The organism is Vibrio ostreae, assembly GCF_019226825.1.
In the GTDB taxonomy this organism is placed as follows: Bacteria; Pseudomonadota; Gammaproteobacteria; order Enterobacterales; family Vibrionaceae; genus Vibrio; species Vibrio ostreae.
The window spans coordinates 1901722-1959392 of the sequence record NZ_CP076643.1; the positions used below are offsets into that span (position 1 = coordinate 1901722).

Sequence of the window (57671 nt, forward strand, 5' to 3'; positions counted from 1 at the left end):
TCACAGCATCTACACTACCTGTATCGAAAAAACTGCAAAAGCTGCTAAGTGAGCAACTCACCGCTCATTTACTAAGTAATGAAGCACTGACCACCAGCCGTTATCTGGTGTTTAACTTTCGCGATAAAAGTTACAGCGCGGAAGAAGGCGGCTTCCATCCGGTTGAGATGGCGATTTGCCAAACCTCCACAGGGGAATGGAGTATTGAGTACATCACCGACTTTGCTTATATGGGGAATTACTATCCAGAGCTAGAGCGCAACTTGGATTTTGATTTTCGGGTTGGGCAGTTCTTTGTCGCCTATCGTGGCTGGCTACCCATGCAGGGTAGCCGTGATGCCAAAGAGCTGTATCGCCTATGGGAGAATAACTTTCTTGCTTATATCGATATGGACTCCTACAACGAGATAGCCGTCACCCCGCAATAACTCATGACTTCCCTTCTTCTACAAATCATCAAACTTGTCACTGCCCTCATTACGTTGTTCTCCCTTTCTCCGTTCTTCGGTGCCATTGGAGCCTTATCCACTTTAGGGTTTCTGGTGGTACTGTTGATTGGGTTACTGGCAGCCATTGCCGAGCTCAGTGATAAGCATAAACCTCGTTAATGTTAATTAATTCACACTTTTATGAAACGAATTGATTGCATTTTAACCGTTGGACATTATGTGTCTGACCCACCTCTATTCTCCCGACATTAAATGTCCGACTCCGGTGTGGAGCTTTGATGTATTGAGAGCATAGTCATGAGCAATAAAACCAGCATTGAAGGGTTATCCGCTTTGCTGCACACGCTGATGCTTATTCCTCAACATCGATGGATTACCGTTAGGGAGTTGCAGCAGCAGTTAGCCCTACTCGATATCCACCGCACCACGCGCAGCATTAAACGCTACCTCGATGACATCATTGTGGACGTGTTTAACGTGGAGTGTGATTCGATGAGCATGCCCCATGTTTATCGGAAAACCTCAGAGCAATTACTGAAACTCAACAAACAGGAAATGCTCTATTGGCAACTGACCAACAAGTACTTACGACCACTTGTTCCTGATGCATTGAATTATGGGCAAGGGTCCTCCTCGGAGAGAGACAAACCCTTGTCCCGTATAGCTTCAGCACATTCAAAAGAGCAAGCATGGTTAGCCAAAGTACATGTGACATTGCCCACGATTCGCGAGTGGAGTGACGAACAACGGCAAGTGTTGAATGCGATACACACGGCATTACTGCACAACCGTATGCTCAAGATATCGAGCCAAGTATTGCAGCAAGAGAAGGCGCTCATTGAGCCACTGGGACTCTCGGTTCAGTGTGACGCGCTCTTGCTGCTCTTTCGATTATCCGGTCAACACACGATACGCACCCTAGCCTTGCCCTTGATTGATGAGGCCAGTGTATCGACGTTTTCTTTTACCTATCCCACTGATTTCAATCTTGAGCGGTTCATGCGTAAGCACGATGGAATCAGTACATCCTGAATTTCACTCACCGATAAGGAGAGCACCGTTATGACATTAATCAACACCCTACTCCGATACGCCGCTATAAGCATACTGTTTATCGGACTCACCGCTTGTGGCGACCAAGAAGATACTCAAGCTGCAACGGCTGATATTGAAGTGTCGATATCAGCTAACCCTCACTGGGGAACATTGGTCTTTGACCTACAAGCCATTACCGATAACACCGTGATAAGCGATGTAGTGATTAACCGTGGCAACTGCAGATTACCCGCAGGAACAGCCTCAGAGCTATCAAGAAACGTTTCATTGAACTTCGGCCAAAACTACACCGGATACAGCAACAACTGCACTGTGGACAGCGTGAAAGAAATCGAAGTCACCTCCAGTGCTGGCACCTTTGTCTACACCTTCTAACTTTCAATTCCCAAATAACACACTCAACCAACTCGTAAGGATAAACTATGAACAAGTCATCTCTACTCATCGCTACAGCGTTAGTTTTCTCTGCCTCTTCCGCCTTTGCTGGTGGAACACTGGGCGGTAACCCATCAGCAGATTCGGGGGCAGTCAACGTCAGTGTTGGCAAATGTACTCAATACAAAATGGATGTAAAAGCAGCACTACAGGAAGGCAAGAATGTATCGACCATCACCGTTCCTGAAGGCTGTGAAGCAGTCAAAGAAAAGTAATACCTACCACCAGCGACGGTAAAAAGAATGGGGAGCGCGATTGCTCCCCATTCTTTTTTTGCTTCTATACAGCCACTAAACAGGTTTATGGCAATAAGTTGCTTAGAACTTCTGCTTAAATTAGTAAATTACGGATAGCTTCAAGTATGGAAAATTCAAAGTTAAAATTAGAGATACTGATCAGAGCTGGCCGTAATTTGATACACTTCAGGCTGTGACCTTAGCAATTTTTCATCAAGCGTAACACCCATACGACGCAGGCAATAATGCACCAACGCCTTGCGTGTAAAGATTGTAAGCTTATGATTTTCCATAGCATAGTCTTCAGCTACGACACATTGTTGTTTTTCAGAGAGGTAGGGATTCGGTGTAATAGTAACTTTAACTTGATGATTCCATTCATCATCATGCTCTCGGGTTTTTGGAGACTTATCCATTAAGTCTGGTTCATTTCGAAAGCGGCTAAGTACAAAGTCACGGAACTCATCTTTTTCCTCACAATAGGCTCTTACATGCCAGCGAATACCGTCATATATCAAACTATGAGGGGCTATTATTCGCCCTCTGATGTCAGGAGTAGAGAGAGATACGTAATCAATATCCACGCGCAGATTAGCTCTTGAAGCTGCAATTAACCCTCGAACAATTTTCGGTGCAACAACCCTTTCAGGAACATTTAATACTGTCGATTGAGCTTCCCCCCAACTGAAGAACTCAAATGTCTCTTCTAGGTTGTACTGTTGATGAAGCATTGTCAGGTATTCGTGAGCTGTGCCTTGGGTAAATAGTGGCTTAAAATCATCCGCAGGTCTGTAGCCTCTGATTGTCCTATCTAGTATCAACTGTTCTCGGTCAGTAAGATTTAAATATTTGTTAATATCCCTTGAGGCCTGCTGCCGACCTATTCGAAAAGCATCGCATAAGTGGTTTGTTGTCAGTCGTCCCTCCCACTGAGCAATGATTTCGATTAATCGAAATCTCATTTGCTGGTCCCACTTGATATCTATCTGGCTCATCGTACTGCTCATAAAAGTTACATGTTGATGTGTACAGTATATACATGTATACGGAAAGTACATATATTTATTGTGGAGAGCGATAGAGACGCTTTCGGTGGTGCTACTAGTTAAGATATGAGTATCAATATTTTTACGGATTTCCTCAATCTCACTTCCAATGAAGCCACAAAAATACCTAGGTTTATTATTTAACCCCAAAGCCCCCCAGAAAACAGAGACGAAACTATGATGCATGCCGGATTGAGAAAAGTAATCGCGATAAACTCATACCAGAAAAATAAGATGTTTTCAGAGTATGATTTCGATGCACCTACTCAACTAACAGGTGATAACGGCGCTGGAAAAACATCGTTATTGAGGCTGATTCCATTCTTCTATGGTGCTACAGGGACACAGATTGTCAGGAAGTCTAACGTTAATAGACCTTTCGCAGAGTGGTACTTGCCTCATAGCAACAGCTACATTGTTTTTGAATACATAACCGCTCGTGCTCAAATTGCTCATGTCATTTGCTTTCGCAATCTAAACACTAAGGGGGGCATTGTGTACTTGTTTGTGAAAGGTGTGTTCGATCAGTCCGTGTTAATAAAACAGGATCACGAAGAAAAGCCATACGCTATTGCCAATACCAAATTAGTCGCAGAACTTTCCACTAGAGGTTTGGATTACGAGTCTCGTATCACTAGTGTTAAAGAATACCGCGAAATCATTCAAAACATTAACGCAGCTACTCGAAACAACAAATTCCACAGCTACTCACTGTGCTCTGGTCGTAATGATGTTCGCCACATCGAGAAAATCACTACTGCACTGATTCAGGGCGAATTCAACATGGTTGATACTAAGGCGCTTTTTCTTGATATTCTTGAGCAAAGTGATAGCACACTAGAATTTGGAGTTGATGCGAAAAAAATTGAACAATGGTGTGATGACTACAACGGCCTAACATCTTTCCTTGGCAAAAAAGACGCCTTTACTGAGGCTATTGCCAACAATAAACAGATTGCCTATCTAAGTAGCCAACTAGCCAATTCTCTATTAGTCATTCGTGAAGAATCAGACAAACTGAATGAGTCACTTTCAAAAACACACAGCGAGCTAGCAGATTACATCGAGACTAGTGACAAAAAGCTCGAAAATGTCAATTCCCTAAAACTCGACCAAGAGAACTCCCGTAACTCACTTCAAAACGCCATCCGTAGCCTTGATTCTGAAATCGAAGCACACTATCAAAAGCTTTTGAATTATGAAGACAATGATTACCCAGAGCTATCGGTAAAACTGAAACAACTACCAGATATAGAAGACAAGCTAGCGCACCAAAGAAAGAGTTATGCCGATCTTGAAGTTAAGGTGACAGACGCTAAAGACAAGCGAGATCGTGATCTTCAAAACCTTGATAGCAAGTTCAATGATGAAAAATCTAAACTCACAGAGCAAAAGCTAAAAGCTCAACAAGAGGCCAACGACAGAAAAACTCAGGTAAATGACACTTTTAATCAGCAATTAAACGAACTGAATAAGTCACACAATGACTTCACCAAAAATACAGGTACGGTGCTCATTGAGCGAAAGGCTGAACTAGCCACTCAAGAACAGCGCCTAAAGCACCCTGATATTGATGAACTTCTTATTGAGCAGCGCGAGCATCTTGAATCAGAAAAAGACATGCTCCAAGAGCAAGCCAATAAACTAAATCAAGCCGTGAATTCGGCTAACAAAGATGAAGGTCACCTACATAAAGAACGGGAAAATCTGATCTCTAATTTAGAGGCAAGCTGTAGAAAGAAGCGTAATGCTGAAGAACAGTTGAAGCTGGTTAACGCTCGACTCGACCCTGAATCAGGAACACTGTTCTCATTTCTTGAGACCCACAAGGTAGGATGGCAAAGCTCTCCACTCGGTCGAGTTCTTACAGATGGCCTTTTAATGGATACCTCGCTTGCGCCATCGATAACTGAAGATTCTGGTAGCTTGTTCGATTTGAGTATCGACACAAGCAATTTACCTGACTGCAAGGTGACTAACCAAGCAGACGTCGAAGAACAAGCCAATTTAATGGACCTTATCGATAAGCTTGAGGATGGTGAGATTGAACTTAATAAACAAATCAAGAAAATCGACGTCATCATTAAAGATTCAAACATAAAGTTGGCACAACTTCGCAGCGAACTTCGAAACACAGAGAACGACTTAGCCCAAACAAAGAGCAACCTTGAGAACAAAAAAATTGAGATTACCCGAACTAAAGAGGCCCTAATTCAGCAAATCAGCTCAAGCATCCAGTCGATTAAGCAAAACATTTCTTTGGTTGAAACACAACTCTCAGAGGGCGAACAACGCTTTGAAGAAGCTGAATCAAAACTGAAAAATGATAGGCTGACTCAGGTTGCAACTATCGAAACTGCGCTCGAAATAAGTACCGATGCTATCAACAATATGCTGAATAAGAACCTCCAGAGACTAGGTGAAAATAAAGAACGCATTAAGATGGAATACGAACAGCGGCTAAGCGAACAAGGTATAAGCCGAGATATCTACCGACGCTACAAGGCAGATATTGAACTGCTTGAAAACGAGGTAAAGAATCTAAAAGCGCAGACTCAAGATATCAAAGAATATGAGACTTGGTTGTCTATTTATAACATTGACGATCCGAAACGTCGTAAGTCTCGCAACGACAAACAAAACGAACTTCAATCGGTTAACCAAAATATCCAGTCGTTTGAAACCAAACTGAAAGAGCTACGCAGCGAAATACATCGTACAAAACAACAATTCAAAGAATCAATTAATACATTGGAGGCTCGTAAAAAGCGTGCTGATAGTGCCGTCTATCGCCTATCCAATTACGAAGCGTTCGAGATCCAAGAAGTACTGGATGAGGGCTTTAATTATAGCGGAGACTTAAACTCAATACTTAGTGAAGTTGAGAGCAAGTTACCTAGACTAGAGATGTTAACGAAGCAGCGTAAGAAAGACATTCAGCAGATGGAAGCAATCACACTTGGTCTTGGTGACGGGGAGCTTTACCGTTTCTGGAATGAAACCAGCCGAAACACTATTAGCGAAGATATTGTAGCCAGCGATTCTAAGCGCATCGACATTCTAGAAAACATCATGAATGACATTATTCCACAAGTAACAAGCATAACCGTCGATAGTGCCGTCAACATGGGACGCATGTTAGTAGACTTCAAAGACCGACTACTTGGCTTCGACCGCGATATTAAGAAGCTCGGTCGCAATGTATCTGAACAAGTAAAAGCAAACAACACTTTCTCGGTGGTTGGTTCTATCGATATCAACGTTGAAAGTTCGCTTTCCAAACTACAAGGATGGCAAGACATCATAAACTTCTCTGAAATTTACGAAGAGTGGGACAGAACTGGCGCAGCAGAACTACCAACCAAAGAATTCTACAACGCTCTAGATACGTTAACTTACCATATCAGTGCCGACAAAGTGAAGAAACCAACCGAACTCTTTGATATTAAGTTCGAAGTGATAGAAAACAATCAGCGTAAAACCGCTAAAACAGATAAAGATATGCGTGATTTAGCTAGCAATGGCACCAATTTGCTTATTCAATCCATGTTGTATCTAGCATTACTTACCCAGCAACGCGGGACTAGTCAGTTGTCAATTACTTACCCAACCGATGAGATTGGTAAGTTGACTGCGGAGAACCAAGCAAAGCTACTGAAGATGATGGATGCTCACAACTTCAATGTTGTAGCCGCTCAACCAGATGGTAACAACCGTACAGCTAACCTATTTAAAAATTTGTATCACATAACGCCTGACAAGAACATTTTCAACAAGCCCAAAGTAAGCAAACTCGCTTTAGCAAAAGCCTCTGAAGACAACACAGGAGCAGAAGAATGAAGCCTGTATCACAAGTCCTAGAGTCTCTACTGAGTGGCAACTTCATCTGTCCTGCGACTGATCGCGATGCTTATAAGACCCTTAAAGACGATCGTACTCGCCGTGAAATTAATCAAGCCTTAACGCTTATGAGCCGTGAGCTTCAATGCACGAGTCGAACCAGTGCCTACTATGTGACTTATAAAACCATCGATGAACACAACCGCCGTCAGGTAACCTCATTGATGAGCAACGTACATAGCATCATTCGACCTGTAGTTAAGTTCATTGCAACAGTCAGTGAAGCTGCACAAGTGGAAACTGTAATGGTCGGTGGTGACGAGTTAAATGTGCCTGTACTTAATGCACAAATCCAATCCTCCCCAAGCTTGATGGACAAACTCGATAGCGTTTACCGACTACCTAAAGTTAGTCGAAAAAAAGTTCGTGATACTGCCAGCGAAAAACTCGATGTGGTTGTAGAATTTTTGGTCAAGGAGGGGGTAGCCCACCTCGTAAATAAAGAACGTCAACTTTATGTGATGACAGGTAAACTAGACTTTGTATATGAGGTGCTCGACTTCATCGACATGCATGAGAAGGTTGTTGAGACGGTCAACAAAGCAAACGAGGACCAAGGGGAGTTCGACTTTTGATTAGTTCGCAAAGCAATGGCAAACATGGTGGTGTCGGCCACATGCTTCGCTTAGTCAGCCAAGCAAAGGACACCTTGACTCAAGTCTTTGAGAACGGAACGATTCGCGAAACCCATGAGAACGCTAACGACCTGCGCAAGCTGAAAGAAGCACGCGTTGTTATCGTTACAAGCCGCGGCTACCGTGTCCACCCTAAGATGGAAGCACTGATGAACTACTTCCTTGAGACAGAAGCAAGTTCGTTCCTTGGGACCCAGCACGCGGAGCGTATTCCAGAAGTACAAGATCTGGCCCAAGAATATCTAGAAGCCAAACTCAATGGCAAAAGGGAGCAAGAAGCAGATAGGTTTAACACCCTTGAAGGTGTGGTTTATGAAATTACTATGGACCTACAAGAATCTTGTCGACGTTTACGCAACCGCATCAGCTATGATTTTGGTTACGGCAATACACTTATTCAGAAGCAAAAAGAGAACCAAGTCGCTATAGATCAAGCTGAAAAACTTGTTAGTGGTATGAAAGCTTTCTCATTTAAGCTACTAAGTGACATCGCGGGGGACAATTCTGAGTTAAATACATTATTCTGCGTTGAAATGCATCATGCTATTCGTAGCTGTCAGCAAGAACTTGGTTCTATCCTAAATCAACTCAGAGCCCTCATGATGAAGTATCGTAATCGAGAGCGTGATAAAGACCTTATCAATGCTTTTGATCGATTCATCGATCAAGAGCCACACTGGACTCCAAATGAAGAAGTAATTTTACCAGATGAAATGGCAAAGTATGGCGGTATACCTACATTCTGGCTATCTGAACCGATTGCATTTGCACATCATCCAAACCCTGAGGACATGGACCAAGAACCGGAACTGGCCGATATTGTAGAGAGAATCACGGCACAATCCATCGAGCAACAAGAGACGCCGATTATCGAAGAAGCTGAGCGTCGATATTTTACACTCGATGTTGAGATACAAGAACTGATTGAAGCTGATATTGATTCCCACTGCGATACTTTCTTTGCAGAAGCCTTTATGGCTCAAGGGAAAACAAAGGTTTCTGCTCTGGATTACTATGAGCAAATCAACGATAACCTACCTGAAGATCTTGAGCGACTAACTTGCGCTAAAGATGTATGGCTATTTAGCGTGCTTAACTTCCATAGTTCGATGCTTCCACAAGATCGAAAGGACTTTATTATTGAGCCTATTGGAATACATACCTATTATGCTAAGGGCAGTAACATAGGCTATGGAAACCTCCACCTAGAAGATGTGTCTATATCGAGGAAATTGTGAGTAGAATTACAGAAAACATTACGAGCGGAGATCTAGCTCGACTTAAAAACATCTTCGTTCCAGCCAAAATTCAAAATGGGATTTCCGTAGTATTGACGGGTGTATTTCAAGTATTTTATCAAGACTATGGCATAGGAAAAACTAGCTTTGGAAAACTGCAACTAACGCCCCAAGATATACGCCAAGTCAGGAAGCTGATTAAAGAACAAACTGGTTTTGATATTTTAACTGATCCAATACCGAGCTCTCGAACAGAAATGGCTAAGTACTTCCCAAACGAGAAGTTAAGCACTACCCCTGTCAAAGATAAGGTGGTCAAAGTCTATGGAGTATTATCTACCAACATAAATGGTAAGAAATACGATCTAGAAGACGGCATGATCATAGAAATACCTCTTGGCAGTCTTAGAAGCATTGAACACAAACAAATAGTTATTGTCGAAAATTATGAGGCATTTTGTCAATTTAAGATTGTTCAATCTGATATAGGCCAAAATCCGCTTGTTGTATATCGAGGAGACAAGGAAAGTGGAGTGATATCTCAAGAGATTGCTGAGCGTTTCCCACAAGTGAAGCTTGTTGCGTGGTTTGATACCGACCCTTCCGGTATTTCTTTCGCCTTAGCATCGGGAGCAAGCTATATGCTTATACCTTCTATATCCAGAGAAGCTCTTATTGAGCATGGAAAATCCTCTCTATTCGAAGATCAACACAGATATTGGGAACGAGTATCAGAGGTACTCCCCACCGAATTAGAGACATTAATCTCTAGTGTAGAAAAAGGTATAACTCAAGAATCAATAGTTGCGAACAACGTTCCTCTGGTTTTACATCCCCTCAGGTAATGTTTGAGGAAAAATAGCTTTATATCCAATAGGCCACTCTGAAAGTCAGTCATTAACAAAAGTAAGGTAATTATTGGAAAAAGCGCAATAGAATCATTCTGAAAAATTGAAATGAGGTATTTCCGTGTTAGATATGCTTGCCAAATCTGTTTGTATATAACGCGATTCGAGAACTTACAGATTGAGTCCTGACTAATCTGTACTAATCCATCTAATATCCCCTCCCCACATCGCATCTAGCTTCAGATATATGTTATCTAGAAAAACGCAAATAACAGGCAATAGCGGCTTGTTAGATTGTGCCTACAAACCGCATTGTTACATCAATTGATATCGCTTCTAGCAGCATCAACTGCTAACGAATCCGCTATCTCATTCCCTCTAACACCAGAATGAGCTTTGACTTTAAGTACCTCGACATACTTTCTAGAACGCAGTTCATCAACTTGTTTCCAGAGTTGCCGATGCTTAACCGGCTTCTTATTCGCTTTACGCCACCCTCGGGCTTTCCAGTCATCAAGCCAAATGTTGAAACCTTTAACACAGTAATCATTATCTGAATAGATAACATCACCATCTTCGGCATACTCCAGCCCTTCGATAAATGCCAGTAACTCCAGCTCCGCACAATCCGTCTCTCGGTCAATGGTGATGCTCTCTTCATGGACTATCTCATTGTCTTCATCCATGACCACCAGCCCTATACCACCTCGCATACAGACGTGTTGATTGTTTGGTGCAGCACCGTCTACGTAAATTGAATAGCTCATTTTTTATCTCTCTAATTGAAAAAGGGCGTATGACTTTACTTAGCCAGCGCCCTGTTGATGTTTGTGTTACTGAAAGGATTCTGCGTTGTCTCGCATGCTCAGACGCGATTCCATCCATTCCTCTATTTCACTTTCTACCCAAGCCACGGCACGCCCACCGAGTGGGACACTTTTAGGAAAGTCTGTTTCATCTGCCATGAACTTGTAGATAGTTGAACGGCCTAGTCCTGTTAGTGACATCACTTCTTTAAGTCGTAGAAATCTCATGGGAATTGTCTCCTCTTGTATATACCCATGGATAAGCCGCCACTGTAAAAAAATGCAGTCGGTCTACTCCACGCTAGAGCCAAAGAAATAACGCGTCTCGCTCCAAGCTTCAGCAAGACTGCTCATCCGTTTATAGACGCAGTTCTTTATGTCAGTGTCTTTACTTTTACAGCGTGTACCCAAGCTATAATTCCCTCGGTCGTTCAGCTGGACCATTGAGCGCTCATTACCTTTGTAGTGCTTTTTAATCGCTTCTCCCCAAGCTGTTTTCAGATGCCCCACAATTTCGTTACGCTTGTCCATGGAAATAGCATCACCAAAATGCTGTTTGTAATCAGTAAACAACATCACTTGATAATGGTGCGAACGGCTATCCGCTCGCTTACGCCACACGTAATGCAACGAATTGGTGTTCAGCTTCTCTTTCAGGATTTCAAAGTAGTCCTTAAGGGTACTGAGATCAGTATCTTGATGATCTTTAGGCAGGTATAAGTCCAAACGTGTAGCTAGAACGGTTTCAAACTGACTGAGTGCCTGTTCAAAGACATCGACCATTGAGGTCAGTGCTGATTCGTATAACCCCTTGTCGCTGTAATACAGCGGGTAATCTTCAAAAGTTCTATCAAGGGTAATGCTTGGGAGGTAGGTTCTATTCGCCATGAGTAATACCTTTTGTGTGTTAATGACATAGGCATTACTCGCTCTGTACTTTTTAAGGTGAGTCGTGACTGCAACCAAAGCTCTTGTTGAAGTGATCGTTCCGGTTGGCAATGGCCTTCGCAAGACGACTGATTCGATAGAAGAATTCGTTTAACTGTAACGGGAACGTTTCTGTATCGGAGAATAGTTCAAAGCCCTCATTAGTCGGGGAATACGCTAATCCAGAGCATGGTTGGCTGTAATAAGCTTCAACCACCCTATCCCATGTCTTCCTCACTTTTTTGTAGAGAAATCGCCCCCAACCCTCTCGACCAGTGCCTAAGTTTTGAAAGAGATCCCTATCAAAGAGCAAGATAAGATGATGGTGATCGCTGTTGGACTCACTCGCCTTCGCCCAGATATAGCGAATGACCGTTTGCTGGTATTGATAAGTTCTGTTGGTGTATTTGTCCTTACAGAGTTCGTTAGTCTCCGATTCTAAAATACGAAAGAAATGGGCAAACACCGTTAGGTAATCTCCCTCAAAGTCACTCGGTAGATTTAGGTTGATGTGAACAGCAAAGATTCTTGGGTATTGGTTTAGTGCTTCATTCAGCACTCGGTCTATCTTCTCTAGGTATTCGAGGACGAGACCATCTTCAAAGTAGTAGAGTGGTTTCCCATTAAACGTTCGGTCATGAGTGATGGTATGGGCTCTTTGATGAGCCACGTTGAGTTGATTTAGCATAATGAGTTCCTGTGTTTTTTTGATTCCCACAGGAACTGTTTCCAACGTAATTTTTAAGAGTATTAAGAGCTAGTAGCGAAGTTTCTCATAGTCCCTCCGTATACCTTTGAGTTAGGTTTCGCGAAATAACACACCCTTTTGAATAGCTCATTCTTCGATTGTTCAATATCCGATGCTTTCAGGTTTAAGCGATACACTCCGTTCTGGCAGAAATGGACTAATGCTGGTTTCTCCTGTTTAATAGCACTGCACCACGCTTGCTTGATTAGATCGGCTAGAGAGCCGTCTGACGCCCCTACATCCCCGAGTTGATAATAGATATCTTTGTTCAGGAAGAGTGCAACGTGGTAATGATACTGCTCAGAGGTGTTCTTCTCTTTTGCCCAGATGTAGCAGGTCTTGTTCTTTAAACCCCTTCCCCAGCTTTTCTCTTTACGTTTTATATCTACGTCCAATTTGGCATTCAGGGATTTGAAGAATCGAGTGATGACTTTCGAATCTGAATCATCGAAATCTTCGGGTAGGTGTAGGTCTATCCGAAACACGGATAGCCTAGGGTGATACTTCAATGCTTTCTCTATCAATTGAGAAATCTTGTAGAGGTGAAACTTGCGATAGAAGAATCGTTGCTTTCGTTTCGTTGGTTGAGGTAGGTCGTAGTTGTTGAACTTGTCTTCAGATGTGTACTGGTGATTCATGGTGTTGTTATCCCTATTCGTGTGTCTCTCATACACACAGGGAGTAACGTTAATTTTAGTAGTTGGTAGTTATGTATATTACCTATACCAACAAGTTAAAAATAACTTCCACACCAAAATCATGGCATAAATTCAGATTCACCTACCAATAATCATATCAAACTCAACTTACACCATCTATATTACTACCCATATATTACTTTCATCATAAATCACCAACTCGAAACTTAAATATTAATATCGCATTAAATTTCAATCATGCCAATATAATAATTGACATAGCAGTAAGAATTCAAGTAAATAAAATTAACATTTGAAAGAGTAATCTCACCACTCATTTTTTTTCAAAAAAAGTTGACTAATTAAGAAAATACACAAACGGCAAAAACCAACAAAAAAACCACATTAATCCCACAAAAAACAACAAAAACCCACTGTAAATATGTACTAAATCCGGTATATTTCTTACAATATTCCCACAAAAATCTTACTCAAGGATTCAGAATGAGTTCATACCGATATTTAGAATTAATAAAAAAATCCACTGAAAATGAATTAAAACGATATATTAGAATCATTGAATCAGAATCCGGATATAGCTATGCAATTACTAATCTTAATAATCACAAGAAAGCTAACCTTGAATTAACATTGAAGGAATTGATTAGTAAAAAATTAAGAATAGCTAGAGAAAAATTAGATAATGGAAACTTAACCGAGGAAGAAGAATATGAACTAGGCGATTGTATTGACGATCTTTTTGATCAATCAAGAGGAATTCAATATGAATTTAGCAATCACATCGGATGGCTCAATGACGAGCCAAGAGCCCTTTATTTTTTTGTTGTTATCGTTCAGGCCATAGTTAACACAGGCAACATAGAGCTTAGCTACCCTGTAACTACATTTTCTTTCGAAGCCAAATCAGAATCAAAAGATAAAACCAAATCACAAAGTCTTTCAGGGGAAAAATACTTACCTCGATACACCGACTACCTAAAGCCTCTAGCAGATTTCTGCCCAAACAAGACTGGTTCAACCTTCGACAATCTTGTTAGTGCACTAGAAGTGATAATCACCTCAAGCTTACCAAAGGAACAGCGAAGCACATACCGCTTACTTAAGAAGGTAGAAAGCTTATATACAACCGTTTTCATTAACAGAAATGCAGATAGAAAAGCATTTAAAACAGATGATGCTAAGTTAATCAGTCGGTACTACCGGTATTTAACAAAAAAATACCCATCCATCGGGTTATCCATAACAGAGGATGTCGATAAGCAAAAGCAAACAATCATGTGTATTTTCGATGTACTTTGTGCGACGAAAGATCCAGACACGTTTAAACAGTTAGAAAACAAATTGGTTGAGAAATTCAATAGAAGTAAAAGGGATAAAGCAGATGGTAATGTACCAAAGACGACTAAAGAAGAAAAAACACTGACATTCAGCGAATCAGATTGGACTAAGCTTATTGAGATTGCAGGAGATAGTGCAAAGAACGGGATTAAGGCCAAGCTTAAGGAATTGATAGACAAGGAACTAGCAAATCAAAAGGATGCTAAAGAGGGCAATGTAGGTCAAGATTCCAACGACGACTCTCTTACAATGCCATCGGAGCAGAAAAAGAAGGTTACAAATTTGGATAAAATATTTGAAACAAAAACTTTTGGAAGACCTCTTCTGAAGCGAGACTAAAGTATAAATTCATCGTTATAGTAAGCAATAGGTACACCACAAGGTACACTGTAGAAAATCAAACTGAACAATATTAAATAAAATCAATAAATTAACAACCAAGATCAACTTACGCCAGCCCACCAATCGATTGGAAAGGGCGGTAACTCTCTGAGTTATCGCCCTTTTTGTATTCACCACTTCAATATTAGGCTGTTTGTACTACATTTTGGTACTAAAACATGCGCTATTTATCTATTTCAAAATCTGGCATTTGGCAGTTTCGCTATCACACCCCTCTGAGCATCGACACTTATTTGACGGGCTTCGTGAAGTTAAACGATCGCTAAAAACATCAAGCAAAGATAAAGCTACGCTTTTAGCATTAGAACTAGAGATACAGGTTCGTCGCACCATCATATCCCCGACAGCAACCACAGCACTAAAGCAAGTCAGATCCATTCATAACGAAAAAAAGCACCCACCAGCAAAACAGAAAAAGCTTAAGGTGTTATGCCTAGAAAAGATGCTAGAGCGCTTTTGTCTCTATAAGGCTCAGCATATTTCTCCTAAGGCCGTTGGAATGCTGAAAGCTAAGTGCAAAACCGTTCTTGATTTAGTTGGAAAATCCCATCTCCCTTTAATTCGCATTCGCATAAAAACCACCCAGCAACACTTTTACGCGCATAAAAGTGTTGAAATACTCTTTTTTTTGCGCTAAAAAATGTTGTACTTTACATTTAATTGCGCATTTTTGTGTAATAAACACTCGACTAGATAAGCACTTTAACTGAGGTGGCTAGATGAAAAGAACACTACTTGAAAACCTACTCACCTGGAAAGACAAGCCGACAAGGAAGCCCTTGCTGATTGACGGTGCTAGACAAACTGGTAAAACATTCCTATTACAGGAACTATTAGGAAGTACATTCGAAAATGTCATAAGAATCGATTTCCTAGAAAGCCCTGATTTAATTGAAGCTTTTTCAGGCTCTCTAAACCCTGATGACATCATCACCAACATTGAACTCTTAACAGGAGAAATCTTCCAACCATCGACAGATCTTCTTATTTTAGATGAAATTGGTGAATGTCCAAGAGCGGTCACCTCTCTTAAGTACTTTGCAGAAAAGGCTCCCAAAGCTTATGTTGCTGCTAGTGGTTCAAATATCGGATTGCTCACGTCCTTTCCCGTTGGAAAAGTTGAGCAACACAATTTAAGGCCACTGACTTTCAGGGAATTCTTGTGGGCATCTGGAGAAAAAGCACTGCAAAAAGCCTTTGACCAAAAGCTGAATTCTTCAGCGGCTCATACAAAATTAATCGAACTACTGACCGACTATTATTTTGTTGGCGGCATGCCTGAAGCCGTAAACTCATGGTTCGAAAACTCAGAACTCAGTATTATTGAACGCATTGAAGCCGTATCTGAAGTCCATAGGAACTTAATTGAGGGCTACATGCGTGATTTCGGAAAGTACTCTGGAAAAGTGGATGCACAGCTAATCGAATCTGTATTTCGAAGCATTCCCGCTCAACTATCTTCGGTATTCGACGACTCCGTTAAACGGTTTAAATTCAAGGGAGTTCACGAACGCAAGTCTCGCTATGCTGAATATGAAAGTGCGATCACATGGCTTCACAAGTGTCGGCTTGCTTTAAAAAATCATCCTATTGAAGGGCAGCCTCGTTCTCCTTTAGCTGCTTATCAGAAGGAAAATACAGTTAAACTATTTCTCTTTGATGTCGGGCTATTGAACCATATGCTCGGCACTGGTTACCGTGAAATCAAACAGCAAGGCTATGAATACAAGGGATATGTCGCCGAAAACTATGTTCAACAGGAAATTGCTGCGCTAGGTATTGAACCAAGCTTCTCTTGGGGAGACGCAAGAGCAGAGATAGAGTTCATTATCGCTGATGACCTAGGTCGAATTGTGCCTGTAGAAGTGAAGAGTGGTAAGCGAACCCGTGCGAAATCATTGCAATCCTACATCGAGAAGTGCAAGCCCCACAAGACAATCAAACTTACAGGTACTCAAGGCTCTCCAGCAACAGAGAAAGAGCACATCGTGATGCCGCTTTACTACACAGAATACTTACTTGATCACCTCAGAGATCTAGATAAAAGCTAAGTGAGCAAGAAAATACTCATTAACATCTAAGAATCAATGTTATGAGTAATTTTTTACTCATAACATTAATAACTAATTCATAAGCTTTAGAGGATCTGATGAAGCGAGGCTGCTATGAATAAAAGTGCTCCAGAAAAAAGAGAGTCTGTAGAAGAGGTCATAGCTCGTTTAAGGGCCAATCGAGATGGAATCTAACAATGAGTGCATGGCCAATTCGATGGGTTCTGCTGTTTCGATACTGAATGATTGAGATTATTGCGTCATGGCAAGATCGCTTGATTGTATTGCTTCCGACACCGTTGCCGCCGAGGGTTTTAAATCCCGCCTGCCGTTTATTGTTTTCGGTTACCGTTCACCACTCGACTGCTGCTGTGTCGGCCAAGCGCGCAAATACGATGTACACAGACTCCGTCCAGCTGGAAATATGGCGACATCAGCCTGGCGGGCCGCTGCCAGCGAAAGGCCAAGATAACTCCCAACAGCCGATTAAGTTCGAATCACCTGCGTGCACGTCTCCCGGTGGCCGTGTCACCACTCCACAATCAGCACCGAGTGGTGAACACCCAATGACGCCACGACAGCCGCACGGCACCTTACGCGCCGATTTGCTGTTTCAGCCAGTCTCTGAATACCCGGGTGGTCTCATTGGCGGTATGAGTAATGAGAAAATAACCAGCGTTGGCCGCGATGGGCTCAAACGGCGTCACCAGTTTGCCGCTCTCCAGCTCGGTGGTAATCAGCGCCATCCGGGCCATCGCGATCCCCACTCCCGCTTCCGCCGCCGACATCGCCATATCAGTACGGTTAAAAAAGTGGCCGCGCTGGGTCGCCAGTTCCAGCCCCATTTCCGAGGCCCAGTACAGCCATTCAAAATCGCGCGGCGCTTTAGCCCAGGGCATGGCATCGTGCAGCAGTACCACCTCTTTCCAGCCGGATGTAAGACCAAGGTCAGGGTGTCCGGCAAGATAAGCCGGGCTCATCACCGGCAGCAGCGATTCAGCCATCAGTAGTTCGGCGTTGGCTTTCGGATAAGGTAACGGACCGTAATCGATCGCCAGGTCAAAGTCACGCCGGTCACTGTCAACCAAGGCGCCTTCAGCAAACATCTGAATCTGAATATCCGGATTGTGACGATAAAAATCATCCAGCCTCGGCACCAGCCATTTAAACGCCAGAGACGGGGTCAGTTTGAGCCGGATCTCCTTACGGTTATCGCCCTGACTCAGGCTTTGTACTGCTGAATCGATTTCCTGAAAACTGCGCTGTACTACGGTCAATAACGTCTGGCCGGCTTCGGTCAGACGGACACCGCGCGAATGCCGTTCAAACAGACTAAAACCTAACTGCTCTTCCAGCTGCAACAATTGCTGACTAATCGCACCGGTTGTCAGATGCAGATCTTTCGCTGCACTGCTGAAACTCGGGTACTGAGCGACCTGCATAAAGGTATATAACGCGGAAACACTTTGGCTTTTCAGCCTGTCACTGTGTTTTTTTGAGTGATGACTCGATGTATTCAATATTGCCTGCTTATAGAATTTCTAAACACTGGTGATAATTTTTATCGATTGTTAACAAAAGGTAAAGCAAAGAAACTACGCCCAATACAAAAACAGCCAGTCACATAGGAAGTCAATGATGGAAGTTATCGTTTTAGGCAGCGGCGTCGTGGGTTTAACCTCAGCATGGTATCTGTCACAGGCAGGACACAGTGTCACGGTGATCGATCGCCAGGCACGCAGCGCAGAAGAAACCAGTTTTGCCAACGCCGGTCAGATCTCTTACGGCTACTCTTCACCATGGGCTGCGCCTGGTATTCCGCAAAAAGCGGTAAAATGGCTGTTTGAAAAGCATGCTCCACTCAAAATCAAACCATCGCTGGATCCAAAACTGCTCGGCTGGATGACGCAAATGCTGTCCAACTGCCAGTTGTCGCGTTACCAGGTTAACAAAGCCCGTATGCTGGCGATTGCCAACCACAGCCGTGAATGCCTGAATCAGCTTAACAAAGAGCATAACGTGCAGTACGAAGGTCGTCAGCAAGGTACACTGCAGGTGTTCCGTGATGAAAAACAGCTGGTTGCGATTGAAAAAGACATGCGCCTGCTGGAAGAGAGCGGCGTGCGCTTTGAACTGATGAATGTTGACAGCTGTATTGCCCAGGAACCGGGCCTGGCCCCGGTCAAAGACAAGCTGGTCGGCGGCCTGTACCTGCCGGATGATGCTACCGGTGACTGTTACCTGTTCTGTCAGCAGATGACTGAGCTGGCCAAAGCTCACGGTGTGCGTTTTGAATTCAACACGCAAATTAAAGCACTGGCTAAAGAAGGCAATAAGATCGTCGGTGTCCAAACCGATAAAGGCCTACTTAAAGCCGATGCTTATGTGGTCGCTATGGGCAGTTACTCGACGTCATTGCTAAAACCAATAGGCATTGATATTCCAGTCTATCCGGTCAAAGGCTACTCGCTGACTGTGCCGATCACCAATCGTGAACTGGCACCGAAATCGACCATCATGGATGAGACCTATAAAGTCGCGCTGACCCGTTTTGATAACCGGATTCGCGTCGCCGGTACCGCAGAATTGGCTGGTTTTGATCCGTCTATTCCGACCGCACGCAAAGAGACCATCGAAATGGTGGTACGCGATCTGTTCCCGCAGGGAGGCGACTTCAACCAGGCAGAATTCTGGACCGGCTTCCGTCCAATGACACCGGATGGCACACCGATTATTGGCAAGACTCAGTTCGATAACCTGTTTACCAATACCGGCCATGGCACGCTTGGCTGGACCATGGCATGTGGTTCTGCCCATCTGCTGGCCGACATTGTCACTCGTGGTGAAGCTGCGATTGATACTAAGGGCCTCAATGTGTTCCGTTACCAGAGCGCCTCTTAAGTCGCTTTGTCCGTTTGACCTGGTTGCCGGTGCAGCCAGGTGAACTGTTGAAGTGTTTGATCGGTTTAGCAGCACAACCGGTTAGCTTTGACCCGTATTTACCGCACTAAGTCTGTTAAAAATGTTGCCTGAGTGGCTGGCCTCCCTCGCTTTCTGCTCAGGCACATCAGCCCGAACCGCGTAATCTGCCCGGATAGGGCGCCATTTTAGCGTCGCAGAACGATCCTCTACTGTTCTCTCACCGACAAGTATAGTCATATCTACCAGTTACTTATTCATCAATAGTGATATCATTTGCTTTATTAAGCAATTACGCACCAATTGACCATTTATTAACCAAAAACTAATAAAGCATACCATTAATTTAACATTTACCTAGCATTTCGTGCTCTAGCTCACGCTCCTGCGCTTTCCCAGACAAATCAGTTAACATTTAAATTACAAAAAGATTATTATGTTGAACGGAAAAACTAACACAACTTTCTAATAACAGGGAAATATTCATGCAGTCATTTGTTGATTTTCTGAACGGAATCATCTGGAGCCCGGCACTGATTTATCTGTGTCTTGGCGCAGGTTTGTTCTATTCAATCCTGACCCGTTTCGTTCAGGTGCGTCACTTCTTTGAAATGTGGCGTTTGCTATTGTCAGGCAAAAGCTCCTCTAAAGGGATTTCTTCATTCCAGGCACTGGCCGTATCACTGTCCGGTCGTGTCGGTACAGGTAACATCGCCGGTGTGGCAGCGGCTATCGGTTTCGGTGGTCCGGGGGCGGTATTCTGGATGTGGGTAGTGGCCTTCTTCGGCGCAGCAACCGCCTACGCAGAATCCACTCTGGCGCAGATTTATAAAGAAGAAGACAACGGTGAATTCCGTGGTGGTCCGGCTTACTACATTGAGAAAGCCATGGGCCAGAAATGGTACGCCTGGATCTTCGCAATCTCGACCATCTTCGCGTGTGGCGTGCTGCTGCCGGGTGTTCAGTCCAACAGTATTGGTAATGCGGTTGAAGCTGCATTTGGCTCAGGTGACATGATAAACACAGCGATCGGCACATTCAGTTTTGCAAAAATTCTGACCGGTACTGTGATTGCCATCATGCTTGGCTTCATCATCTTCGGTGGCGTAAAACGTATTGCCAGTTTCACCCAGATCGTGGTGCCATTTATGGCTCTGGCGTACATCATTACCGCTTTCGTGATCATTCTGCTGAACATCGGTGAAGTACCACGTATCTTTGCCATGATCATCGGCGATGCCTTTACACCTATGGCAGGTGTAGGCGCGGCGATTGGCTGGGGTGTGAAACGTGGTGTTTACTCGAACGAAGCCGGTCAGGGTACAGGTCCTCATGCCGCGGCGGCGGCAAGCGTAGAGCACCCGGCTCAGCAAGGTCTGGTGCAATCATTCTCTATCTACATTGATACCCTGCTGGTTTGTTCAGCAACAGCGTTCATGATTCTGATCACGGGTGCGTACAACGTACACGGCGGCGCAGAAGGTGTGTTCCTGGTTCAGAACCTGGCCGCAGATATCAGTGCTAACGGTCCGGTCTTTACTCAGACCGCTATCGAAACCGCCCTACCGGGCGTGGGTAAACCATTTGTTGCCTTTGCACTGTTCTTCTTCGCCTTTACCACCATTCTGGCTTACTACTACATTGCAGAAACCAACATCGCCTACATCCGTCGTACCTTTAAAGTTGACGGCCTGATGTTCATCCTGAAAATCACCATCATGGCGGCGGTATTCTACGGCACGGTGAAAACGGCTAACCTGGCCTGGGCAATGGGTGACATTGGTGTTGGCCTGATGGCGTGGCTGAACATCATCGGTATTCTGATCATCTTCTTCCTCGCCAAACCAACCATGGCGGCGCTGAAAGATTACGAAGATCAGCAAAAACAGGGTGTGGATGAGTACATCTTCAACCCGGTAAAACTGGGCATCAAGAATGCGACTTACTGGGAAGAGAAATATCAGCGTAAAACGGGTAAATCCCCGCATACAGCAGTTGAAGCCAGCTCGGAAACAGCACAAGAAACTTCAATCTGATAACAGCTGATTAAATAATAAAAGCAGTGGATTACACAAAACCAAGGGCCAGCAATGCTGGCCCTTTCTTATTGGATCGAGAGCGCTATGAGTGATTAAAGTCAGGATAAATATCGCGCATGTCCTGCAAGATGGTATCAAACAGCGTCATCGCACTCTGAGTCATAATTTCCCGCTTCGGACGCACCATAGAAATCACACTGTCAGGAATGTTGTCCAGCAGCGGCACCACCGCAAATTCGTTCTTGATATAATCCAGATCCAGCGATTCGACCGAAAACAGCGCGGCAAAATCAGCAGTCTGGATCAAAGCACGGGCCAGTGTCATTGATGTGCACTCACGAATGCGTGACGGGATAGGTAAACCGTTGACCGAAAAAAGTTGATGGTGATAAGTATTCGGGTCATCCGGCGCATCCAGTGTCAGCCATTCGCTCTGGTGCAATGTGCGCAGCGAGCGGGTATTGCACAGCGGATGCGACTTGCGCGTCACGACCACATTCGGAATACGGCAGATAGCCTGCCATTCCAAAGCGCTGTCTATCACCGGAATCTGCGAGGTAATGGCAAAATCAACCCCACCCTGGCGCAATTGATTAAGCAACGGCGCCGGACGCAGTTCAATAATACGCAGCGTTACTTCCGGATAACGCTGCATAAATGCGTTCAGGCTGGTGGTCAGCGATTTGATCAAAGACGCCACCGGCGTTACGCCGATGGTAATACTGCAATTGGATACCCCGCGCATGGTATCGATGTCCTGTTTGGCACGCCGTGCAGTCTCGTTCATCATGCGGGCATAGCCGAGCAGACGCTCACCATAAGGCGTGAGTGTCAGACCGCCGGAAGTACGTTCAAACAGCGCCACCCCGTATTGCTGCTCCAGCTCTTTAATCGCTTTGCTCAGAGCAGGCTGAGTCAGGTGTAATTGCTCGGCGGCTGTTTTCAGGCTGCCGGCATTACTGACCGCCAGAAAGGCTTTAATCTGATGTAATTTCATCTCGTCCTGTTACCTAATGGCGCCCTGTTCTCAGCCATAGCAAGCCGGTATTAATCTGCACGCAGATAATCACCGACCAACCGGACCCAACAGGCCGCACCTATCGTTACTAACTTATCATTAAAATCATAGCCCGGATTATGCACCGAGCAGCCATGCCACTCGCCTAATCCGTTCGCCAGGGTAAAATAACAACCCGGACGCTGCTGCAGCATCCAGGCAAAATCTTCGCTGCCCGGAATGACCGGCGCGTCATCGCCGGCCACATTGTCATCACCCAGTACGGCTTGCACCGCCGCACGCGCTGCCAGCGTTTCCGCAGCCGAGTTATGCACAGACGGAACCTGGCGCAAATACTCCACTTCGCCGCTAATCCCAAATGCCTGACACTGACCGGCAACAATTTCGCGAATGCGTTTTTCAATCAGATCCTGATTAGCAACACTAAAGTTGCGCACAGATAGCGTCATCATCGCATCATTTGGGATCACATTTGGTGTCGTACCTGCCAGAACCTGACCAATACTGATAATACTTTGATCCGCGGGATTGATATTGCGCGACACAATACTTTGCAGCCCGAGAATGATATGGCCGATGGCAATCGTGACATCGTTGGAGAGATGCGGCAGAGCTGCATGACCGCCTTTACCGGTCAGACGTATGGTCACTTTATCGGACGACGCCATAAACACCCCACTGCGTACATCGGCCTGGCCGACTGCCTTACCCGGCATATTATGCAACGCAAAGATGGCATCACACGGAAAGCGCTCAAACAGACCATCTGCGATCATGGCTTTGGCGCCCGATAATCCCTCTTCATCCGGCTGAAAAATCAGATTGAGCGTGCCATCGAACGACCGGTGACGCGCCAAATGATATGCCGCCGCAAGCAAGATGGCAGTGTGGCCATCATGACCGCAGGCATGCATGCGCCCGTCAATGGTACTGGCGTAAGGCAATCCGGTTTGTTCATGAATCGGCAATGCATCCATATCAGCACGAAGGCCGATCGTGCGCGCTGAAGAACCATTTTTCAGCACTCCGACCACACCGTGGCCACCGATCCCGGTATGGGTCTCATAACCCCACTCGCGCAGCAGGCCAGCCACCAGCTCGGCAGTTGCCGGGACTTCGGCACCGAGTTCAGGGTGAGCGTGAATGGTATGGCGGGTCTGGATAAATTGTTCGCAACTGGCGACAAAGTCGGCGTCATTCAACAGAGAGAATTCAGGTACTGTCATCGTCATTTCCTTATGTTGGATTCAGGTTACATCGGCACGGGTTAAGTGCAGCGTTTTACTTATGCGAGCATGTTAACTGCGGCGCTTTATGACTACAGCTCTTTATGACTACGGTTCTTTATGACTAAGGCTCTTTAAGACTTAACAGCTTTAGCCGGAAAACGGCCCATCGCGATGCAGCTGACCACGATGGCGAACATCAGATAAAAAGCCGGTGCCATCTTGTTACCACTCCACTCAATCAGACTAGCGACCAATAGCGGAGTAAAACCACCGAAGACGGTTACACCAAAGCCGTAAATCATTGAAATCCCACTGGCCCGGTACTGCTGCGAAAACGCTTCCATGATCAGTACCAGCAGTGACGCATTCGATAACGCAAACAGGGCAATCAACACACCAATGACCAGCAGCGCTTTGACCACAGAAGCATCGCCACCCAGTAACGTGAAGGCCGGATAAATAAACAGGAAGGAACCGAACATGCCGAGCAGCGGCAGTGTTTTTCGGCTCGCCAGACGATCAGCCCATTTGCCGAACACCGGCATCAGCACCATCAACATCAGCCCCGCCATGACAGCGACGGCAAAGGCCGTGGTCGAGGAATAACCCAGCTCTTTGATGAGGTAAGTCGGCATGTAAAACACCTCAATATACATGCAGGCCGTGCCACCCCAAATCATCAGCATACCGGTTAGTATGGTACCGCCCTGCTTGCTGAGTACGGTCTTGAACGGAGTATCCTGCGCTTTTGGGTCAGCCTGATGGGATTCATTGAGATGACGACGGATGTACCAGCCAACCGGACCAATCAACAAGCCCAGTACAAACGGAATACGCCAGCCCCAGCTATGTACCTCTTCAGCTGACAACAGCCCGTTGACGGCAAAACCGACCAGAGCCCCGACCAGGGCAGCCGCGCCCTGACTGGCGATCTGCCAGCTCACCATATAACAGCGCCGCTGATAGTTATCCGATTCCATCAAGGCCGCAGAGGCAGTACCAATCTCTCCCCCCGCCGACAACCCCTGCAGCAGACGCCCTACCACCAGAATAATCGTGGCAGCAATCCCTATGCTTTCATAGGTCGGCGTCAGCGCGATCATCCCGGTTCCGACGGTCATCAGGGTAATAGTCAGGGTCAGCGCCGCTTTACGGCCATACTTGTCGGCATAGTTACCGATCATAACCGCGCCCAACGGTCGCATGACAAAACCGACCCCGAACGTCGCGAGCGAGAGCAGTAAACCTGCGGCAGCGCCACCGACATTGAAAAATAACTCACCGATAATGACGGCAAAAAAGCTGTATACGGTAAAGTCGTACATTTCCAGTCCGTTGCCGAGCGAAATGGCGAAAATGGCTTTACGTGAATCTGCTGTCTTGGCTTGCTGAACTTGGCCTGATGCCACTTCAGCATCAAGTGAACTCGATAGTGTGCTGCTCATGGTGTCCCTTCCCTGTCATTCGTCGCGATTCATTCGCTATCAATGCTATTGATAATAACCATTGCCCAACTTTCCATCACAAACCAAAAGCTAAGCAAATAACTAAAAAGTTAATTCTGCGGGCAGCAAAGCAAACCATAATCGCGCAAAGCGCACTACTTACGGGCATTGGCTCTCATTTTTTACCAATACATGCTCAACCTGAGTCATATCACCGTATAAACCCTGTAACCATCGACCATTATCATCTATATGTACGTGCACGAACAATTGACTAAAAGTTTGGCCGATAAAAAAAAGGAAACAAAAAAGAAGACCGAAGCCTTCTTATTGTCATGATTGAATATGAGATCCGCGGCGGGCTAACGGCTACTTTCAGCGTCAGGCTGAGCACTCATCTGAGACGTTCGCTTGCTCCAGTATCCTGCCAGTAAAGAGCCGGAAAGATTGTGCCAGATGGAGAAAATCGTTCCGGCCACGGCTGAAGCCGGGGTAAAGAATTTCATCGCCAGAGCCGTCGCCAGACCCGAGTTCTGCAAACCGACTTCAAAGGCGACCGTACGACAAATACTCTCATTAAAGCCTAGCCCCCGGCACACCCAGTAACCCGCGGTAATACCCAAACTGTTGTGCATGATCACTGCCAGCGCCACGATAGGACCAATTGTCTGTAACTGGCCAGCATTCAGTGCCACAACGATAGCGATGATCATCACAATCGCCACCATAGAAATCAAAGGCAGGACAGGTTCCAGTTTTTCGGTAACAGAGTGGAGGAAAACGTTGATCAGCAGGCCAATCGCCACGGGCAACAGCACGATTTTAATCAGGCTGAGTAACATGCTCATCGCAGGCACATCCACACTGTGTCCCGCCAGCAGCTCGACCAGCAACGGGGTAAGTACTACGCCGAGCAGCGTCGAGATAGACGTCATGGTGATCGACAGCGCCACATCGCCTTTGGCCAGATAGCACATCACGTTGGATGAGGTACCGCCGGCCACACTGCCCACCAGCACCATACCTATAGTTAGAACCGGATCGAAACCGAGCAGCAGACTGATCAGCAGCGCCGCCAACGGCATCACGCTAAACTGCAGAATCAGCCCGACGCCAATCGCCTTTTTATTGCTGACAACATTAAGGAAATCTTTCGGTTTCAGAGTCAGGCCCATGGCCAGCATAATAATGGTCAGTAAAGGGACAATCTGGCTTTTCAGGTCGACAAATAATGCGGGAGAGAAATACGCCCATAGAGAGAACAGCACGGCCCAAAGCGGGAAGAGCTGAGTAATAATCCGTAGCATGGTGATACATTCCTGTTGTAGTTTTTAAATAGAATTGTTGTGTTTATAAAACACTCATCAAACTATCATTTAACCATCAACAAACAACCGCAAATTTAGTAGGGGCAAATCATTTTCGGCCGGGATGAGACCAATGAGTCAGTGGAATGAAACGGGTTAATAAGTCGGATTAGGCTATTGATCAGCAGATTTAAACCAAGCTATCAAACCGCAGGCATAAAAAAAGCTGGCACCAGGCCAGCTTGTTGTCCGCACTCGTGTCAGCGCTTATGCAGTGATTTCTTGCGCAGCAGGTGCTGACTCTTTTTTCTTCTCGCCGATTGGCAGTACCACACGACCGTATTCGTTGTTCAGTACTTGTGCCATTGCGAAGTACACTGCGCTCGCGCCACAGAAGATACCTTCGAAACCTGCAATCATGCCGATGAATTCATTACCGGTGAAGTCACGAATCGCCAGCAGAGCAAACAGGATAGTCAGAGAACCAAATACCACTTGCTTCGCTACCGGGTAGCACAGTGAACCGATGAACATAAAACCAGTGAAGATGCCCCACAGTGCCAGGTACCAGCCCATGAAAGAAGCCGGGCTTGCAGGCAGACCCATTTTTGGCATCACGATAAGACCAACCAGAGTCAGCCAGAACAGACCGTAAGAGGTAAACGCCGTCGTACCGAATGTATCACCACGTTTAAAGCACATGATGCCAACAATCACTTGGCTCAGACCGCCGTAAAAAATACCCATAGCCAGAATCATTGAATCCAGCGGGAAGAAACCTGCGTTATGAATATTAAGCAGAATAGTCGTCATGCCGAATCCCATCAGGCCAAGCGGTGCTGGGTTAGCTAATTTAGTAGACATCAAAGTTACCTTCAAAAATGTGAATAAAAATTGCGCGCGAATTTTAAATGCCACAAGAATAAAAGATAGATTTTATTTATGCAAACTTAGATTTCATATATATAGTTATTGAGCAACTTAAAACCAAAAGCTACAACATCAGAAAAAATAATTAAAAGTCCTTATAAAACAGAACGTTAAATTACAACCGAGTTGGAACAATTACTCAGTGCCGTACTCATAACTCGTTTCTGTATTTTCACTTACCGTCGCCTGCCTCATATACGGAACAGTGTTCTATATTATCCATAAAGATAACAGCAATGGATTGCTTATTGGCACTAACATAAATGAAGACAATTGATGATGTACTCACACAGGGTCAGAACAGTGGCGGAGGATCACTTTCTGATCTCAATGACATTGCACTGCAGCGCTGCAACACAAATACTGACAGAACAACTCACAACCTCGGTGACGATAGCCAAAAATGCAGTATGCTTAAACTCTTTGCCAAATACAGCGCGATCGGCATAGTGAATACCGTCATTCACTGGGGGATCTTTGTTCTATGTGTATACGGGTGGAACAGTAGCCAGGCAGTTGCTAACCTAACTGGCTTTATACTGACCGCCAGTTTCAGCTTTTTTGCCAACGCCCGCTTTACCTTTCAATCTCAGGCGACCGGGGCCCGCTATCTCCTGTTTCTCGGATTTATGGGCCTGCTATGTCTGGCCAACGGATGGCTGGCCGATCAACTGGTACTGCCACCAGTGCTGACCCTGGTGACCACTTCCCTGCTCAGCCTGCTGCTTGGGTTTATCTACACCAAGCAAGTTATATTTCGCCGCTGATCGGGTTGTTGTGTCACGCTGGTTACTGTCTGTTCCTAGAGCGTTAAAGCAACAAGCCCATGACAACATGGGCTTGGTCACAATCAGAATCAACCGCCAGGCTCAGAAGTGCCACTTAACCAATAACGAAGCGTTGCGCTCATTGGCATTATCGATACCAAATTTATTATTCCAGAACGAATACTCGATACCGAGATACAAAGGTGATTCCAGGCCGAGATGTTTACCGGCATTCCATTTGATTTGTGAGGTCCAATTCATCTCTGCCTTGTTAGTGTCCGAGGCGGACGACCAGTCAAGAAAACCATCCCACAGGAACTCTTCTTGCGCAATCGTCACCGGCAGACCCCAGGTCCAGGTCAGCTGCTCATCGTCATCATTATTATCGTTATCGGCTTTATAAAGGTTGATATTGAAATATTTGAAGCCGGGAACATCGAGTGAAAAGCCTACACCATATAGCAGGTTGTCAAACCCTTCCCCAGATTCCCAGGTACTCGCCAGCAGCACATCCTTAACCGGACCGAATGACAGCTCACTACCGGAAAGATTGCTCAGACTCAGGCGCGGTGAGAACTCCATGTAGTTTTCAGTGGTGCCGTCATCCCATTTGAGCCGATCCATGAAGAAAAAAGTATCGCCCCAGTTATGACCACTGGCATGTTCAAAGGTAAATACCTGGCGATCTTTATCGCCCACTTCATAGTGACTGCCGTTCAGATAAGTCAGGCTGAAATCCTGCCATTTCATTTCAGCCCAAGCCGTTGAAGTAATCATGGCACTGCACAGGCCAATCAACAAAGTTGTCGCTGCGTGTCTGGTTTTCATCAATTCGTCTTCCTTTACGTAGGTTTTTTCAATTATCCCCACCGTGCCCTGCCGCAAGCAGAATGCATCGGTTGGCATACAGATAGCAAAAACCTGACCATCTGGTTAAAAACAGAAAAACTAGATAAAAAACCAACACAATCAATAAGATAAATAAAAACCATAAACATCAAAAATAATTCATACAAAAAGTGATTGCATAACTCATGTGCACAATACGCATACCATGCTCTTAAATTGTGCAGAGAAAACAATCATCTATTGGTACGCCATCCAGATAACTATCAACATGGCACAAACGAACGCCGATGTTCAACACGGCCTGCCAGCCGATCAGCGACAGTAGTCACCAGGAAAAATCGATAAAGGTAAGAACATCGTGCATAAAAAAAGCCCATGTAAGCATGGGCCTTTTTGTCAAAACTCGATGTCAGGGAAATTCAATATCAACTAGCGTAAAATAAATTTATATAACAAATAGTTAGAAATGTGCTCGTTATCGATACCATGCGCAGAATTTTTTTGATTTTTTTCTGATCGTCGACGTTTTAGTTCGGCTTTGGCCCAGGCTGAGAATTCTTGCATATCCTGACGAAGCTTTTGTTTCTCTTTAGCGGTAAGCATTCGCGGGCTAAATGCCGTTCTATTAACCTTCTTAAGGAAAAATACTTGTTAGATGAGGTACTTTAGTTAGTCTCTCGTGGCAAAGATTTATTGAGAGCAAGGCCAATAACAAAGGCAACAGGCGAGGTTTACCTCGCCTGTTATTTACGGGCGTTAACTTGGACTTGAGTGTTATTATATTCTTTATTATTTACGGATGTTTTCCAGAAGATAATCAACTCTCTGTGGCTTTAAATGTGACTTGGCTTTTAAGCTAGGGAGCTTCTTTTCTACTTTGTCTAGGTTTGTTGCTCGACCTACTTGGATCATTCCCACCATCCCCATCATAAGATGAGGGGGACAGTAGTAGATATGAATACCTTCGGTTGCTAACTTTACAGTCGTTCTTTTATCCATTTGTGTTTGCCAACGCTTTGTACTTGCTGGTGTAATAAACGATTGTGCGTAATGACCGGAATGTTCAGGTATAAAAACCACGGTATCTCCAACCTCAGCTTGAATCACTGCAGGTTCAAATACCATTGATTCATTGCCCGCGTAATTCAACATTTTTATGGTCCATTCTTTTGCCTGAGCTTGTGAAGTGAGCATAAACAAGATAACGAACACTAGCTTAGTAAAATGGCGAAAAATGTGTTTGCTGTTGTTCCGCAACTCTAACTCTGTCATAGAGATGTTCCATCTAAATCAATCGTGAAAGTCCCATGAGGGTTAACAGGCAGATACTTCTCATAGAAATTAAGATAGTTTTTCTCAGGTTGTAGATCTTCAAATAGCCCTGGGTACAGGGATTTTGCCAAATACTGAATCATGGTGTAGTCGATGATACTTCGAGAAGCTCCTTGATAAACTCCGTGAATCCTACCATTTTTCACAGCAGGTAAAGAGCTCCATCCCGGACGCAGGGAAAAGCCCGCCAAGCGAAGTTGAGCTTGCTCATGGGAGATGCCTTCCCCCATTGTCATCGCATCTTTTTGTTTTACGTTTTCCGTACCTGCGATGAATATAACCTCTGGTTTAGATGCTATTACTTGCTCTGGATTAATCGGCCCCCACCACTCAACAAATGGTGCAGCAATATTTTCTGCTCCGGCCAAATCAAGCATTGCTCCCCACATATTTTTACCATAAGTGAAGCTATACTCTGATGGCCCTTTGTTACCAAACTCAACGTAAACACGTGGTTTAGGTCGGCCAGATTTTTTAATCCGGGATTGAATATCTTCTATCGCTGATTGATACTCGTCTGCAATCTGCTTGGATCGTGCGATTTGATTGGTAAGCTCGCCAATAACTAAAGTGCTTTTAATATGACGCTCTAAAGTTTGAGCATTGTAATCCAAAACGACCACTGGAATTCCCGCGTCTTCTAAGCGGTCTATATCAAAGCCAAGACCTTTATATTGCCAGTCTGCCAGTACAACAACATCCGGTTTTAAACTGATAACTTTTTCTATTGAGAATGTTTGTGCCTCTACCTCACCGACATCGACAATATTGTCTAAGTCTGGGCGTACTTCGACGTATTGCTTCCAACTCGCTGGTCGCCATACCTGCCAAGTATCTTTAGAAATACCTACGATATTGTCCAACGCTTTATCTGTACCGACTGCTATGTAATCTTCAGCGTAAAAGCCAAGCACAACACGTTTTGCTGGTACATTGATGTTGATTTCGCGGCCCAGTACATCTTCAATAGTTCTTATTTCAGCCTGAACTGACCATGAGATCAGACTAGTAACCACAGCAGCAATTAGTAATTTAAACTTCATACGTAAATCTCTATGTTATTAGTTTATTTAAATGTTAGATGGAGAACCATTTTTCATGCTTATAGTACACATTAATGGTGATAATACTAATTATTTTCATTTGCGTACAAAAGGCAAGCCATTCGGCTTTAAGTTGGGTAATCGCTACTCTGAACTAGCCGCATTGACGCGAACCTAAACTGGTTTTACCAGTGGTGTATCAGTACGATCCAATGTGACACGTCTTTGCCCCGAAATCATTTCGCATTTAATTCCTGACCACTTTCTTAAGTCAGTTATTGACCGACTTTTCTTGATGACAGATTATGAACCTAGTTGAACACTTGCAGCTATACAGACATGTTCTGCAATTTATGAGTGAAAGGAAGAATAAGACCTATATAACGGTATGTTGCTGCGATGCCATACAAACGATCAAGGAATCAATATACTTTTCCTAATCTGACAGAACCCTTTTAGACCATAAGGTTCAGCAAGGCTTGGTCCAGAATTACCACAGAAGATCAGTCTTCAACTCTGTGATAATGATGATCGGTTTGATGTATATGAAATGATGGCCGGGGCTCCATCATCGGCCCGTGTGTTTCTTAACTACTTACATTTGCCAAACGGCCAGCATCACAATGAACATCACTGCGAAGAAACCAAATACCTCCGCAAGATTTTGAGGATGAAGTGAGAAACCATAAAAAAGCCAGTCAGAAACTGACTGACTTTTCATTTATTTTCTAAGACCTGATTAGCTATTTATAATCAGCCCTACTCCCACTCGAATATCAACAAGCATGAAATCTAACTAAATAACAGCTAGTTAGAAATACTACCTTCGCCGATACCATCATCGATACCATGCAAAGAATTTTTTTAATTTTTTGCTGCTCGTCGACGTTTTAGTTCTGCTTTGGCCCAGGCTGAGAATTCTTGCATATCAGATCTAAGAATTGTTACTGGAATCCTACCGAAAAATTTAGTTGTGTTATGACATAACTCGCTACAAGGGCAAAAAAGTTTGCCCTTGCAATCGCAAATTATGCGTCAGCGCCGCCTAGAACTTTGTCTAGTTGCATTTCTGTCAAAACACGGTCTTGAATAGGTTGTTTGGCACCGTTAATTTCATCCACCCCCCAAACTAAGCCAACAGGTGTGCGTGTTGGGCGCTTACCAGCAGGCATGTCTGCGAGAGCTAAATAAGCATCTACGACCATTTGTGGATCAGGTGCTTGATCACTCTGCATAAATTTACCGAATTCTTCGAACATGGAGGCTGGGATGTTTGCCAATTCACCGTAGCTGTCCAGTATGTCTATACGTGATGGTTGTTGCCCTGATGCGCTTAAACCTGTTGGGAATGGACCAGGTTGTACGATGGCGACATCGATACCGAATGGCGCTACTTCGTAGCGTAAACCTTGAAGGTAGCCTTCTAAAGCATGTTTGGTTGCAGCGTAGGTAGAGAAATAAGGAGCTGAAATTTGGCCAACCATGGATGAGGTATTGATGATAAGACCAGACTTAGCGTCACGCATCGCAGGTAAAACGGCCAGAATAGTGCGCATAGCGCCATAGTAGTTGGTTTCCATCTGCTCGCGAGCTTGATCAATACTAAATGCTTCGGTAATACCAAGGTACATTACGCCAGCATTGTTTAGCAAAACATCAATTTTCCCCGCTTTATTTAGTACGCCCGCAATGGCGTTTTTGACTGATTCGTCGCTGGTAACATCCATATCAACAACTTGGATTGAATCGCTATACGCTTCCAACTCTGCTCTAACTGTAGCATTTTTACCTTCTGGACTGCGCATAGTGGCGAACACCTGGTAGCCTTTATCGGCAAAATCTTTTACTGATTTTTGACCAAAGCCACTGCTGCTTCCTGTAATCACGATGCTTTTCTTTGTTTCACTCATTTGTCTTTCCTATTTATTTGCCAATTAAGTACCATTCGGTACAATAAGAGTGAAAGAAAACCCTGTCAACTTAAAATACCAGTTGGTACAAAAATGAATTCAAATCCAGTGAAGCCTTCAAGGGGGCGACCAAAGACCTTAGATCGTGATCATGTTTTAGATATCGCAATGGATTCTTATTGGAAAGAGGACATAAGTAGTTTATCTATTAATGAAATTTGCAGAAGATCGGGTATATCGAAGCCTAGTCTTTATCGTGAATTTTCAAATGAAGATGGCTTAATGAAAGCGGTTCTTATCAAGTATCAAGAACAAATACTAAGCCCTGTACAACAGATGTTAAATAGTGACTCTCCGTTTCGAGAAGCGCTTGATAACCTTGTGTCATTTGCCACGTCAGCAAATTGTCATCATGAATCCCCAATGGGATGCCTTTTTATAAAAATGCGTGAATCGCGAATGCACTTAGGCGAAGCAACACTCGCACAAGTTGATTTTCTTGAGGAGCAAGGTTTATCTACTTTCAAAGAATGGGTAAAACGTTCAAAGGACAAAGGAGAGTTTTCTGCAGATATGTCTCCAGAGTTTGCAGCTATCTATATCGATGCGCAGCTGATTAATGCTTCGACACTGCTGGCTCATGGAGAAGATCCTCAAACTGTGAAGAAGATATTATTCGTCGCTTTCTCTATGTTGGGATGACGGTTTACGTCAGTTCAGAATTCCTGCAAAGGAGCTCATTTTTTACACCGACTGACTTTTTCCGGCATTGAGTGTCAACCGAGCCTTGTTCTCTACTCAGCTCGTAGGCCCCAATGTATTCAATGCTGCTAGCTTTGAAACAATATTGACTGCATCGGGGATTTTATCCTTGTGAGTATTTCCATAACCAATGACGAGTCCGCGATGATTGCCGTGATCTTCACTATAAAATGGAGACAGCGCATGTACCGCAATACCGAATTCCTGTGCTTTTTTAGCAATATGTGTATCATCGAGAGTTGATGGTAACTGTAATGTCAAATGCATGCCAGCAAAGCCACCAAGAATCCAATCTTCTGGAAAATGTTGAGAAAGCACAGCCCTCAGCACTTTCTGTCGCTCCCTATAAATACGCTTCATCCGACCAAGATGGCGTCCAAATTCACCAGAGGTCATAAAATTGGCCAATGCCAATTGTTCAATCTGATTACCACTTTTTAAAACCGCTGCCAGTATTGAACGAGTTTGATTTATAAGATTTTTAGGAAGAACCATAAAACCGATTTTTAACGAGGGATACATTGTTTTGCTAAACGAACCAATATAGATGACAGGCGCATTTTCTATTAATCCTTGCATACTAGAAATGGGAGAACCGAAATGCCGAAACTCGCCGTCGTAATCGTCTTCAATAATCCAAGATCCTATTTTCTGGGCATATTCAATGAGATCAAGTCGGCGCGAAACAGAGAGAACAGCACCCGTTGGATACTGATGCGCTGGTGTGGTAAATATCAATCGCGGCTGGCTGATACGAGAGAGGTTGGCAGAGCTAAATACATTAATACCTTCCTTATCGACAGGGATAGGGACCACATTTAGATCATGTTTGCTCAAAACAGATTTGGCGCCAGAGTAGCAAGGATCTTCGATCCACACCGTATCTTGTCGGTCGGTGATTAATGCAATGCAGACATCAAGAGCTTGCTGTGCACCTGCGGTGATAACGATTTGGTTTGGTTCACATTGAACTCCTCGTAAAATATGCAAATGATTGGCGATAGCCTGCTTTAACGAAGGTTCGCCTAGCGGATCGTGATTCAATAATAAATGTTGATTAAGCTGCTTAGATGCACGTTCTAACGAGCGACGCCAAGCCGTCAATGGAAAATCATTTAAGGCAGGAATTCCAGGTGCGAGTGACGCATTATTGATTTCAGTTGTGTGTTTTTTGTGTGCGAACTCATCCCACCTTGTAGCAAGGCTGACTGGTGTTCCTTTTGCTAGGTGTTTGGCAGAGCGTCTTTGTGCCGCTTGGAGACTTAAGCTAGCCACCTTAGTACCTTGCTTCTCTGCAATAATGAACCCCTCCGCTGTTAACTGTTCATAGACAAGAACGACCGTATTGCGTGATACACCAAGATCGCTAGCTAAAGCACGTGTTGAACTTAGTCTAGTACCTGCGGGTAACCGACCGGACAAAATGGCTTGCTGTAAACGCTCGACTAATTGTTTTTGCAGGGAAAGCTTTTTACCCGTGGGGGTTTTAGCTTGTGGATCGAGAACGCCTATTATATCAATCATCGTGGTACCATAAAGTTCATCTCTAGTGGTACTTTTTATCATATCACTGTTTTTCTATATTAGTTGTCGCTTGCAACAAAAAGGGAAATAAGATGACCGTTCGATTTAACGAATTTCAACAACCTATCGGCGAAGATTTAACAGAGTGGACAGAGGCTGAACTACCAGAGAAAACCGCATTTTTAGGACGATTTTGTCGTTTAGAGCGTTTAGATGTAACAAAGCACGTTGAAGCACTTTATGAAGCATTTAAAGATAGCCCCGACGCACGTCATTGGACTTACCTTCCCTATGGGCCATTTAGCTCTTGTGATGAGTACCGACAGTTTTTACTGACGATGGAAGGTCTAAGTGATCCATTCCATTATACAGTGATTGATCTCTCAACAAACGAGCCAGTTGGAACCATTGCTTTAATGCGGATGGATGTTGCGAATGGAGTAATAGAAATTGGTCATCTAGTCTATTCTCCTAGGATGCAAAGAACACCAATCTCTACGGAAGTCATGGCTATCTTATCTCAATATGTTTTCGAAGAGTTGGGGTATCGTCGCTTGGAATGGAAATGTGATGCTTTAAATGAGCCATCAAGAGCTGCTGCTCAACGTTTTGGTTTTACCTTTGAAGGCATCTTCCGCCAACTACAGGTCACTCAAGGACGAAATAGAGATACCGCTTGGTATTCACTTCTCGACTGTGAATATTCAATGCTTAAATCTGCATATCAAAATTGGCTAGCTCCACAAAACTTCGACAAGTCAGGTCAACAACTAAATAAACTGGCAGACCTCATCAACACACTTTAGTTCCATCTGAACTTAAGCATCAAGACCGTCCCCCCCAATCTGTAGTGTTCATGTTTAAGTCATCGATGCCAAAAATCCAAAAATCATCTAACGCCCATAAATGTAATGATGTTTGCGCTTCTTTTCGTCGTTAATATCATAAGGCTTTTTGAACACTTACATTCAAGCCATTTAAGTTCATGACATAATCAGACTTCGCGTAGATAAAGCTATTTCTAGTCGTTGTAATTATACAGCCACTGCCCCAAAAAATAGAAGGCCAGCATCACAATGAACATCACTGCGAAGAAACCAAATACCTCTGCAAAGTTTTGAGGAAAGCAAAAATCCATAAAAAATGCCAGTCAGTAAAACTGACTGGCATTTCATTTATTTACAAAAGGCTTTATTAGCTTATTTATGGCTAGCCCTACTCCCACTCGATCGTCGCTGGTGGCTTACCAGAGATGTCGTAAACAACGCGTGAGATGCCGTCAACTTCGTTGATGATACGGTTGGAAACCTTACCCAGGAAATCGTATGGCAGGTGCGCCCAGTGCGCGGTCATGAAGTCGATGGTTTCCACTGCACGCAGTGAGACAACCCAGTCGTACTTACGGCCGTCGCCCATTACGCCAACAGAGCGAACTGGCAGGAATACAGTGAACGCTTGCGATACTTTGTTGTACAGATCGGCGGCATGCAGTTCTTCAATGAAGATAGCGTCCGCGCGACGCAGCAGGTCACAGTACTCTTTCTTGATCTCGCCCAGTACACGTACGCCCAGACCAGGACCTGGGAACGGGTGGCGGTACAGCATTTCGTATGGCAGACCCAGTTCCAGGCCGATCTTACGAACTTCGTCTTTGAACAGCTCACGCAGCGGCTCAACCAGACCCATTTGCATGTCTTCTGGCAGACCACCTACGTTGTGGTGCGATTTGATAACGTGTGCTTTACCGGTTTTTGATGCCGCAGACTCGATAACGTCAGGGTAAATAGTGCCCTGTGCCAGCCATTTCGCGTTGGCCAGTTTCTTCGACTCTTCGTCAAATACGTCCACGAACACGTGACCGATGGTCTTACGTTTTTCTTCCGGATCAGACTTGCCTTCCAGCGCTTTCAAGAAGCGAGCTTCCGCATCAATCTTGATGATGTTCAGGCCGAATTTATCGCCGAACATATCCATCACCTGCTGACCTTCGTTCAGGCGCAGCAGACCGTTGTCTACGAATACACACGTCAGCTTGTCACCGATAGCGCGGTGAACCAACATCGCAACCACAGATGAATCAACACCGCCAGACAGGCCCAGGATCACTTCGTCGTCGCCCACTTGCTCTTTAATGCGAGCAATTGCGTCTTCGATGATTGACTCAGAAGTCCACAGACGTTCACAACCACACACACCCAGCACAAAGTTTTCCAGCATCTGCTGACCTTGTTTGGTGTGAGTTACTTCTGGGTGGAACTGTACGCCGTAGTATTTCTTCTCTTCGTTGGCCATGGCCGCGTAAGGACAAGTGTCGGTCTCACCCACTTTCACGAAGTCAGCAGGGATCTCAACGACTTTATCACCGTGGCTCATCCACACATCTTGTGTTTCAGCCAGATCTTTAAACAGCGCAGACTCGCCAGATACTTTTACCTGTGCGTAGCCAAATTCACGCTCGTTTGAGCCAGCGACTTTACCGCCCAGTTGTTCTGCCATGGTTTGCATGCCGTAACATACACCCAGTACAGGAACACCTGAGTCGAATACGTATTGAGGTGCGCGTGGCGAGTTCAGTTCAGTCACGCTTTCCGGGCCACCAGACAGGATGATACCGTCCGGATTGAATTCACGAATATCCGCTTCTTCAACGTCCCAGCTCCACAGTTCACAGTAAACACCGATTTCACGGACACGACGAGCTACCAGCTGAGTGTACTGAGAACCGAAGTCCAGGATCAGAATACGTTGGTCATGAATATTTTTAGTCATTTTGAGCAGTCTTATAAGCTAGGTTATTAAAACAGAGGCGAGTGTACCCGCCTCTTCTTAATGCTTCAAGGGAAAAGCAAACGTTTACCTCAAGGGTATAAGCAGAAAAAACATGGCCAGTTTTACACTGGCCACATCATCATCACTTAACCGCGACGGTAGTTTGGCGCTTCCTTGGTAATTTGTACGTCATGTACATGAGACTCTTGCATACCTGCACCAGAGATACGAACAAATTCAGCTTTAGTACGCATATCTTCAATCGTTGCAGAGCCAGTCAGACCCATGCTTGAACGCAGACCACCCATTTGCTGGTGAACGATCTCTTTCAGACGACCTTTGTATGCGATACGACCTTCAATGCCTTCAGGAACCAGCTTGTCTGCCGCGTTGTCGGACTGGAAGTAACGGTCAGAAGAACCCTGAGACATCGCGCCCAGAGACCCCATGCCACGGTAAGCTTTGTAAGAACGGCCGTTGTAAAGAATCACTTCGCCCGGTGCTTCTTCAGTACCCGCGAACATAGAACCAACCATTACGCAAGATGCGCCGGCCGCGATAGCTTTACAGATGTCACCCGAGAAACGGATACCGCCGTCAGCGATAACCGGGATACCGTATTGGTTCGCCACTTCTGAAGCATCTGCGATCGCGCTGATCTGAGGCACACCCACACCAGTGACAATACGAGTCGTACAGATAGAGCCAGGGCCGATACCCACTTTTACTGCGCTCACGCCAGCTTCAATCAGCGCTTTCGCGCCAGCCGCTGTTGCAACGTTACCGCCGATGATGTCCAGGTCAGGGTAAGTTGCGCGAGTATCACGGATACGTTGCAGAACACCTTCAGAGTGGCCGTGTGAAGAGTCGATCAACAGAACGTCAACCCCCGCTTCAACCAGGGCTGCAACACGTGCTTCGTTACCCGCGCCAGCACCCACAGCAGCACCAACGCGCAGACGACCACGTGCATCTTTACATGCATGTGGCTTACGCTCGGCTTTGTGGAAGTCTTTTGCGGTGATCATACCGGTCAGTTGGAAGTCGTCGTTAACAACCAGAACTTTCTCAACACGTGCTTCGTGCATTTTTTCCTGCACTTCTGCGCGGGTTGCACCTTCTTTCACTGAAGCCAGACGCTCTTTTGGAGTCATCACAACAGACACTTTCTTGTTCAGGTCGGTGACGAAACGTACGTCACGACCCGTGATGATACCTACCAGCTCGTTGCTTTCAGTGACGACCGGGAAACCGGCAAAACCGTGTTTTTCAGTCAGAGCAACCACATCAGCGATAGTCGCGTCAGGGTTGACGGTGACAGGATCCGTTACCACGCCCGCTTCGAATTTCTTCACGGTACGAACTTCAGCAGCTTGCTGCTCAATAGACATGTTCTTGTGGATAAAGCCAATGCCACCTTCCTGAGCCAGAGCGATAGCCAGACGAGCTTCCGTCACGGTATCCATCGACGCAGAAATCATTGGGATGTTCAGTTGGATGTTTTTCGTCAGCTGAGTGCGAAGATCAGCTGTATTTGGGAGAACGGTGGAGTGTGCTGGCACAAGTAGTACATCATCGAATGTCAGCGCTTCTTTGGCAATTCTTAGCATTTGCAATATCTCACAATTAATAGGAGTAAAAAGAACAATCCAAGCCTCATCGTTTCGCATAATGAGTTACAGCAGTGCTGTATTTGGATTAGATATTGCGGACGCATTATACGCCCAGAGCAATCGTTTGACCACACGTTTTTTCATTTTTTATTTGCATTCCCCCCCTTGATATGTATTATATTGCCGCTAACTTCCATACTCACGTCTGAGAAACTTAGCGAGCCTTCCTTGACTAATCAAAACATCTACACCGTTTCACGCCTCAATGCTGAAGTGCGTTTATTACTGGAAAATGAAATGGGCGTGGTGTGGCTGATTGGTGAAATCTCCAACTTCTCCGCACCGGTTTCCGGTCACTGGTATCTGACCCTTAAAGACTCCCGCGCCCAGGTAAAATGTGCCATGTTCAAAGGCAATAACCGTATGGTGCGCTTTAAACCGCAAAACGGTCAGCAGGTACTGGTCAAGGCCCGTCTGTCGCTGTACGAACCGCGTGGCGACTACCAGCTGATTATTGAAAGTATGCAACCGGAAGGCGATGGTCGTCTGCAGCAGGAATTTGAACAGCTGAAGATGAAACTGGCCGGTGAAGGCCTGTTTGCCCACACGCTGAAGCAGCCTCTGCCGGAACATCCGCGCTGTGTCGGTATTATTACCTCCAAAACCGGTGCAGCCCTGCACGATATTCTCAACGTACTCAAACGACGCGATCCCAGCCTGCCGGTTATCATCTACCCGACTCTGGTGCAGGGTGAAGAGGCGGCAATCAGTATCGCCCAGGCCATCGGCCGGGCCAATGCCCGTGCCGAATGTGATGTGCTGATCGTAGGTCGTGGTGGGGGGTTCGCTGGAAGATCTATGGTGCTTTAACCATGAGATTGTCGCGCGGACTATCGCCGCCAGCCAGATCCCGATCATCAGTGCGGTCGGGCATGAAATTGATGTCACCATTGCCGACTTTGTCGCCGATGTGCGCGCCGCGACGCCGTCTGCTGCTGCTGAACTGGTCAGCCGCGACAACAGCCATAAGAAACAGGCGTTTCAGGGCTTTGAGCATAAACTGGCCAGCGCAATGCGCCACTACTTTGCCGGGCACAAAGCTCAGGTAAGCCGCCTGCAGTACCGTCTCGACAAGCAACATCCGATGTATCGTCTGCAGCGTCAGCAGCAGCAACTCGATGAGCTTACGATGCGCCTTGAGCGCGCCACGCAGCGCCAGCTCAGTTGTATCCGTCAGCACCTCAACAAACAGCAGCACCGTTTAGAGCTGCAATCACCGGATAAAACCCTGCGCGAGCAGAAATACACTCTGGCTCTGCGCGAGAGAGCGCTGCAGGAGGCGATGCAACGCCTGGTGACCCGTTCACAACACCGCTTTGCCCGTCTGGCCGACAAGCTCAATACCGTCAGTCCGCTGGCAACTCTATCGCGTGGCTACTCTATCACCCAAACCGAACACGGCAAGATTGTACGCCAGCCACAGGATGTGCAAACGGGCGACCGTCTGGTGACCCGTTTAGCCGATGGCGAGATCTATTCCATCGCCGAGTAATCACGCTTTCGCCCGCTGAAATTCAAATCGTACCCGTGATTTGGATTTCAGCTCATTGCACTGGTTGCAAAAATAGCTTGCCGCACCACATGCCTGCAATTTTTCCATTGCAGCAGCGCAATCCGGACAAAATCCGACTTTGTCAAAATAGCACTGACACGGCTTGCAGTAATAATGCCCATCCCATTCCAGCTCCTGCTTACAGCGGGGACAACTATTGTTCATACGCTTTCCTCTTCTGCTGCCTGTCACACCAGCCTGGTTATTCCCCACCCGATCTGATTGACTCAATTTACCCTGAGCTCATCCTGTGTGATCTCAGAACTGCAATCCATGATCTTTATCACAAGCGCTGCTGCTATGCCTATTTTTTACCCCAGTGCTTGCTATGCTGAGCAGACAAAGATCGTCACCTGATCTTATGCTTTCTACATCTTGATCAGCGATCTACCCCGAAAAGAACATTTATATCACCACACACCGAAAGCATAAGTTACATATTCTGCATTTGGATTTTAAACAGGATTAAAGTCTTAAAATAAATTTAATTAGATCAAATAACAGAATTTAATAAAAAGATCATTGTTCCGAAGTATGATTTACACGAGTGTGCATTTCGATATGCTGCTCATCGCGCTGCGTCAGCCGAACCTGCAGGCTGCTAAACTCGGTCAGACTCGCGGAATGCGTTCCGCCACAAGGGATCACGGCCAGATTCCCCTCCTGCAGATCACACTGCCAGTAACGGGAATCGGTCAGATGTTCCCCTTCGCAGCGCATAGTGATCTGCGCCTCGATCGCCAGCCAGTTCGCTAACTGCTGATTAACCTTATTCTCTATTTCAGCCAGATCCAGCAGCATATTATCACTGTTTAAACCTCTTTTACGGAGTGTTTTACCAAGGCGGTAAGTATCCAGGCAGCTATCCTGGTCAACAAAGCTGGTGACCTGAGCGTAACTGTTGAAATCACAATGGCCGTGCGGGTCTTTCCGTTCGGCATCTTTACGCCAGTAGCCAGCGGCCAGCACCTTATTCAGCGCCAGATAGGCAAGATGACCGGCACTGTGACCGCGGCTCAAACTGTGTTGGTACTCCTCATCCACACTCAGTACCACGTCCTCACCGACGCTGACTATGCTGTCAGACGCCTCAATCACATGCACCACTACAAACACCCAGCCCGGTTCATCGCGTTTAACCGGGATCGCCTGACCGACATACAGCTCGCCGCTCGCCAGTTCAATCGCCCCCACCTGGCAATCCGTCACCGCATAGCTCGCCTGAGCCGTGCTCAGGGTGCCACGATCTGCAGGATGATCCGGCCAGATGTGGCTGACCGGATGAAACGGGGTCCGCGCGGTAACAACATACAACTGGTCGCCCTGGAGCTGAATCTTCTGTACCGGGCTCGACAGGCTGAAAATAGCTTGAGTAAAAGTAATCTGGGTTGGGGTGTAAGACATAATAACTTCTCTGCAAAACGAAATGGAAAAACTCGGCGCTTAAGATAGCAAAAAGCCCGGCGATTGCCGGGCTTGAGTTTATTTTTTGCGACCTTTCATCATGGTCATAAGACGCTTACGTTTACGCTCTTGCGATAACGTCATCTTATTGGTTTTACCCTCAAACGGGTTTTCGCTGTTCTGGAACTGAATACGAATTGGAGTACCCATGATGTCCAGCGACTTACGGTAATAGTTCATCAGATAACGTTTGTACGAATCTGGCAGTTCGTTCACCTGGTTACCGTGAATCACGATGATTGGCGGGTTGTAACCACCGGCGTGCGCGTATTTCAGCTTCACACGGCGTCCGCGTACCATTGGCGGCTGGTGATCGTCGGTCGCCATTTTCATAATACGGGTCAGAACTGACGTACCAACACGGGTCGTTGCCGAGCGATACGCTTCCTGCACCGATTCAAACAGGTGACCAACACCTGTACCGTGCAGGGCCGAGATAAAGTGGATACGGGCGAAGTCAACGAAACCCAGACGACGATCCAGCTCTTTCTTAACGCGCTCTTTGACGTCAATGTCCAGGCCGTCCCACTTGTTAACCGCAATCACGATTGAACGACCGGCATTAAGAGCAAAGCCCAGCAAGCTCAGATCCTGGTCAGAAATGTTTTCGCGCGCATCAACCACCAGCAGCACAACGTTGGCATCTTCGATCGCTTTCAGGGTTTTGACCACAGAGAACTTCTCAACCGTTTCGTTGATGCGCTTACGGCGACGGACACCCGCGGTGTCGATCAGAACGTATTCACGTTCATCGCGTTTCATCGGGATATAAATCGAATCACGCGTCGTACCCGGCATATCGTACACCACCACACGCTCTTCACCGAGGATACGGTTGGTCAGGGTCGATTTACCCACGTTCGGACGACCGATGATCGCCAGTTTGATTGGCTGATCCTGCAGGCGCTGATACGCTTGCTCGGCTTCTTCTTCGGTGTAATCCAGCTGCTCTTCTTCTACGTCGACCATACCGGTCAGATCGTTCAGCTGGGCCTGCTCTTCCTGCATCTGCTCAGCCACAGGACTTAGCACGCGGTCAATCAGCGCGCCGACACCACGACCGTGGGCCGCAGCGATCTGGTACATGTTGTCCACGCCCAGTTGCCAGAATTCCGCACTGGCTGCATCTGCATCAATGCCATCCACTTTGTTCACCACCAGCACAGCGTTCTTTTCAACGCGGCGCAGGTGGGCAGCAATCGCTTCGTCTGCCACAGTCAGACCGGCACGGCCGTCAACCAGGAACAGGACGACATCGGCTTCATCAATCGCAGCCAGAGACTGCTGAGCCATTTTAGTTTCCACACCTTCTTCGGTGCCGTCGATACCGCCGGTATCGATGACGATAAATTCATGCTCACCCAGTTTTGCCTGACCATACTTACGGTCACGGGTCAGACCAGGAAAGTCCGCTACCAGTGCATCTCGTGTGCGGGTGAGTCGGTTAAACAGTGTCGATTTACCTACATTAGGACGCCCAACAAGAGCAACTACAGGTATCATAACAACCTCTACAATGATTTATTTCTTATGTAGTTATAGGTAAACACTCGAGCCCAAGCGTTAAATTTTTAACTATAACCACAAGTTTGTTTTGACTAGACGGATAATAATCCGGGCAATAAAAGGCTCCTGGCCGTTACCAGCCAGGAGCCTTTTGTGAATTATATCACGAATTATTAATTGATCTTGAGTTTCTTTATGTCGCCGTCGCGGGTCATCACCAGATAACCGTCATCGAGTGCCAGCGGTGCCACAGCGAAACCGCTGTCGTCCACCAGTTGCTGGGCAACAAAATCACCGCTGCTGCGGTCAATCCAGTGCAGATAACCTTCACTGTCACCGACCACCAGGTAACCATCGATCAGAGTCGGCGCCGTCAGCTGACGGTTTTGCAATTTATCGTTGCTCCACAGCTCAGTACCGCTGCGCGCATCAACCGCCACCACGTGATCTTTATCCGTCACCAGGAACAGGTTTGAACCGTCACTCGCCAGATCAATCGCAGATGAGTAATTGCGCTTCCACATCGGTTTACCCGAACGCAGGTCAATCGCAATCAGCTGACCGTTGAACCCAATCGTGTACAGGGTCGCACCGATGATCAGCGGCGATGAATCCACATCGACCAGACGATCAATCTCAGTTGCGCCTTTCGGCTGACCAACCGGCTGCTGCCAAATCATCTGACCGCGTTCAATGATCGCGGCCGCCAGACGGCCGGCAGATGTCCCCCAGAACACACCGCCGGAAGCCGTAGCCGGGCGGCTGTCACCACGCAGAGTCAGGGTTGGTACTTCAGTACTGATGGTCCATTGCTGTTCACCGCTTTCCGGATCGAGCGCCACCAGAGCGCCGCGGCTGGTATTAACCAGCACCAGGTTACTGTCAGCGACCGGAGCCGCCAGAACTTCACCTTCCACGCTGACGCGCCAGGCCAGTTTACCGCTCTCTTCATCAAGCGCGATCACTTCACCGTTTTCACTGCCAAGATAGATTTGGCCGTACGCCGAGCTGATACCACCGGACAAACGAGCCGGAGTGTCATTGTGCTCCAGTTCCGCTTCCCATAGGGTTTTACCGCTTTTCGGATCGAGCGCTTTCACTTCCCCGTCACGGCTGGCGACAAACACTTTATCGTACGCGTAATCCGGCGCAAGCTTTGAGAAGTAATGACCGACACCGTCACCCACGGAGCTGCTCCACTGAGATTCAGGTGTAAATGCACTTTTCACCACCGGCACAGGCGCCATGATGATGTTTTCTTCTTCTCCAGCACAGCCGGCCAGTAAACCTACGACAGCCGCAGACAGGAGCACTTTGTTGAACATTTTTTTCATCAAGGTGTGCCCTTATTTGGCCAGGTCATCCAGTTTCATTTGCAGAGTCTGACTTGCGTCATCCGCCTGCTGCGCTTCGCTGTAAGCTGCATAAGCACCGGCTTTGTCACCGCTGCGCAGGGCGATATCACCGCGCAATTCAGCCACACGACCGGTCCAGCCGTTTTCAGTGATGCTGTCCAGCTCACTCAGAGCCGCTGAGTAGTCACCCTGCTCTGCCAGCACGCGAGCCACACGGTAAGTAATCACCGGTTTCAGCGCTGCGTCCTGGGTGGTTGACTGGGCCCATTTCAGTTGCGCCAGAGCTTCATCAAGCTGCTTCGCTTCAACCTGCACTTTAGCCAGTTGCAGCGCTGCCAGCACGGCGTATTCAGATTCTTTGTTGCCATCAATAAATTGCTGTACGTCAGCTTCGCCCTCTGCACCTTTCGAGGCCAGAGTCGTCATTGCGGCCGTGTAACTTGCGGATGCGGCTTCCTGCGCTTCAGAGACAGAGTCCTGATAAAAACGCCAGCCAAACAGACCACCCAAGCCGATCACTGCGCCAAAGATGACGGCTTTACCGTTCTCTTTCCACCAATCTTTGATCGCTTCAACTTGTTGTTCTTCAGTATCGTAGAGTTCCACTTCCTGTCCTCTTAGTATGAAATCTCAAAAATTAGCGTTTAGACGAGGTGCGCCAGTTTGGCTGCGATCTCGGTTTGCGATACGGTTTCCTGTTCGCCACCGGCCAGATCTTTCAGTACCACAGTACCGTCTGCCACTTCGTTTTCACCCAGTACCAGAGCGACTGCCGCGCCGACTTTGTCTGCACGTTTGAACTGTTTCTTAAAGTTGCCGCCACCAAAGTGAGTCATCACACGCAGGCCAGGAACCGTCTCACGTAACTGCTCAGCCAGCTGCATGCCCGCAGTCAGGGTACCTTCACCCGCGGTCACCATGTACACATCGACATTGCGACGCACTTCGTTCAGTTCCAGGGTTTCCATCATCAGAACCAGACGCTCAAGGCCCATGGCGAAACCGACTGCCGGCGTTGCTTTACCGCCCAACTGCTCAACCAGACCGTCGTAACGACCACCGCCACAAACTGTGCCCTGGGAACCCAGGCTTTCAGTGATCCATTCAAATACAGTACGGTTGTAGTAATCCAGACCACGTACTAAACGCTCATTAACGGTGTATTCGATACCCGCCGCGTCGAGAAGTTCACACAAACCGGCAAAATGTTGTTTTGATTCAGCATCCAGGAAATCAGACAGCTTAGGCGCTTCACCCAGAATTGCCTGAACATCCGGATTTTTAGAGTCCAGCACACGCAGCGGGTTGGTGTACATGCGACGTTTACAATCATCGTCCAGCACATCCTGATACTGCTCAAGGTATTCAATCAGCGCACTGCGGTATTCCGCGCGTGCTTCCAGAGAACCGATTGAGTTCAGCTCCAGACGCACATACTTGGAGATGCCCATATCGCGCCACATGCGTGCAGTCATCATGATCAGTTCCGCATCCACATCCGGACCATCCAGACCAAATACCTCAACCCCACACTGGTGGAACTGACGGTAACGGCCTTTCTGCGGACGCTCGTGACGGAACATCGGACCCATGTACCACAGACGCTGTTCCTGGTTGTAAAGCAGACCGTTTTCGATACCTGAACGAACACAGCCCGCAGTCCCCTCAGGACGCAGCGACAGGCTGTCGCCATTGCGGTCTTCGAAGGTGTACATCTCTTTTTCCACCACGTCGGTGACTTCACCGATAGCGCGGCTGAACAGATGGGTCATCTCAACGATTGGCATGCGCACTTCGTTGTAACCGTATGCGCTGATCACGTTTTTCACGATGCCTTCCACTTTTTGCCAAAGCGGAGACTGAGAAGGGAGGCAGTCGTTCATGCCTCGGATTGCTTGAATAGTCTTTGCCACAGTAAATTACCGTATATCGTTGAGATTAATCTTGTTGTTTCACGTCGATGCGGTTGTTTGCATCTAACACAGCGGCTTTAGCGCGAATTTTGGCTTCCAGACGATCAACCAGATCATCGTTGTCAAAACGCTCTTTCTGACGCACGCCATCTTCGTAAAACGCACTTTTCTTGTTGCTGCCTGCCAGACCTAAATGCGACACCTCCGCCTCACCCGGACCGTTGACCACACAGCCGATGATAGACACATCCATCGGGGTCAGCACGTCTTCCAGGCGCTGCTCGAGCGCGTTGACAGTCCCGATCACATCAAACTCCTGACGTGAGCAGCTTGGGCAGGCGATAAAGTTGATTCCCCGCGAGCGGATACGCAGCGATTTGAGGATATCAAAACCGACTTTGATCTCTTCCACCGGATCAGCGGCGAGCGAGATACGCAGCGTGTCACCAATGCCTTCCGCCAGCAGCATGCCAAGACCGACCGATGATTTCACTGCGCCAGCACGGGCACCGCCCGCTTCGGTAATCCCCAGGTGCAGCGGCTGGTCGATCTTCTTCGCCAGCAGGCGGTAAGAGTCGACGGCCAGGAACACATCCGAGGCTTTAACACTGACTTTGAACTGGTCGAAGTTAAGACGATCAAGAATATCAACATGACGCATCGCCGATTCAACCAGCGCTTCAGGCGTTGGTTCGCCGTATTTCATCTGGATATCTTTTTCCAGAGAACCACCGTTGACACCGATACGGATAGGAATGCCTTTGTCGCGCGCACAATCCACCACGGAGCGGATACGACCTTCGTTACCGATATTGCCCGGGTTGATGCGCAGACAGTCAACACCGTACTCCGCCACTTTAAGCGCGATACGGTAGTCGAAGTGAATATCGGCCACCAAAGGCACCGATACCTGTTGTTTAATCTGACGGAACGCTTCCGCCGCGTCCATGGTCGGAACCGAGACACGCACAATGTCGGCTCCCACATTTTCCAACGCCTTGATTTGTGCAACCGTCGCAGCCACATCTGTGGTGCGGGTGTTGGTCATGGATTGTACGGCGATAGGCGCGCCGTCGCCAATAGGCACGTTACCCACGTAAATGCGTGTCGATGGGCGACGTTTGATAGGAGACTCGTGTTGCATAGTAATGTCTAAGGTAAGGTGAATCGTGCTACTTTGCCTGAAGTATACCCAGAAAGGTCGACAGGTTCACTCGCAAATGTCACTGACACGCCTTCCGGAGCACCAAGAATCACTTGCAACGGCTTTTCACCACGCAGATTCAGCGTCTGGCCGGCTTTTTTAATGCCGGTTGACAGGGTTTTACCGCTTGCGTCTTTGACCTGAATCCAGCAATCGGCAGTAAAGTTCAGGGTCAGCAGATTAGCCACGGCCTGTTCAGTCGTGGCGGACTCTTCAGGCATCGCTTGTTCAGAAACAACTTGTTCAGAAGCAACTTGTTCAGAAGCAACTTGCTCATCTGCGACTGGTTGCGGCTCTTCAGCCATATCGGTGTCCGCAACCATTTCTGCAGCATCGCTGTCTTGTGCAGCAGAGATCTCATCATCCACACCGTTGATGGTCGCAAAATCCGGCTGCATCTCATCGCTGTTGCCTGCCACGGTGCTTTCCACCACGGCAGACACCGCATCAGCAGCGCTGTCCGGCTTCAAGGTATCCTGCTCGTTATTTTGCCACCACCACAGAGAAGACATACCAATGATCACCAGCAGGATGATCCAGGTAATGGTCATGATACGGCTATCGTGCTTGTCACGCTTGGTCTTTTTAGAAAAGCTTTGCATGGTCTGCTCTTGAGGTTGCAGCCCTTCCATCGCTTCGAAAGCATCCACGATTTCGCTTTCTGATAAGCCAACGGCTTTGGCGTAGGAGCGCAGGTAACCGCGGGTAAATGTCGCCACCAGGTCGGACTTAAAATTATTGTCTTCCAGATTCTGGATAATGGTGATGCGCAGTCGCAGACGATCCGCGACCTGCTTTTGCGTTAAGCCCAGAGCTTCGCGCTTTTGCTTAAGAAGTGTTCCTGGTTGTACGTGTGGCGTGCTTGGTGTGAGGTTGTCTTGTTCTGTGTTCATCCGCAATGTCAATCTCGTGTTTTTGTGCTCAAATCCACTGTCCCGCGCGCTTTTATTATTGATTGTTAGTAGCCGTCAGGTTGTGAGTTTCAACAACAGGAATGTATTGGTGTTATTTTATCAGTCTTTTGTCCAGACTTTGATAATAGAGAATCATTCTAATAGATAATAGGCGGTAAACAACATGCAATTGGGAAAGAAATTACAGACAGCTCAAGGTTTTTCGTTAAATTGACACAGAAAGCCCCGCCCAGCCTGCTGTTGCCCTGCCCTGACACCAAAAACAATAAAGCCAGAGAGAACTCTGGCTTTATTGTAACTATCTGTATTAAAGCGTTTTAACCGGAATGGCATTTTCCGCGCTTTGTTTGAGCTTAGTCCGCTTGGTACGGTCAATCACATCACCGACCAACTGACCACATGCCGCATCGATGTCATCGCCACGGGTTTTACGTACCGTCACAGTGATATCGTATTCCATCAACACTTTCTGGAAACGGTCAATGCGCGAGTTGCTCGGTTTTTTGTACGGCGAACCCGGATACGGGTTAAACGGGATCAGGTTGACCTTGCACGGCGTATCTTTCATCAGCTGTGCCAGCTCATGCGCATGCTCTGTGCCATCGTTGACGTGGTCCAGCAGAACATACTCCACCGTCACTTTACCGCGGTTCGCGTTGGACGAGGCGATGTAGCGACGCACAGACGCCAGGAAGTCCTGGATGTCCCAGCGATCATTGATCGGCATGATTTCACTGCGCAGTTTGTCGTTTGGCGCGTGCAGCGAGATAGCCAATGCCACGTCGATGTTGCCGGTCATTTGATCCAAGCCAGACACCACGCCAGAAGTTGATACGGTCACACGGCGCTTCGACAGGCCAAAACCCAGATCATCGAGCATAAGTTCCAGCGCTGGGATCAGGTTTTTCATGTTCAGCAGCGGCTCCCCCATACCCATCATCACTACGTTGGTGATAGGACGACGGCCGGTCTCTTTTTCCATGCCAATTTCACGTGCAGCACGCCACACCTGACCGATGATCTCTGATACCCGCAGGTTACGGTTAAAACCTTGCTGCGCCGTTGAGCAGAATTTGCATTCCAGAGCACAACCGACCTGAGACGATACACACAAAGTCGCGCGGTCGTCTTCCGGGATGTACACGGTTTCGACGTCCTGATCGCCAACACGCATCGCCCATTTGATCGTGCCGTCACTCGAGTGCTGCGCTTCCGATACATACGGTGCACGAATTTCACAGCGCTCTTTGAGCTGCTCACGCAGTTTCTTGTTCAAGTTGGTCATCTTATCGAAGTCATCACAGCCAAAGTGATAGATCCACTTCATAACCTGCTCAGCGCGGAATGCTTTGTCGCCCAGTTCTTCAACGAAAAATTCGCGCATGCCTTTGCGATCAAAATCGAGCAGATTGACTTTTTCTGTGCTCATGTGGCCTCTCAGAGATGGAACAAGAATTAAGGGCGCGAATTGTACAGCCTTTACGCAGTGACAACAAGAGTTGAAAAACCATGACTTTACTAAGACATTAATAAAACAATGATTAAATTTTAACCAGACAAACTTTGAACTGGCTCACACTGGCTGAAACCCGTACTGAGCGCACCGCAAAGACAAAAAAAGCCCTCCGCAGAGAGCTTTCAACCGGTCAATTGCAACTGACTTACTAAGTGTCCATCACTGACTTGCTAGGTGTCAATCAATGACAAATTTGCTTCTTTGCTTATTTACTGCGTGGGCAAATTTCAGATTGCGGAAAGAAAAACTCGATTTCACGCGCTGCCGATTCCGGGCTATCGCTGCCGTGCACTGAGTTGAGACGCATGCTAATCGCGTAGTCAGCACGCAGTGTGCCACAAGCCGCCTGCTCCGGGTTGGTTTTCCCCATCAGCTCACGGTAACGGGCAATCGCATTTTCGCCTTCCAGTACCTGAACCATGATAGGACCAGACGTCATGAACTCTTTCAATGGCGCGAAGAACTCTTTGCCTTCGTGCTCAGCATAGAAACCGCTTGCCTGTTCATCATTCAACTGCACCATTTTGGCCGCGATAATGCGCAGACCCGCTTTTTCAATGCGGTGGTAAATTTCGCCGATCAGATTACGTTCTACTGCGTCAGGCTTAATAATCGAAAATGTTCTTTCAAGAGCCATAAGATAGATGTCCTTTATTGACTATTTTAGTTATTTACCGCCCTCTCACTCCGCATACCGGTGGCATGCCGGCATTTGGCCCCTGAGAGCGGCCATCAGGGCAACTCAGGCTGCCCTGTGTGACGGGATGGGTTTACTTGGCTTCATCCATCAGGATGCGTGCGACAGTACGGATACCCGTACCGGTTGCGCCTGCGCCCCATTTATCGCTGGCTGACTTGCGGTAAGTCGCCGCGCAATCGACGTGCAGCCATCCCTGCTTGTAGTTATCGACAAAGTACGACAGGAAGGCTGCTGCTGTGCTGGCACCCGGTGAATAATCACCTGAGCTGATGTTCGACAGATCAGCAAAGTTCGATGGCAGCATCTCACGGTGGAAATCGGCCAGTGGCAGTGGCCACAGACCTTCGTGCTCTTCTTTCGCGGCCATCAGCGCGTTGTGCGACAACTGGTCGTCAAAGCTCAGCAACGCGTGGTAATCGTTACCCAGCGCGTTTTTCGCCGCGCCGGTCAGGGTCGCACAATCAATAATCAGCTCTGGTTTCTGCTCTGACGCGTAGATCAGACCATCCGCCAGCACCAGGCGACCTTCAGCATCAGTGTTCATGATCTCAACGGTTTTACCGTTTTTGTAGGTGATCACATCGCCCAGTTTCAGCGCGCGGCCGGAAACCATGTTTTCCGCGCAGCACAGGATCAGTTTAACCCGCTTATTGAAACCACGCAGAATCGCCAGACCGAGCGCGCCGGTTACAGTCGCAGAACCCCCCATATCCGATTTCATCGCGGTCATGAAGTTCGATGGCTTCAGGCTGTAACCACCTGAGTCGAAAGTAATGCCTTTACCGACCAGACACGCGAACACGGGGGCGTTTTCATCACCGGTCGGGTTAAAGTCGAGTTGCAGCATCGCAGAGGTACGCTCTGAGCCGCGACCAACCGCGTAAATACCTTCCCAACCCTCGGTGAGCAGATCTTTATCTTTCACGATGCGGTAAGAGACCGCATCAGGCGCCAGCGATTTAATGAATTCAGCCGCCATCGTGGCCAGTTGACGCGGTGCCACTTCTTCGGCACTTTTGTTGATGATGTCGCGCGTCCAGTCAGAGGTTTTGATGCGCGCCTGCAGTTCATTCTCTTCTGCAGCGGCCAGAGCGTTCCACTCCAGCGTATTCTTGCGCTTGGCATCACGGTAGCCCTGGTAAAACGCCCAGATAGCTTCCAGAGTCCAGCCTTCACCGTCGAGCAGTAACGCACGCAGTCCCTGACTATCGAGTTTACGCGCGGCACGTTGAATAGCGCCCAGATCATGGGTTTGATCGAGGTGAATGGTTGCACCCTGTTCAGAAAACGAAATAAGCGCCTTCTCTCCCCACTGAGGCTGGGCAGATTCTTGGCTAATAAATACAGACATCTGTGTAGACATGGTTACTCCTTGTCTTTATCGTGGCATTGCTTGGCCACGTCGAATAATGAACGTTCGGATGTTAGCATTTTGTCAGGTAAAAATGTCAAATTGATAAAAAAACGGACCATTTGGCCCGTTTCTTTTGCTCAAAACTGTTAACTTGGCTTTATTTCCAAACTCGTGGTTGCCAGGTTCAAGGCTTAAGCTTAATCGCGCTCATCCATCCAGCACAGGATTACTGCTTCGAGAATCTTTTCATTTGAGTGGTTAGGCTCATCATCAAAATCTTCCAGATCCAGAATCCACTGATGCAAGTCAGTAAAGCGTACTGTCTGCGGATCAATGTCCGGATACAGGTCGCACAGTTCAATCGCGATATCGCGTGAGTCGGTCCATTTCATAGCATCGCTCCTAGGATAAAACGCCCCGCATCCGTGAGGAAGCAGGGCTGATTAAATGAATAGAATTAATGATCTTCGCTGGCGTGGTTGAGCGAGTACTTAGGAATCTCGACCACCAGGTCTTCATCCGCAACCCGAGCCTGACAGCTCAGACGAGATTCCGGCTCCAGACCCCATGCTTTATCCAGCATATCATCTTCCAGCTCGTCACTCTCTTCCAGTGAATCAAAACCTTCACGAACAATACAGTGGCAAGTGGTACACGCACATGATTTCTCACACGCGTGGTCAATACTGATACCGTTTTTTAGTGCCACATCCAGAATGGTTTCTCCTGGTTGCGCTTCTAATACTGCGCCTTCAGGACAAAGGGATTCATGAGGCAAAACAATAATCTTTGGCATGGTTATAATCTCTTTAAATCTCGTCAACAGAATGACCGGCCAGTGCCGCGCGGATGGATTTATCCATACGACGAGAGGCAAACTCCTGACTGGCTTTGTCGGTATCTTTAATTCCCTGCTCAATCGCATCAGCATTATCGCCATTGCGCAGTTCAATCAGGCTTTCAATTGCCTGCAGCAGTGCCTGACGCTCTTGCTCATTGAGCAGGTCATCACCGTCTGCCTGCAGCGCCGAAATCAGACCTTCAATCACGCGGTCTGCTTCAACACGTTGCTCAACCAGAGCACGGGCCTGCATGTCATCTTTGGCATGGGCCATCGAATCTTTCAGCATGTCCGCCACTTCATTATCGCTCAGACCGTAAGACGGTTTGACCTGAATTTCGGAGTGCACGCCAGTACTTTTTTCCATCGCCGTCACCGACAGCAGGCCATCGGCATCGACCTGGTAGGTGACGCGAATGTGTGCCGCGCCGGCCGCCATCGGCGGAATGCCTTTCAGCGAGAAACGCGCCAGAGAACGACAATCGTCGACCAGTTCACGTTCACCCTGCACCACGTGCACGCTCATTGCGGTCTGGCCGTCTTTGAAGGTGGTAAATTCCTGCGCGCGGGCGACAGGGATCGTGGTGTTACGCGGAATGATTTTCTCCACCAGGCCGCCCATGGTTTCAATACCGAGCGACAGCGGAATCACATCCAGCAGCAGCATTTCTGAATCCGGCTTGTTACCAGCCAGGATATCGGCCTGAATCGCCGCGCCAATCGCGACCACTTCATCCGGGTTGATGCTGGTCAGCGGGGTACGGCCAAAGAATTCGCCCACCATGTCACGCACATAAGGCGTGCGGGTTGAACCGCCGACCATTACCACTTCCAGCACTTCCTCAGCGCTGACATCCGCATCTTTCAATGCGCGGCGGCAAGACAGCAGGGTCTTTTTCACCAGTGGCTGAATCAGTTCATTCAGAGTCTCGCGGCTCAAGGTACCGCTCCAGCCCAGTACCGATACTTCGGTCTCTGCGCTGTCGGTCAGGGCAATTTTCGCCGCGGTCGCAGCATTCAGCAGACTACGGTAATGTTCTGCGCACAGCTTACCGGTCTGGCCACTCAGTTGTTGCAGGTGCTCAGCAATCAGGTGGTCAAAGTCATCGCCGCCCAGCGCAGAATCACCGCCAGTCGCCAGCACTTCAAACACCCCTTTCGACAGGCGCAGAATGGAAATATCAAAGGTACCACCACCGAGGTCGTAAACCGCGATCACACCTTCCTGACCCGAGTCCAGGCCGTAGGCAATCGCCGCAGCGGTTGGTTCATTGAGCAGGCGCAGGACATGCAGACCCGCCAGGCTGGCGGCATCTTTGGTGCCGACACGCTGCGCATCATCAAAATACGCCGGGACGGTGATCACCACGCCCGCCAGTTCACCACCCAGGGTGTGCTCGGCGCGCTGGCCTAACGCTTTCAGAATATCAGCAGAAACCTGAATCGGGTTTTTGTCACCGCGTGCAGTTTGCATCACAGGTAAGCCATTGTCACTGGCTTTGAAGTGGTATGGCAGGTTGCGGTAACGCTGCTGGATATCCTGTAATGAACGGCCCAGCAGACGTTTCACCGAAATAATGGTGTTTTGCGGATCTGCCTGCGCTTTATCTCGTGCGTCGTAACCCACAGAAATCTCGTCGCCAGCGTAGTTGACTACGGATGGCAGAATGCTTCTGCCCTGCTGGTCGACCAAGGTAGACGCTGTCCCACTTCGAACCGAAGCAACCAGCGAGTTGGTGGTTCCCAGGTCAATGCCAGCCGCCAGCTTGTGCTGGTGCGGGGCTGAGCTTTGGCCGGGTTCTGCAATCTGAAGTAATGCCATGGATGGGTCCTTTTATTTGAATTAGCCGAGCAGTTTGTCTTCGACTCGTTCTATTTCATTTTTTAATTTGGCAATAAATTTGAGCTTACGAACGGTGTCAGCAGCGACATCCCATTGCATCTTATTCAGCTCCTGTTCTACCTGAGCTAAATGCTGTTTGTACATGCGGCTCACTTTCGCATCGAAATCAAACAGGGCACTTTCCGGGTTCGCGCTGTGTTCAACCGCTTCCAGTTCCTCACGCAGCTCCATCTGTTCCATCAGGAACATCGGATCCTGCAGCGTCTGCTGCTCGCCACGTAACTCTACCCCGTTGAGTGACAACAGGTATTCGGCGCGGTTAATTGGGCTTTTTAACACTTGATGGGCGTCATTAATCTGCGCCGCTTTCTGTACCGCCATCAGACGGTCGCGCTCAGAGGCGGTGGCAAAGTTATCCGGGTGGAAACGTCTTTGCAACTCGCGAAACTGAGAAGAAAGAAGGCTACCATCCAGATCAAACTGAGTTGGTAGCCCAAATAATTCAAAGTAATTCATGTAAAACCGGTCCCTATGGTCGGGCTCTGGCCGTACTCAACGTCCGCCAAAACACCGATATGATGCCCCGGTCAGAACCAGTCAGTAACAGATGATGCGCTCAGGGCTTGGGGGATGCTATCGACATCACACCTGGCCAGTCAACGAACGTCATCATCAGACAATGACTCAACTCACCGGGAGACAACCGTTAAACGTTGAAGCTTTCACCGCAACCACATTCACTTTTCGAATTTGGGTTGTCAAATTCAAAGCCTTCGTTTAACCCTTCTTTCTTGTAATCAAGCTGAGTGCCGTCGAGGTAAACCAGGCTCTTCGCATCGATGATCACTTTCACACCGTGATCTTCGAACACCTCATCTCCCTCGTTGAGTTCGTCAACGAACTCCAACACGTAAGCCATACCAGAGCAGCCCGTCGTTTTTACGCCCAAACGTAATCCAATGCCCTTGCCACGATTGTCAAGGAAGGATCTCACTCGGTTTGCTGCGGTTTCTGTTAGGGTAATGGCCATGTTACAACCTTTGACTGTCAATGAATAAAGGGGGGAGCAGCACTCTGCTCCCACATAAATTACTGATCGTGTTTTTTCTTGTAATCCGCAACGGCGGCTTTGATCGCGTCTTCTGCCAGAATTGAACAGTGAACTTTCACTGGTGGCAATTCCAGTTCTTCTGCGATTTCAGCGTTCTTGATAGCAGCC

The 57671-nt window shown here is 47.1% G+C and carries 53 protein-coding genes and 1 pseudogene (2 of these 54 only partly in view); 18 read left to right on the forward strand and 36 right to left on the reverse strand.

Annotated features, from left to right (window positions below; genetic code table 11):
• The 5 genes from KNV97_RS14815 to KNV97_RS14835 all read left to right on the forward strand — a co-directional run.
• Positions 1-428: the 3' portion of a DUF2787 domain-containing protein gene (locus tag KNV97_RS14815; protein ID WP_218562223.1), read on the forward strand. The gene continues 16 nt to the left of window position 1, outside the view; the window shows 428 of its 444 coding nt (coding positions 17-444); its start codon lies off the left edge, out of view; its stop codon occupies positions 426-428.
• 3 nt (positions 429-431) lie between these two features.
• Positions 432-608: a hypothetical protein gene (locus KNV97_RS14820; RefSeq protein WP_017044431.1), complete on the forward strand. Its 177-nt coding sequence runs from the start codon at positions 432-434 to the stop codon at positions 606-608.
• 138 nt (positions 609-746) lie between these two features.
• Entirely contained in the window at positions 747-1481 is a 735-nt protein-coding gene (locus KNV97_RS14825; protein WP_218562224.1) for a WYL domain-containing protein, read from the forward strand.
• 30 nt (positions 1482-1511) lie between these two features.
• Positions 1512-1880, forward strand: a complete 369-nt coding sequence (locus KNV97_RS14830) for a hypothetical protein (RefSeq protein WP_218562225.1) — start codon at positions 1512-1514, stop codon at positions 1878-1880.
• A gap of 47 nt (positions 1881-1927) precedes the next feature.
• A complete protein-coding gene (locus KNV97_RS14835) occupies positions 1928-2155 on the forward strand; it encodes a hypothetical protein (RefSeq protein WP_218562226.1) in 228 nt (75 codons plus the stop codon).
• Between the two features lie 167 nt (positions 2156-2322).
• On the opposite strand, the gene KNV97_RS14840 is transcribed toward KNV97_RS14835, so the two are convergent.
• Positions 2323-3171: a WYL domain-containing protein gene (locus KNV97_RS14840; RefSeq protein WP_032477307.1), complete on the reverse strand. Its 849-nt coding sequence runs from the start codon at positions 3169-3171 to the stop codon at positions 2323-2325.
• Between the two features lie 228 nt (positions 3172-3399).
• On the opposite strand from KNV97_RS14840, the gene KNV97_RS14845 reads away from it, so the two are divergent.
• From KNV97_RS14845 to KNV97_RS14860, 4 genes are read left to right on the forward strand one after another with little or no spacing between them, the layout of a single operon-like run.
• A complete protein-coding gene (locus KNV97_RS14845) occupies positions 3400-7062 on the forward strand; it encodes an ATP-binding protein (RefSeq protein WP_218562227.1) in 3663 nt (1220 codons plus the stop codon).
• The gene (locus KNV97_RS14850; protein ID WP_218562228.1) at positions 7059-7697 is read left to right on the forward strand and encodes a hypothetical protein; all 639 of its coding nucleotides are present in this window, start codon (positions 7059-7061) and stop codon (positions 7695-7697) included. The genes KNV97_RS14845 and KNV97_RS14850 overlap by 4 nt, the downstream gene beginning before the upstream one ends.
• The gene (locus tag KNV97_RS14855) at positions 7694-8995 is read left to right on the forward strand and encodes a hypothetical protein (protein WP_241770752.1); all 1302 of its coding nucleotides are present in this window, start codon (positions 7694-7696) and stop codon (positions 8993-8995) included. Before KNV97_RS14850 ends, KNV97_RS14855 begins: the two co-directional genes overlap by 4 nt.
• Complete coding sequence (locus tag KNV97_RS14860; RefSeq protein ID WP_218562229.1) at positions 8992-9840, forward strand: DUF7281 domain-containing protein; 849 nt, start codon at positions 8992-8994, stop codon at positions 9838-9840. The genes KNV97_RS14855 and KNV97_RS14860 overlap by 4 nt, the downstream gene beginning before the upstream one ends.
• Before the next feature lie 323 nt (positions 9841-10163).
• Here KNV97_RS14860 and KNV97_RS14865 read toward each other — a convergent pair whose 3' ends face one another.
• The 5 genes from KNV97_RS14865 to KNV97_RS14885 form a co-directional block, all read right to left on the reverse strand.
• Positions 10164-10610, reverse strand: a complete 447-nt coding sequence (locus tag KNV97_RS14865) for a ribonuclease HI (protein WP_218562230.1) — start codon at positions 10608-10610, stop codon at positions 10164-10166.
• Positions 10611-10676: 66 nt separating this feature from the next.
• On the reverse strand, positions 10677-10877 hold the full coding sequence (locus KNV97_RS14870; RefSeq protein WP_001211743.1) for an AlpA family transcriptional regulator: 201 nt from the start codon (positions 10875-10877) through the stop codon (positions 10677-10679).
• Between the two features lie 63 nt (positions 10878-10940).
• Complete coding sequence (locus KNV97_RS14875) at positions 10941-11537, reverse strand: YagK/YfjJ domain-containing protein (protein WP_218562231.1); 597 nt, start codon at positions 11535-11537, stop codon at positions 10941-10943.
• Between the two features lie 52 nt (positions 11538-11589).
• A complete protein-coding gene (locus KNV97_RS14880; protein ID WP_218562232.1) occupies positions 11590-12264 on the reverse strand; it encodes an inovirus Gp2 family protein in 675 nt (224 codons plus the stop codon).
• Positions 12265-12326: 62 nt separating this feature from the next.
• Positions 12327-12962, reverse strand: coding sequence for an inovirus Gp2 family protein (locus KNV97_RS14885; protein ID WP_218562233.1), 636 nt, complete (start codon positions 12960-12962; stop codon positions 12327-12329).
• A 504-nt stretch (positions 12963-13466) separates the two neighbouring features.
• Here KNV97_RS14885 and KNV97_RS14890 point away from each other — a divergent pair.
• The 3 genes from KNV97_RS14890 to KNV97_RS14900 all read left to right on the forward strand — a co-directional run bounded on the left by KNV97_RS14890 (position 13467) and on the right by KNV97_RS14900 (position 16774).
• On the forward strand, positions 13467-14660 hold the full coding sequence (locus KNV97_RS14890) for a hypothetical protein (RefSeq protein ID WP_218562234.1): 1194 nt from the start codon (positions 13467-13469) through the stop codon (positions 14658-14660).
• A 196-nt stretch (positions 14661-14856) separates the two neighbouring features.
• Entirely contained in the window at positions 14857-15360 is a 504-nt protein-coding gene (locus KNV97_RS14895; RefSeq protein ID WP_256612045.1) for a hypothetical protein, read from the forward strand.
• An 82-nt stretch (positions 15361-15442) separates the two neighbouring features.
• Complete coding sequence (locus tag KNV97_RS14900; RefSeq protein ID WP_218562235.1) at positions 15443-16774, forward strand: ATP-binding protein; 1332 nt, start codon at positions 15443-15445, stop codon at positions 16772-16774.
• Positions 16775-17367: 593 nt separating this feature from the next.
• Here KNV97_RS14900 and KNV97_RS14905 read toward each other — a convergent pair.
• Entirely contained in the window at positions 17368-18216 is an 849-nt protein-coding gene (locus tag KNV97_RS14905; RefSeq protein WP_136483601.1) for a LysR substrate-binding domain-containing protein, read from the reverse strand.
• Positions 18217-18412: 196 nt separating this feature from the next.
• On the opposite strand from KNV97_RS14905, the gene KNV97_RS14910 reads away from it, so the two are divergent.
• Positions 18413-19675, forward strand: coding sequence for a D-amino acid dehydrogenase (locus KNV97_RS14910; RefSeq protein WP_168796960.1), 1263 nt, complete (start codon positions 18413-18415; stop codon positions 19673-19675).
• 503 nt (positions 19676-20178) lie between these two features.
• On the forward strand, positions 20179-21729 hold the full coding sequence (locus tag KNV97_RS14915; RefSeq protein WP_136483511.1) for an alanine/glycine:cation symporter family protein: 1551 nt from the start codon (positions 20179-20181) through the stop codon (positions 21727-21729).
• Positions 21730-21814: 85 nt separating this feature from the next.
• On the opposite strand, the gene KNV97_RS14920 is transcribed toward KNV97_RS14915, so the two are convergent.
• The 5 genes from KNV97_RS14920 to KNV97_RS14940 all read right to left on the reverse strand — a co-directional run bounded on the left by KNV97_RS14920 (position 21815) and on the right by KNV97_RS14940 (position 27595).
• Positions 21815-22729 carry a LysR family transcriptional regulator gene (locus tag KNV97_RS14920; protein WP_136483510.1) on the reverse strand — a complete coding sequence of 305 codons (915 nt, stop codon included), beginning with the start codon at positions 22727-22729 and terminating at the stop codon, positions 21815-21817.
• A 50-nt stretch (positions 22730-22779) separates the two neighbouring features.
• Positions 22780-23976, reverse strand: coding sequence for a M20 aminoacylase family protein (locus KNV97_RS14925; RefSeq protein WP_218562236.1), 1197 nt, complete (start codon positions 23974-23976; stop codon positions 22780-22782).
• 134 nt (positions 23977-24110) lie between these two features.
• Positions 24111-25424, reverse strand: a complete 1314-nt coding sequence (locus KNV97_RS14930) for an MFS transporter (RefSeq protein ID WP_218562237.1) — start codon at positions 25422-25424, stop codon at positions 24111-24113.
• A gap of 362 nt (positions 25425-25786) precedes the next feature.
• Positions 25787-26731 (reverse strand): bile acid:sodium symporter family protein, encoded by a 945-nt coding sequence (locus tag KNV97_RS14935; RefSeq protein WP_218562238.1) that lies wholly within the window; start codon positions 26729-26731, stop codon positions 25787-25789.
• 267 nt (positions 26732-26998) lie between these two features.
• Entirely contained in the window at positions 26999-27595 is a 597-nt protein-coding gene (locus KNV97_RS14940) for an acetate uptake transporter (protein ID WP_218562239.1), read from the reverse strand.
• A 476-nt stretch (positions 27596-28071) separates the two neighbouring features.
• Between KNV97_RS14940 and KNV97_RS14945 the strand changes: the two genes are divergently transcribed.
• Entirely contained in the window at positions 28072-28428 is a 357-nt protein-coding gene (locus KNV97_RS14945) for a GtrA family protein (protein ID WP_136483505.1), read from the forward strand.
• A gap of 102 nt (positions 28429-28530) precedes the next feature.
• Here the strand turns inward: KNV97_RS14945 and KNV97_RS14950 are convergent, their stop codons facing one another.
• The 4 genes from KNV97_RS14950 to KNV97_RS14965 form a co-directional block, all read right to left on the reverse strand.
• Entirely contained in the window at positions 28531-29256 is a 726-nt protein-coding gene (locus KNV97_RS14950; protein ID WP_218562240.1) for an outer membrane protein OmpK, read from the reverse strand.
• An 810-nt stretch (positions 29257-30066) separates the two neighbouring features.
• Entirely contained in the window at positions 30067-30549 is a 483-nt protein-coding gene (locus KNV97_RS14955; RefSeq protein ID WP_218562241.1) for a plastocyanin/azurin family copper-binding protein, read from the reverse strand.
• Positions 30546-31652 (reverse strand): ABC transporter substrate-binding protein, encoded by a 1107-nt coding sequence (locus tag KNV97_RS14960; RefSeq protein WP_218562242.1) that lies wholly within the window; start codon positions 31650-31652, stop codon positions 30546-30548. The genes KNV97_RS14955 and KNV97_RS14960 overlap by 4 nt, the downstream gene beginning before the upstream one ends.
• Positions 31653-32680: 1028 nt before the next feature.
• The gene (locus KNV97_RS14965; protein WP_218562243.1) at positions 32681-33562 is read right to left on the reverse strand and encodes an SDR family oxidoreductase; all 882 of its coding nucleotides are present in this window, start codon (positions 33560-33562) and stop codon (positions 32681-32683) included.
• A 93-nt stretch (positions 33563-33655) separates the two neighbouring features.
• Between KNV97_RS14965 and KNV97_RS14970 the strand changes: the two genes are divergently transcribed.
• A complete protein-coding gene (locus KNV97_RS14970) occupies positions 33656-34264 on the forward strand; it encodes a TetR/AcrR family transcriptional regulator (protein ID WP_218562244.1) in 609 nt (202 codons plus the stop codon).
• Between the two features lie 96 nt (positions 34265-34360).
• On the opposite strand, the gene pdxR is transcribed toward KNV97_RS14970, so the two are convergent.
• Entirely contained in the window at positions 34361-35848 is a 1488-nt protein-coding gene (gene pdxR / locus KNV97_RS14975; RefSeq protein WP_218562245.1) for a MocR-like pyridoxine biosynthesis transcription factor PdxR, read from the reverse strand.
• 92 nt (positions 35849-35940) lie between these two features.
• Between pdxR and KNV97_RS14980 the strand changes: the two genes are divergently transcribed.
• The gene (locus KNV97_RS14980) at positions 35941-36654 is read left to right on the forward strand and encodes a GNAT family N-acetyltransferase (protein WP_218562246.1); all 714 of its coding nucleotides are present in this window, start codon (positions 35941-35943) and stop codon (positions 36652-36654) included.
• A gap of 409 nt (positions 36655-37063) precedes the next feature.
• On the opposite strand, the gene guaA is transcribed toward KNV97_RS14980, so the two are convergent.
• Both guaA and guaB read right to left on the reverse strand, forming a co-directional pair.
• On the reverse strand, positions 37064-38617 hold the full coding sequence (gene guaA / locus KNV97_RS14985; protein WP_136483496.1) for a glutamine-hydrolyzing GMP synthase: 1554 nt from the start codon (positions 38615-38617) through the stop codon (positions 37064-37066).
• Positions 38618-38763: 146 nt separating this feature from the next.
• Positions 38764-40227 carry an IMP dehydrogenase gene (gene guaB / locus KNV97_RS14990; protein WP_136483495.1) on the reverse strand — a complete coding sequence of 488 codons (1464 nt, stop codon included), beginning with the start codon at positions 40225-40227 and terminating at the stop codon, positions 38764-38766.
• 198 nt (positions 40228-40425) lie between these two features.
• On the opposite strand from guaB, the pseudogene xseA reads away from it, so the two are divergent.
• Positions 40426-41782: pseudogene (gene xseA / locus KNV97_RS14995) on the forward strand (exodeoxyribonuclease VII large subunit).
• Here the strand turns inward: xseA and KNV97_RS15000 are convergent.
• The 17 genes from KNV97_RS15000 to iscU all read right to left on the reverse strand — a co-directional run.
• The gene (locus KNV97_RS15000; RefSeq protein ID WP_136483493.1) at positions 41783-42007 is read right to left on the reverse strand and encodes a zinc ribbon domain-containing protein; all 225 of its coding nucleotides are present in this window, start codon (positions 42005-42007) and stop codon (positions 41783-41785) included.
• 354 nt (positions 42008-42361) lie between these two features.
• Complete coding sequence (locus tag KNV97_RS15005; protein WP_218562247.1) at positions 42362-43246, reverse strand: alanyl-tRNA editing protein; 885 nt, start codon at positions 43244-43246, stop codon at positions 42362-42364.
• A 78-nt stretch (positions 43247-43324) separates the two neighbouring features.
• A complete protein-coding gene (gene der, locus KNV97_RS15010; protein WP_136483491.1) occupies positions 43325-44809 on the reverse strand; it encodes a ribosome biogenesis GTPase Der in 1485 nt (494 codons plus the stop codon).
• A 176-nt stretch (positions 44810-44985) separates the two neighbouring features.
• The gene (gene bamB, locus KNV97_RS15015; protein ID WP_218562248.1) at positions 44986-46146 is read right to left on the reverse strand and encodes an outer membrane protein assembly factor BamB; all 1161 of its coding nucleotides are present in this window, start codon (positions 46144-46146) and stop codon (positions 44986-44988) included.
• 12 nt (positions 46147-46158) lie between these two features.
• Positions 46159-46773, reverse strand: a complete 615-nt coding sequence (locus tag KNV97_RS15020) for a YfgM family protein (protein WP_136483489.1) — start codon at positions 46771-46773, stop codon at positions 46159-46161.
• A gap of 38 nt (positions 46774-46811) precedes the next feature.
• Positions 46812-48080: a histidine--tRNA ligase gene (gene hisS, locus KNV97_RS15025; protein WP_136483488.1), complete on the reverse strand. Its 1269-nt coding sequence runs from the start codon at positions 48078-48080 to the stop codon at positions 46812-46814.
• 25 nt (positions 48081-48105) lie between these two features.
• Positions 48106-49224, reverse strand: a complete 1119-nt coding sequence (gene ispG, locus KNV97_RS15030; RefSeq protein WP_136483487.1) for a flavodoxin-dependent (E)-4-hydroxy-3-methylbut-2-enyl-diphosphate synthase — start codon at positions 49222-49224, stop codon at positions 48106-48108.
• An 8-nt stretch (positions 49225-49232) separates the two neighbouring features.
• On the reverse strand, positions 49233-50177 hold the full coding sequence (gene rodZ, locus KNV97_RS15035; RefSeq protein ID WP_218562249.1) for a cytoskeleton protein RodZ: 945 nt from the start codon (positions 50175-50177) through the stop codon (positions 49233-49235).
• A 328-nt stretch (positions 50178-50505) separates the two neighbouring features.
• Positions 50506-51627, reverse strand: coding sequence for a bifunctional tRNA (adenosine(37)-C2)-methyltransferase TrmG/ribosomal RNA large subunit methyltransferase RlmN (locus KNV97_RS15040; RefSeq protein WP_218562250.1), 1122 nt, complete (start codon positions 51625-51627; stop codon positions 50506-50508).
• A gap of 292 nt (positions 51628-51919) precedes the next feature.
• A complete protein-coding gene (ndk, locus tag KNV97_RS15045; protein WP_136483484.1) occupies positions 51920-52351 on the reverse strand; it encodes a nucleoside-diphosphate kinase in 432 nt (143 codons plus the stop codon).
• A gap of 133 nt (positions 52352-52484) precedes the next feature.
• Positions 52485-53777, reverse strand: a complete 1293-nt coding sequence (gene pepB, locus KNV97_RS15050) for an aminopeptidase PepB (RefSeq protein ID WP_136483483.1) — start codon at positions 53775-53777, stop codon at positions 52485-52487.
• A 188-nt stretch (positions 53778-53965) separates the two neighbouring features.
• Positions 53966-54160, reverse strand: a complete 195-nt coding sequence (iscX, locus tag KNV97_RS15055; protein WP_136483482.1) for a Fe-S cluster assembly protein IscX — start codon at positions 54158-54160, stop codon at positions 53966-53968.
• Positions 54161-54225: 65 nt separating this feature from the next.
• A complete protein-coding gene (fdx, locus tag KNV97_RS15060) occupies positions 54226-54564 on the reverse strand; it encodes an ISC system 2Fe-2S type ferredoxin (RefSeq protein WP_136483481.1) in 339 nt (112 codons plus the stop codon).
• 13 nt (positions 54565-54577) lie between these two features.
• Complete coding sequence (gene hscA, locus KNV97_RS15065) at positions 54578-56431, reverse strand: Fe-S protein assembly chaperone HscA (protein ID WP_218562251.1); 1854 nt, start codon at positions 56429-56431, stop codon at positions 54578-54580.
• 21 nt (positions 56432-56452) lie between these two features.
• Entirely contained in the window at positions 56453-56968 is a 516-nt protein-coding gene (gene hscB, locus KNV97_RS15070; RefSeq protein WP_218562252.1) for a co-chaperone HscB, read from the reverse strand.
• Positions 56969-57158: 190 nt separating this feature from the next.
• Positions 57159-57482 (reverse strand): iron-sulfur cluster assembly protein IscA, encoded by a 324-nt coding sequence (gene iscA / locus KNV97_RS15075; RefSeq protein WP_136483478.1) that lies wholly within the window; start codon positions 57480-57482, stop codon positions 57159-57161.
• A 59-nt stretch (positions 57483-57541) separates the two neighbouring features.
• On the reverse strand, positions 57542-57671 hold the final stretch of the coding sequence (iscU, locus tag KNV97_RS15080) for a Fe-S cluster assembly scaffold IscU (RefSeq protein ID WP_136483477.1). The gene runs 254 nt beyond the window's last position; 130 of the gene's 384 nt are visible here — the last part of the coding sequence; the start codon falls outside the window, past its right edge; the stop codon is at positions 57542-57544.

Coding starts and splice junctions, on each gene's coding strand:
- pdxR (WP_218562245.1), bottom strand. CDS start 35,848: ATGATTGATATAATAGGCGTTCTCGATCCACAAGCTAAAACCCCCACG.
- fdx (WP_136483481.1), bottom strand. CDS start 54,564: ATGCCAAAGATTATTGTTTTGCCTCATGAATCCCTTTGTCCTGAAGGC.
- KNV97_RS14850 (WP_218562228.1), top strand. CDS start 7,059: ATGAAGCCTGTATCACAAGTCCTAGAGTCTCTACTGAGTGGCAACTTC.
- ndk (WP_136483484.1), bottom strand. CDS start 52,351: ATGGCTCTTGAAAGAACATTTTCGATTATTAAGCCTGACGCAGTAGAA.
- iscA (WP_136483478.1), bottom strand. CDS start 57,482: ATGGCCATTACCCTAACAGAAACCGCAGCAAACCGAGTGAGATCCTTC.
- KNV97_RS15005 (WP_218562247.1), bottom strand. CDS start 43,246: ATGTCTTACACCCCAACCCAGATTACTTTTACTCAAGCTATTTTCAGC.
- rodZ (WP_218562249.1), bottom strand. CDS start 50,177: ATGAACACAGAACAAGACAACCTCACACCAAGCACGCCACACGTACAA.
- ispG (WP_136483487.1), bottom strand. CDS start 49,224: ATGCAACACGAGTCTCCTATCAAACGTCGCCCATCGACACGCATTTAC.
- KNV97_RS14880 (WP_218562232.1), bottom strand. CDS start 12,264: ATGCTAAATCAACTCAACGTGGCTCATCAAAGAGCCCATACCATCACT.
- KNV97_RS14930 (WP_218562237.1), bottom strand. CDS start 25,424: ATGAGCAGCACACTATCGAGTTCACTTGATGCTGAAGTGGCATCAGGC.
- KNV97_RS15040 (WP_218562250.1), bottom strand. CDS start 51,627: ATGAGCACAGAAAAAGTCAATCTGCTCGATTTTGATCGCAAAGGCATG.
- KNV97_RS14980 (WP_218562246.1), top strand. CDS start 35,941: ATGACCGTTCGATTTAACGAATTTCAACAACCTATCGGCGAAGATTTA.
- KNV97_RS14960 (WP_218562242.1), bottom strand. CDS start 31,652: ATGAAGTTTAAATTACTAATTGCTGCTGTGGTTACTAGTCTGATCTCA.
- guaB (WP_136483495.1), bottom strand. CDS start 40,227: ATGCTAAGAATTGCCAAAGAAGCGCTGACATTCGATGATGTACTACTT.
- KNV97_RS14840 (WP_032477307.1), bottom strand. CDS start 3,171: ATGAGCCAGATAGATATCAAGTGGGACCAGCAAATGAGATTTCGATTA.
- KNV97_RS14875 (WP_218562231.1), bottom strand. CDS start 11,537: ATGGCGAATAGAACCTACCTCCCAAGCATTACCCTTGATAGAACTTTT.
- KNV97_RS14970 (WP_218562244.1), top strand. CDS start 33,656: ATGAATTCAAATCCAGTGAAGCCTTCAAGGGGGCGACCAAAGACCTTA.
- KNV97_RS14940 (WP_218562239.1), bottom strand. CDS start 27,595: ATGTCTACTAAATTAGCTAACCCAGCACCGCTTGGCCTGATGGGATTC.
- KNV97_RS14915 (WP_136483511.1), top strand. CDS start 20,179: ATGCAGTCATTTGTTGATTTTCTGAACGGAATCATCTGGAGCCCGGCA.
- KNV97_RS14830 (WP_218562225.1), top strand. CDS start 1,512: ATGACATTAATCAACACCCTACTCCGATACGCCGCTATAAGCATACTG.
- KNV97_RS14920 (WP_136483510.1), bottom strand. CDS start 22,729: ATGAAATTACATCAGATTAAAGCCTTTCTGGCGGTCAGTAATGCCGGC.
- hscA (WP_218562251.1), bottom strand. CDS start 56,431: ATGGCATTACTTCAGATTGCAGAACCCGGCCAAAGCTCAGCCCCGCAC.
- bamB (WP_218562248.1), bottom strand. CDS start 46,146: ATGAAAAAAATGTTCAACAAAGTGCTCCTGTCTGCGGCTGTCGTAGGT.
- pepB (WP_136483483.1), bottom strand. CDS start 53,777: ATGTCTACACAGATGTCTGTATTTATTAGCCAAGAATCTGCCCAGCCT.
- KNV97_RS14890 (WP_218562234.1), top strand. CDS start 13,467: ATGAGTTCATACCGATATTTAGAATTAATAAAAAAATCCACTGAAAAT.
- KNV97_RS14950 (WP_218562240.1), bottom strand. CDS start 29,256: ATGAAAACCAGACACGCAGCGACAACTTTGTTGATTGGCCTGTGCAGT.
- KNV97_RS15000 (WP_136483493.1), bottom strand. CDS start 42,007: ATGAACAATAGTTGTCCCCGCTGTAAGCAGGAGCTGGAATGGGATGGG.
- KNV97_RS14870 (WP_001211743.1), bottom strand. CDS start 10,877: ATGAGATTTCTACGACTTAAAGAAGTGATGTCACTAACAGGACTAGGC.
- KNV97_RS14835 (WP_218562226.1), top strand. CDS start 1,928: ATGAACAAGTCATCTCTACTCATCGCTACAGCGTTAGTTTTCTCTGCC.
- iscX (WP_136483482.1), bottom strand. CDS start 54,160: ATGAAATGGACCGACTCACGCGATATCGCGATTGAACTGTGCGACCTG.
- KNV97_RS14820 (WP_017044431.1), top strand. CDS start 432: ATGACTTCCCTTCTTCTACAAATCATCAAACTTGTCACTGCCCTCATT.
- KNV97_RS14865 (WP_218562230.1), bottom strand. CDS start 10,610: ATGAGCTATTCAATTTACGTAGACGGTGCTGCACCAAACAATCAACAC.
- KNV97_RS14900 (WP_218562235.1), top strand. CDS start 15,443: ATGAAAAGAACACTACTTGAAAACCTACTCACCTGGAAAGACAAGCCG.
- KNV97_RS14945 (WP_136483505.1), top strand. CDS start 28,072: ATGCTTAAACTCTTTGCCAAATACAGCGCGATCGGCATAGTGAATACC.
- KNV97_RS14935 (WP_218562238.1), bottom strand. CDS start 26,731: ATGCTACGGATTATTACTCAGCTCTTCCCGCTTTGGGCCGTGCTGTTC.
- KNV97_RS14845 (WP_218562227.1), top strand. CDS start 3,400: ATGATGCATGCCGGATTGAGAAAAGTAATCGCGATAAACTCATACCAG.
- hscB (WP_218562252.1), bottom strand. CDS start 56,968: ATGAATTACTTTGAATTATTTGGGCTACCAACTCAGTTTGATCTGGAT.
- der (WP_136483491.1), bottom strand. CDS start 44,809: ATGATACCTGTAGTTGCTCTTGTTGGGCGTCCTAATGTAGGTAAATCG.
- KNV97_RS14910 (WP_168796960.1), top strand. CDS start 18,413: ATGGAAGTTATCGTTTTAGGCAGCGGCGTCGTGGGTTTAACCTCAGCA.
- KNV97_RS14925 (WP_218562236.1), bottom strand. CDS start 23,976: ATGACAGTACCTGAATTCTCTCTGTTGAATGACGCCGACTTTGTCGCC.
- KNV97_RS14965 (WP_218562243.1), bottom strand. CDS start 33,562: ATGAGTGAAACAAAGAAAAGCATCGTGATTACAGGAAGCAGCAGTGGC.
- KNV97_RS14825 (WP_218562224.1), top strand. CDS start 747: ATGAGCAATAAAACCAGCATTGAAGGGTTATCCGCTTTGCTGCACACG.
- KNV97_RS14905 (WP_136483601.1), bottom strand. CDS start 18,216: ATGCAGGTCGCTCAGTACCCGAGTTTCAGCAGTGCAGCGAAAGATCTG.
- KNV97_RS14885 (WP_218562233.1), bottom strand. CDS start 12,962: ATGAATCACCAGTACACATCTGAAGACAAGTTCAACAACTACGACCTA.
- KNV97_RS14955 (WP_218562241.1), bottom strand. CDS start 30,549: ATGACAGAGTTAGAGTTGCGGAACAACAGCAAACACATTTTTCGCCAT.
- guaA (WP_136483496.1), bottom strand. CDS start 38,617: ATGACTAAAAATATTCATGACCAACGTATTCTGATCCTGGACTTCGGT.